The sequence below is a fragment of the Thioclava sp. genome, from assembly GCF_048263065.1.
Lineage (GTDB): Bacteria > Pseudomonadota > Alphaproteobacteria > Rhodobacterales > Rhodobacteraceae > Thioclava.
Map to the genome: position 1 here is coordinate 221844 of NZ_JBLXEM010000005.1, position 56062 is coordinate 277905.

Sequence of the window (56062 nt, forward strand, 5' to 3'; positions counted from 1 at the left end):
CGATTTTTACAGGTTTCCAAGTGTTCGAAATATCCCAGGGGAATTGGCCGCAGGCCAAGGGGGCAGCGCCCCCTCTTGGTTCTTTGTCCGCGCGCCTAAGCCTCGCCCGTCAATCCCGCCGCCGCGATCCCGGCCAAAGCCGCCTCGGCGTCATTCTCCGATGTGTCACCCGTCACGCCCATCGCACCAATCACCGCGCCATCGCCGTCGCGGATCAGCACGCCACCGGGTACCGGGCAGGTCTGCCCGCCATAGATCCCATTCACGGCGGCCATGAAATAGCCCTGCGCCTCGGCGCGTGCCATCTGCGCCTTGCCACCCATGCCCAGCATCACTGCGCCATAGGCTTTGGCGCGCGCGATCTCGAACCGCCCCGGTGCTGCGCCATCAGCACGCGCAAACGCCTGCACATGCCCGCCGCCATCCAAGACCACCGCCGAAAGCGGCTTCCAACCAGCATTTGCGCCAGTGTCCAAGGCCGTATCGACCATCGTTTGCGCTTGTTTGAGGGTGATCATCGCAGCTCTTCCTTCTTTTGTGCGCGGCGCTGATGCAGCACCGGCTCGGTATAGCCCGAGGGCTGCATGGCGCCCAAGAAACACAAATCGCATGCGGCCTGAAACGCGAACCCGTCATAGCCCGGTGCCATCGGCGTGTAATTTGGATCGCCCGCATTCTGGCCATCCACAATCGCGGCCATCTTGCGCAGCGCCTCCATGACCTGCGCCTGATCGACCACGCCATGTTCCAGCCAGTTGGCGATGGCTTGGCTCGAAATCCGGCAGGTTGCACGGTCTTCCATCAAGCCGACATCGTGAATATCAGGCACCTTGGAACAGCCCACGCCCTGATCAACCCAGCGCACGACATAGCCCAGAATGCCTTGGGCATTATTCTCGATTTCGGCGGTGATTTCGGCGTCGGAATAGTTTTTACCTGCCGCCAGCGGGATCGTCAGCAGATCATCTAGCCGCGCGGGGCGGTTCATCGCCATGATCTCGGCCTGACGCTTGGGCACATCCACCTTGTGGTAATGCGTGGCATGCAGCGTGGCCGCGGTGGGGCTGGGCACCCAAGCACAATTTGCCCCCGCTAAGGGATGCGCGATCTTTTGCGCCATCATATCGGCCATCCGGTCGGGCATCGCCCACATGCCCTTGCCGATCTGCGCGCGCCCGGCAAGCCCACAGGCCAGACCGATATCGACATTGCGATCTTCATAGGCCTCAATCCAGGGCTGGTTCTTCATCTCGCCCTTGCGCAGCATCGGACCCGCCTGCATCGAGGTATGAATCTCGTCTCCCGTGCGATCGAGGAAACCGGTATTGATGAAGGCGACGCGATGGCGAGCAGCGCGGATACATTCTTTGAGGTTGACCGAGGTGCGACGCTCTTCGTCCATGATGCCTAGTTTGACCGTGTAGGCGGGCAGGCCTAGCACTTTTTCAACATTGTCGAAAATTTCGCAGGCGAATTCGACCTCTTTTGGCCCGTGCATTTTAGGTTTTACAACATAAACCGAATTTGTCACGGAATTGCGCGGGCCTTCGGTTTTCTTCAGATCATGCATCGCGCAAAGCGTGGTGATCATCGCATCCATCAGCCCTTCGGGGGCCTCGGCACCGTCGCGGGTCAGGATCGCGGGGGTGGTCATCAGATGGCCGACATTGCGCACTAGCATCAGCGCGCGCCCCTTAAGCGTGACCGGCTCTCCGCCTGCGCCTGTAAAGTGCAAATCGCCCGCAAGACGGCGGGTAAAGACCTCATCGCCCTTGCGCACCTGCTCGCGCAGGTCCCCCTTCATCAGCCCCAGCCAATTGGAATAGGCCTGCACCTTATCCTCGGCATCGACGCAAGCCACCGAGTCTTCGCAATCCATGATCGAGCTAATCGCCGCCTCAAGGATCACATCGGCAATATCGGCCGGATCGGACTGGCCGACATCGGTGTCTGGGTCCAGAACGATGCAGATGTGCAAGCCATTATTGGTCAGCAAAACCTGTGACAGCGCGCCTTCGGCATCGGTGTTGAACCCGGCAAACTGGCCCGGATCGGCCAACCCGGTCTCGCCCACCGCGTTTTCGACAAAAAACACGCCGTTCTCGACGCGCAGCGCGGTGACATCGACCCAAGAGCCACCCGCAAGTGGCGCGGCCTCATCAAGAAACGCCTTGGCGCGCTCCACCACGCGCGCGCCGCGTTTTGGGTCATAGCCTTTGCCTTCGGGCAGATCGCCCAACGCGTCCGTGCCGTAAAGCGCATCATACAGACTGCCCCAACGTGCATTGGCGGCGTTAAGCGCATAGCGTGCGTTGGTGATCGGCACGACAAGCTGAGGGCCGCTAACACTGGCAAACTCGGGGTCAGTCGTCGGGGTCTCGATTGAAAAATCGGGGCCTTCGGGCAGCAGATAGCCGATCTCGGTCAGAAAGGTCTTGTAGGTTTCGAAATCAAACCCGGCGGCGCGGTGATGGGCGTGCCAATCATCCAGACTGGATTGAATTTCTTCGCGCTTTGCCAGAAGGGCGCGGTTTTTCGGAGCCAGATCGTGCAATAGCGCGCCAAACCCGTCCCAAAACGCCTTTGGCTCAATGCCAGTGTCCGGCAGCGCCTGATCCTCGATGAAGGACGCCAATTCGACCGCGACTTTCAGCCCGGCACGTTCTACCCGTTGCGCCATGCGCTCCTCCTGATTTGTCTGTGCCATAGATGTGGCGCGATCGGGCGAGAGTCCAGAATTTTTCTAAGCCATGGATATAAATTGGTAAAAACAAAGGACCAATTTTGTAGATTTTTCAATGGGCAGGTGCCCTGCACGCGCTATTTTGCGCCGCTATACGAGATTGGATGGCGATTGCATGCCGGCGCGCAAGGGCTATAACCTTTTCTTGTTCTGAGCGGTGGTTGCGAAATAAGAAATGGCCTTCTACGTGAGGCCGGACGCTTGCAAAGATCGGTCTCAATCCAGAGGAAGTCATGACCCAAAATACCCTCACGAAACGGCTGTCGGATTATCAACCCTATCCGTTTGAACTCGAGATGGTACGGCTTGACTTCCGCCTTGATCCTGATGCTACGCAGGTGCGCGCGCGCATCGCGATCCGCCCGCTGCGTGCGGCCTCAGCGCTGGAACTTGATGGTGAGGGACTGGTGCTGCGCAAGATCGCGGTGGATGGGCGTGTGCTGGCGGCCAACGAGTATACTCAAACCGATACGGGGCTTGTAATCTATGCCGCGGCCTTGCCTGCGCAGGCCTTTACGCTGGAAACCGAGGTCGAGATCGCCCCGGCGGCGAATACGGCGCTTGAGGGGCTGTATATGTCAAACGGCATGTATTGCACGCAATGCGAGGCCGAGGGATTTCGCAAGATCACCTATTACCCTGACCGCCCCGATGTGATGGCGCGCTTTCATGTGACGGTTGCGGGGGATGCGCCGGTACTGCTGTCCAATGGCAATCCGGTCGTGCAGGAAACTGGCCGCGCCGAATGGGTCGACCCCTGGCCCAAACCCGCCTATCTGTTTGCGCTGGTGGCGGGTGATCTGGTGGCGCATTCGGGGTCGTTCACCACGATGTCGGGGCGCGAGGTTGCGCTCAATATCTGGGTGCGCCCGGGCGATGAAAGCCGCTGCGCCTTTGCGCTTGAGGCGTTAAAACGCTCGATGACATGGGACGAGCAGGTTTACGGTCGCGAATACGACTTGGACATTTTCAACATTGTCGCCGTCGATGACTTCAATATGGGCGCGATGGAGAATAAGGGGTTGAACATTTTCAACTCTAAATGGGTTTTGGCCTCACCAGAGACCGCGACGGATGGCGATTACGAGCGTATTGAGGGCATCATTGCGCATGAGTATTTCCACAACTGGACGGGCAATCGCATCACGTGTCGCGACTGGTTCCAGCTTTGCCTAAAAGAGGGGCTGACCGTTTATCGCGACCAAAGCTTTACCACGGATATGCGGCTGGGTCCGGTCAAGCGGATTGAGGACGTGATGGCGCTGCGCGCCCGCCAGTTCCGCGAAGATCGCGGCCCGCTATCGCATCCGCCGCGCCCCGATCATTACCGTGAAATCAACAACTTCTACACCGCGACCGTCTATGAAAAAGGCGCCGAGATCGTGGGGATGTTGCGACAACTTGTCGGGCCTGAGGGCTATCGCGACGCGCTGGATCTGTATTTTGAACGCCATGACGGGCAGGCCTGCACGATTGAGGACTGGCTGAAGGTTTTCGAGGACAGTTCCGGGCGCGATTTGCGCCAGTTCAAGCACTGGTACACGGATGCCGGAACGCCGCGTTTGCAGGTATCCGAAAGCTTTAAGAACGGCACTTACACTTTTGAATTTACACAAAATACTGATCCGACGCCGGGGCAGGGCGACAAGCCAGCGCGTCACATTCCGATTGCGGTGGGGCTGTTGTCGGCCAAGGGCGATGATCTTATCGAAACGACGATTTTGGAGATGACGCAGCCGCAGCAAAGCTTTGTTTTTGAAGGGCTGGCTGAGCGCCCCGTGCCTTCTATCTTGCGGGGGTTCTCAGCGCCTGTCGAGCTGGAATTTGACACAGGCCATGCGCCCGATCCCGCGTATTTGCTGGCCCATGACAGCGACCCGTTCAATCGCTGGGAAGCGGGGCGGCGTTTGGCGCTACAAACCGTCGTGGCGATGGCGCAGGGCGGCGCGGCTGATCCGTCCTATATCGCGGCGATTGGTGCGCTGCTGAAGGATGGCGCGGCTGATCCGGCGTTTTGCGCGCTGTGTCTGGATCTGCCCTCGGAAGATCAGATCGCGCAGGCGCTGCATGAGGCGGGCAAATCGCCTGATCCGACAGCGATTCATGGCGCACGCGAGGCGCTCGCAACGGAGTTGGCGCGCGCGCATGAAGACACGTTGAGCGCGCTCTATGAAACGATGGCCGTGTCCGGCCCCTACCGACCCGATCCAGAACCCGCGGGGCGGCGCAGTTTGCGTCTGGCGGCGCTGTCGTTGTTGCGCCGGATTGATGGCGGCGCGCGCGCGCAGGCGCTGTTTGAAGCGGCCGATAACATGACCGAAAGCCTTGCAGCCTTGGGGCAGGTCGTAGCGGCGGGCGTGGGTGAGGCGGCGCTCGCGACGTTCCGCGAGCGCTGGCAAGGGGATCGCTTGGTGATGGACAAATGGTTCGCGATCCAGTTGACCGCCAGCGCGCCCGATCAGGCGCTGTCGCGCGTTGAAAAACTTGTGCAAGACCCGTTGTTTGATTGGAAAAACCCCAATCGTTTCCGTGCGTTAATGTCAGGTTTTGCGGCTAATCACGCGGGCTTTCATCGCGTAGACGGAGCGGGCTATCGCTTTTATGCCGATTGGTTGCTGCGCCTTGATCCGCTTAACCCGCAGGTGGCGGCGCGCATGTCGACCGCGTTTGAAACCTGGGCGCGCTATGATCTGACGCGGCAATCGCTGATCTGCGCCGAGCTGGCCCGGATCGCGCAGACCGAGGGGCTGAGCCGCGATTTGTCGGAAATGAGCGCGCGGATGCTGGGGTAACCTCGCGCTACCAGTCGCAGCGAAACGCGCCCGAGGTTTCCCCCGGGCGCGTTGTTCCATGCCTGTTGCAACGCCTTAGTTGCTTTGCGTGCTGGCACTTTCCGGGTTCGGATAGCCGGTGCCCAAAACCACACCGTCCATCGTCTCGCCGTAGTAATCCTCGCTGCTTTTGTGCCATTTCTTATCGGCTTCTTGCAGCGAGATGCCGTCACTCTGACGCGGGTCTTTCGGGCGCGGCTTGCTGTCGATAAAGGCGGCCACGTCCCACACGTCTTGCGCGTTCAGCTTGCCGGGTTGCGAGAGCGGCATGTTGTGCTGGATGAACGCGGCGGCGGAGCTGACTTTGTGCATCCCTGCGCCCCAGTTAAAGCTGTGCGGTCCCCAGAGCGGCGGGAAGATTTGCTTGCCGTTCGCATCGGTCTGACCCATCCCGTCATCGCCATGACAGACCGCTAATTTGCGGCGAAGAACTGCGTGCCGCGCTCGCGCGAGGGGTCTTTAGCGGGCTTGTCGATCTTGCCGAAACCTGCGCTCTCAGGCTTGACGTCAGTGGGCAAGCCCTTGGACTTCCAGAAGAAATACGCCTGCAAATCGCGATACACATCCGATCCGCGAGGCGGCGGGCCATCCGAGGGCGAGCCTTGCGCATTCATCGAATAGGTAAAGCAGCCGTGGATGCGATCCTTCATGGTGTTCACCATTTTAGTCTTGGAACGATACTTCGGATTGACCGGATAGGCCGCCCACATTGGTGCGGAATAGGCCTGACGCCCTGAATCAAGGTGGCAGTTCGAGCAGCTCAGATCATTGCCCACATACTCATGCGCGTTGGTGCCGGTTTGATTGAAGATCGCCATGCCGCGACGCACTGCGGCGCCGAATTCATTGTTAGGGATGGTGCGTTCATCGGGCGGGGTGAACAGGCCAGTTTGCTTGCCCTTAATCTGCGCGATGGGGGCAGATTTCTGCTTCTACGCCCCAGTGCAGGCCGGGGATATTGGCGATGATGAACCGCATCGGGAACCACAAAACGCAGGCCAGAAAATACCAGCCTGAGACGTAGATGTTATGCACCTTGCGCGCGCGGGTCGTCGCGATCAGCGGAGCCACGAAGCAGGCCGCGCCAATGGCCAGTGCAATGTCAATCTGCCACGGGATTTCCAGCCATTCCAGCCCGTCCGTCCAGCCATTGGCAATCGCCAGCACGCCCGCTGCCACGCCGATATTCCAGATCGTCGTGCCCAGATTGACCATCCAGCCCAACCGCAGTTGCGTGTGGAAAATCCGCGGGATGATCCAGAAGATCGCGGCCAGCCCGGCCTGGCTTGACCAGCCGTAGATGACCGCGTTCAAATGAACCGTGCGCATCCGCCCGAAGGTCATGTGCGCCGAGTTGCTCATCAGGTCGGGCAGGTGCAATTCCAGCGACGCCGCAAGGCCGTGGATCGAGCCGTCGATCAGCCAGAACACCCCCATCCCGATCAGCCACATCACCGGACCCGAGGAGGATCTGTCGATACCGCTGCGCGCGGTGTCGAAATGGTGGGGCAGGGACGGGCTGTCGATTTCCGCGCCCTCACCGGGGGCAAAGATCGAACGGGCGTCGTCTTGATCGGGTGTGTGGACCAGTTTGTTTGCGATGGCCCAGATCAATGCCGTCAGCGCCAGAAGCGAGACGATAAAGCTGAGCGCAAGCAACAGGCCAAGCGGGGGCGGGTATTTGCATGGGCTGGCTCCGGTGTCAGACATGGCTTGGGCGCGGTCGGTTGAGGCTGATCGTGGCGTCATTGCCCCTGTTCTCCCTTGCCCGGTTTACGGTCTTTCAGTTTCAAGCAACGCAAGCGGTCGTGATCTGTCTCGCCTCATCGTCATATTCAGATGCTTGCATATATTTGGGATCTCCCGGCCCTACAAAGGCATCTGATGGCGATGGCTCGGCGGTCATACGCGGCCCGATAGTTGCAATGATGACGTGCTCACGGCGGCGCGACTACTCCCCCTCACGCGATGATAAGTCTTGTTGATCGGCGTATTTCTTGGGGCTAGTTGGACGGATGCGGGTGCTGTGGGTTTGGCGTTTCTTTCCTCGCAAAATATGTCTTTGCGCGCGGCGGAGGCGGGGTGAAACCGATGACAAAGACACAATATTTCCGTGAGAAGGGGCTCACTTTACGCGTGAGGAAACTTGATCGCCGTGCCATATGACATGTGGGTTTGGCCCCGCGGAGGCATGGGGCGGTGCTTTGCCGTCAACGAGGCGATTATTTAAATGCGCAATCTCGGATCTGATTCTGCGCGCTTAACAAATTGCGGAGCCCGCGCGATCACCCTTACCAAGGAAGGCGCAAAGCGCTATCGCAACGCCTGACCCGCGCTTAAAATGCGCTATCACGACGAGTGCGGGCCGCGTGAGTGAGGACATTTATATGACGCAGGAATTCGGGACCGATCCGGTTGACGCCCCGCACGATGGGGCGCGCACGGACGCAGCGCCCTTTGCCAAGCTGCAACGCTGGGCCGAGCATCCGATCATCAAGCTGGGTCTGCCGCTGCTGGTGCTGGGCGTGGCGATTTTTGTGCTGCATAAACTCGCAGGCGATGTCAGCCCCAAAAAGGTCGTCGCGGATATTTCAGCCGCCAGTCCCAAGGCGTTGCTGCTGGCGCTGGGCGCGACCACGCTCAGCTATCTGGCGATTGCGTTTTACGATGTGATCTCGCTTGGGGCGGTCGCGCCGGGGATTGTGGCCCCGCGTGTGGCCTATCTAATTGGCGGTGCGGGCTATGCGATCTCGAACTTGCTGGGCGTGTCTTACCTGACGGGCGGGGCGGTGCGCCTTCGCACCTATGTCGCCGCTGGCGTGCCGTTTCATCGCGCAGCCCTTGCGCTTGGCACCTCATGGAGCGGATTTTGGACCGGGCTTGTCGCGCTGCTCGGCCTGTTGATGGTGTTTCACCCCAAGGGCCTGTCGGCGGTGTTGCCGATTGCGCCGGGGCTTGAGACGGCCACGGGCGTTGCGCTGATCGCGGGGCTGGGCGCGCTGATGGTGTTCCTGGGGCGGCGCGCGCGTCACCTCAGTTGGCGCGGGATCGAGGCAGATTTGCCGCGCGCCTCGACGGCCAGCTTGTTGATGCTGGCGGGGATGGCTGATCTGCTGTTTGCCTCGCTCACGCTTTGGGTGCTGCTGCCGCCCGATCTGGGGGGCAATTACGCCTATTTCTTTGTGATCTTCATGGCTGCAATCGGGCTTGGCATCGCCAGTCATTCGCCGGGCGGCTTGGGCGTGTTCGAGGCCACGGTGATTGCGGGCCTCGGGGCGGGGGCGCGCCCTGATTTGCTGGCGGCACTGGTGCTCTATCGCGTGATCTACACGCTTTATCCGTTCGTGATTGCGACGCTGGGGTTAGCGGCGGGCTGGCTTTGGGCGCAACGCCACCATCTTGATCATGCCGCCGATCTGGCGCTGGCGATAATGGGTCCGTTGATCCCGCCACTGGCGGCGGGTGTGGCGCTGGTGTCGGGCGTGTTGTTGATGCTGTCGGGCTCGGTTCCGGCTGAAGGGTCGCGTCTTGATCTGCTGCGCGATGTGTTGCCGCTACCGGTGGTCGAGTTTTCCCACCTCACCGCAAGCGTGACCGGCGTGATGCTGATCGTGCTGGCGCGGGGTTTGTATCAACGTCTGACGCGGGCGTGGGTGATGGCGCTGATCCTGCTGGGCGTGGGTATCGTCGCCTCGCTGGTGAAGGGGCTGGAATGGGAGCAGGCGCTGACCATCGCGATCTCGGGTGGGCTGCTGATCTTGTTTCGCCAAGCTTTCTACCGGGTGCAGGATGCCTCGGTGTTTCGCCTTGATCTGCGCTGGTTCGTGTCGGTCACAGCGCTGGTCGCGGCCATCACATGGATCGGGTTCTTTGCCTATAAACACGTTGAATATCGCGACGCGCTGTGGTGGCAGTTCGCGTGGACAAGCAATGCCTCGCGGTTCTTGCGCGCCACGGTGGGGGCGGCTGTTGCGCTAGCGATCATCGCGCTTGGCTCGATCTTGAGCGCGCGCAAACGGCTGCGCCCGCGTCAGGAAATCCCGCAGGCGGTGCGCGATATCTTGGCAAAAACCGATGACGCCGAGGCGCAACTAACGCTGATGGGCGACAAAGAGGTGCTGCTGGACCCTGAAAACCGCGCCTTCATCGCCTATGCCGATACCGGGCGCGCGTTGATTGCGCGCTCTGATCCGGTGGGCGAGGACGAGGCCGCGATCTCGCTGATCTGGGCCTTGCGTGAAAAGGCCGATCGCAGCGGGCGGCTATGTGCGTTTTATGGCGTCTCGCCGCGGTTTTTGCCGACCTTCCTTGATATGGGGCTGTCGATTGTCAAAATCGGGGAAACCGCGCGCATCGACCTTGAGACGTTCACGCTGGATGGTCCGAAAAAGAAGAACTTCCGCTATGCGCTGAGCAAAGGCGCGCGCGACGGGTTCAAATTCGAGATTATCCCCGCCGCGCAGGTGCCCGAGCATCTGTCCGAGTTGCGCGCGATATCCGATGCGTGGTTGGCGCAAAAGCAGGGCGAGGAGAAAAGCTTTGCGCTGGGCGCGTTCACCGATGACTACATCGTCAATTTCGACTGCGCCGTCTTGCGCGCGCCAGACGGGCGGATCGTGGCCTTTGCCAATCTTCTAAACGGAGAGGGCCGCGAGCTGTGCATCGATTTGATGCGCTATGATGAGGGCTGTCCGGGCCATGGAATGAACCACCTGTTCACCGAAATGATCCTTTGGGCGCAGGCAAACGGGTTCAAATGGTTCCGCCTTGGCAATGCGCCGTTTTCGGGGATTGAAAGCCACCGCCTTGCCTCGGTCTGGAACCGGCTGGGCGGGTTTCTCTACGAGCATGGCGATCGCATCTACAGCTTTGAGGGGCTGCGCAGTTTCAAGGAGAAATGGGATCCGGTCTGGTCGCCCCATTATCTGGCCAGCCCCGGCGGTCTGGCCGTTCCGCGCGTGCTGTATGAGGTGAACGTGTTGATCTCGGGCGGTGTGCGCGGCTTGGTGCGTCGCGAGAGCAAGGAGAAGGGCTGATGATCCCGAATTTCAAAGATCACGCCGCTAACGAGCGCACCTTTCTAGCGTGGTTGCGCACGGCCATCGCGATGGTCGGCGTCGCGCTGACAGCGGCGAAATTGACCGGATCGAATGTGCCGCAATGGACCAATTTGGCGATGATCGGGGCGGGCGGCGTTGTTGTGGCGTTGGCGTTTATTCGGATGCATCTTTTGCGCCGCCGCATTGACGCCGAGGAAGAGCCGGACGGGCTAAGTCGTAATTGGCCCGATGTGGTCTTGGTGGCGCTGGCCATCGCGATGATCGTGCTCACGGGAATATTCGTGCTCCATGTTCTGTAAGGCCTTGAACTTACGTGCCCGCGCTGCCTTGATGGTGCCAAATCACGGAGGATAGGCGATGAAACTTTTGCGCTTTGGCCCGAAAGGGGCCGAGAAACCGGGCATGCTGGATGATCAGGGCGTGATCCGCGACCTGTCGGGCAAGGTGGCTGATATTGGCGGCGCGGTGCTGTCGGATGCGGGGCTTGCCGAGATTGCAGCGCTTGATCCGGGCACGTTGCCCGAAGTGGCCCAAGGCACGCGGATGGGCACGCCGATTGCAGGCACCGGCAAGATGATTTGCATCGGCTTGAACTACGCCGATCACGCCGCCGAGTCCGGCTCCAAAGTGCCAGACGAGCCGTTGATCTTCATGAAAGCCACCTCGGCGATCCAAGGCCCCAACGATCCCATCGTGATCCCGCGCGGCGCTGCGACGCTGGACTGGGAAATTGAGCTGGGCATCGTTATCGGCACGGCGGCGAAATATGTCAGCGAGGCGGACGCCCTGAAGCATGTCGCAGGGTTCGTGCTGGCCAATGATGTCTCCGAGCGCAGTTTCCAAAAAGATCGCGCCGGGCAGTGGACCAAGGGCAAAAGCTGCGACAGCTTTGGCCCGCTTGGACCGTGGCTTGTGACGCGCGATCAGGTGGCCGATCCGCAAAACCTGTCGATGAAACTCAGCGTCAATGGCGAGGTAATGCAGGATGGCTCCACCGCGACGATGGTGTTTGGTGTGGCCAAGCTGGTGAGCTATCTGTCGCAGTTCATGACGCTGCATCCGGGCGATGTGATTTCGACGGGAACCCCGCCCGGCGTCGCGATGGGCATGGAAAATCCGCGCTTCCTGCGCCCCGGCGATGTCGTCGAGTTGGAAATCGAAGGGCTGGGTCAGCAACGCGCCGAGGTTGTGGCCGATACCTAAGCAGGCAGAGGGCGGGGCGCGCAACTTGCGGCCCTGCCCACACCAATTCCTATCACTTCCGCGTAACGCTCCCTTGTGGCGCGCAGCCCAACACGATAGCTTCAAGGTAACTTGAAATCGGAGGGCGTGATATGGCGCCCAGGCGTCCCCGGTCGGCGGGCGCGCTCCCGAAAACGGCACGCTCCGGTAAATCCGGAAAGCCGCCATTGGTCGAGCAGTCCGCGGCCCAGACCGCCGAGGCGGGGGAGCTTTATGCTGCCCTCGATCTTGGCACCAACAGTTGCCGGATGCTGATCGCCCGACCCATGGGCGCGCAGTTTCAGGTCGTGGACAGCTTTTCAAAAGCCGTCCAGCTAGGCCAAGGTCTTGAAACCTATGGCCGGTTGTCTCGTAACTCGATGGCGCGCACGGTGCAGGCCTTGCAGATTTGTCGGCGCAAGATTGATGCCCATGGCGTCAAACGCATGCGCCTTGTCGCGACCGAGGCGTGTCGGCGCGCCAAGAATGCGCGCGATTTCATGCGCTATGTGCGCCGCGAAACTGGCCTGCCGCTGGAAATCATCGCCGCCGAGGAAGAGGCCCAACTGGCCGTCATTTCCTGCGCCTCGCTGGTCAGCCCAAAATCCGAACAGGTGCTTGTCGTTGATATCGGAGGTGGCTCGACCGAGCTGGTCTGGATCGACCTTGAAGACGTGCCACCGGGGGACCGGGCGCGCGCAATTATGCGGTTGGGGCACGGGTTTAACCAACCCGACGGCCCGATTCCGGCCGCGCGCGTGGTTGACTGGATCTCGGTGCCGCTAGGGGTGGCGACGTTGAAAGATCAGTTCGCGGACGTTGAAGATGACGCCGCGCGCTTTGCCTTGATGAGCTGGTTTTTTGAGGAAAAGCTGGCCGATTTCACGCCCTATGCGTCGGGCAGCCCGCAAGAGGGGTTTCAGATCATCGGCACAAGCGGCACGGTGACCACGGTTGCGGCCTGTCACCTTGGGCTAAAGCGCTATGATCGCAATCGCGTCGACGGGCTGATGATGAATTCGGCGCAGATTGATGCGGTGATCCGCTCGTTCCTGACGCTTGGTCCGGCGGGGCGGCGTGCGGATCCGCGAATCGGGCGCGATCGCCACACGCTAATCATGTCGGGGGCCGCGATTTTGCAGGCGTTGATGCGGGTCTGGCCGACCGATCAGTTGAGTGTTGCGGATCGCGGTTTGCGCGAAGGTCTGTTATACGCGCAGATGGCCGGGGACGGCGTGTTGGAAGAGATGGAATAATGGCAAAGACACCGAGCGGCAAAAACACCTCCGGGCGCGGAGAGCGCGATCTGCGCGTGCGCGTTAAGACCGCCAAGGGGCGCAAGTTGTCCTCGACACTTTGGCTTGAACGCCAGCTCAATGACCCCTATGTCGTGCGCGCCAAGAAAGAGGGCTATCGCGGTCGCGCGGCCTATAAGATATTGGAACTGGACGAGAAATATCGCTTCCTTGTGCCCGGCGCGCGGGTGGTCGATCTGGGCTGTGCGCCCGGTGGCTGGCTGCAGGTCGCGGTCAAGCGGGTCAATGCGTTGGGCGAGAAATCGGGCAAGCGCGTGGGCACTGTGCTGGGCGTCGATCTGCAAGAGGTTGACCATGTTCCAGGCGCGGAATTCCACCAGCTTGATTTTCTTGACGAGGGTGCGGATGACAAGGTCAAGGAATGGCTTGGTGGTAAAGCCGATGTGGTGATGTCGGATATGGCCGCGTCGAGTTCGGGCCATCAAAACACCGACCATTTGCGCATCATTATCTTGTGCGAGGCCGCCGCTGAATTCGCCTTTGACGTTTTGGAGGTGGGCGGCACTTTTGTTGCAAAAGTGCTAGCCGGGGGCACCGAACAGGTGCTTTTAACCACGCTAAAGAAGAATTTTGACAAGGTCGCAAATGTGAAGCCGCCCGCTTCGCGCGCCAATAGCTCGGAGAAATTTGTGGTCGCACAAGGGTTTCGCGGGCGCCGTCATGAAGGTGCGCAAGCGGAGGACGCAGACGAATAACCCATCAGCGAAGATCCGCGCGCATTCCCTTCTGTCTCGATTGTGAGACAGGTGCGCCCCTCAATCACGCCGAATTCGCATTGTGAAAGGTCCGAATCGGGCTAACCTCATGCCTTATACTTGCGCAAGAGGGGAGGCTTTCGCATGTCGCGACATCATGTATCGCAACGTCAGCACGCCGACATCGTGCGTGAAGTCGTCTCGTCGCCCAAAGCGGCAGGGCGCGCGGGCTTTGCCGCCAGTTGGCGTCGCTCGCTGATCCATCACAAAATCGACCCCGCTGAAATGCCTCATGACGCGCGTCTGACTGAGGCCGAGGTGCGCGCGCGCCGTGAAGCCTCGGGGCTGTTGTTGCAAATCGCGGCCCCCGTGCTTGACCGGCTGGCGCGTGCGGCGTGTGATGCGGGTTGCACGGTTTTGCTGTCGGACGCGGGCGGGCTGATCTTGGATGAGCGTGTTCACGCGGGCGATGTTGGGGCGTTTCATTCCTCTAATCTTTCGCCCGGTTCGGATTGGTCCGAGGGCGCGCAGGGCACAAATGGCATCGGAACCTGTCTGGCCGAGGGGCGCGCGGTCACGGTTTGGCGCGATCAACATTTTCTGGCGGGCAATACCGGGCTGACATGCATGGGCGCGCCGGTCTTTGGGGCGCAGGGCGATCTGGCGGGGGTGATTGATGTCAGCTCCGCGCGCGAGGACATGACCGAGGGCTACGCGAGCCTTGTCGCGCTGACCGCCCAAGACGCCGCGCAACGTATCGAGGGCGACCTGTTTCGCGCCGCGTTCCAAGGTGCGCGCATCCTGTCGGCGGGGCCGGGAGAGAATGCCGCGCAAGGGGTGATGCTGCTGGCACTTGATCGCGACGATCTGGTGGTCGGTGCGACGCGCGCTGCGCGCAAATACATGGGAATTTCTGCCGAGCAGATCGGCACCACGCCGGCCAATGACCTGATCGGGCAAGGCGCGCGCGGTGGTCTGCAAGAGGCCCAGCGTGCCGCGATGGCGCGGGCTTTGGCGCGTAATGGAGGGAATGTGTCGGCAGCGGCGCGCGATCTTGGGATCGGGCGGGCGACCTTTTATCGCAAGGCCAAGGCGTTGCAACTGGGCGTGTAGCGCCGCCCGGATTTGCCCGGACGGCATTTCGGTTCAGCCGAGGCTGACCAGCGCGTGGCGTTTCTTGCCCGCAGACAGTTTCACCGGCGCGCCCAGATCGGCGGCACTGAACATCCGGCCCGCATCCGAGCAAGCCTCGTCATTTACCTTCAGCCCGCCCTCTGCGATCAGTCGCTTGCCATCCTTGCCCGATTTCGCAAGCCCCGAGCGCACCACCAGTTGCGCCAGCGAAATGCCATCGCCCAGCTCATCGGCGCTTAGCGTCAAGGTCGGCAGGTCATCGCCCACGCCGCCCTTTTCAAACACTTCGCGCGCGGTGGCCTCGGCGGCCTCGGCAGCGGCGCGGCCGTGGCACAGGGCAGTGACCTCATTGGCGAGGATAATCTTGGCGTCGTTGATTTCAGACCCTTCCAGCCCGCCCAAGCGATCACATTCTGCAACCGGCAGTTCGGTGTAAAGTTTGAGGAACCGCCCGACATCCGCATCGGTGGTGTTGCGCCAGAATTGCCAGAACTCGTAAGGCGACAGCATGTCTTCATTCAGCCAGATCGCGCCCGACTGACTTTTGCCCATCTTCTTGCCATCCGATGTGGTCAAGAGCGGCGAGGTCAGTCCGAAAATCTCATGGTCAAGCACCCGGCGCGTCAAGTCGATCCCGTTGACGATATTGCCCCATTGATCCGACCCGCCCATCTGCAACAGGCAGCCGTAGCGGCGATTGAGTTCAAGGAAATCATAGGCTTGCAGGATCATGTAGTTGAATTCAAGAAAGCTGAGCGACTGTTCGCGATCCAGCCGCGACTTGACCGATTCAAAGGATAGCATTCGGTTGACCGAGAAATGCCGCCCGATATCGCGCAGGAAATCGAGGTAGTTCAGCCCGTCCAGCCATTCCGCATTGTTCAGCATCAGCGCGGGCGTCTCGCCCTCGTAATCGACGTATTTCGCAAACACCTTCTTGATGCCCGCAATATTGTCGTCAATCTGGGCCGGCGTCAGCAGAGGGCGTTCATCGGCGCGAAAGGACGGATCGCCCACCTTGGTGGTGCCCCCGCCCATCAGGGTGATCGGCTGGTGGCCGGTTTTTTGCAGCCAGCGCAGCATCATGATCTGGATCAGCGAGCCGACATGCAGCGATTTAGCGGTTGCGTCAAAGCCGATATAACCCGGCACGACACCCTTGGCCAAAGCCTCGTCAAGGCCTTGATAATCCGTGCAATCGGCCAAAAAGCCCCGCTCGATCATCACGCGCATGAAGTCTGATTTTGGATGGTAGGTCATCGTGCTTGTTCCTTTCCTAACAGCGTGCGTATATCGGGCAGGGCGGCGAGAGGGAAGCCATGTTGAAACCGGGTCCAGTCTGGGCGGCAGGCACGATGTCGGGAACGTCACTGGACGGGGTGGATGCCGCGCTGGTGTTAAGTAATGGCGAGCGGATATTGGATTTTGGCCGCTCTGACTATCGCCCCTATTCCGACAGCGAACGGCAGGTCTTGCATGCTGCTTTGGGGCGCTGGCCCGAGGAAGAGGGCGTTAGCGAGGCCTGCGAAGTCGTCGAAACCGCGCATGCCGAAATTCTGTCGGGGCTGGGCGAGGCGCATCTTATCGGCTTTCACGGCCAGACCTTGGCGCATGATCCCGATGGTCGCCACGGCCCGCGCCGCACGCATCAAGCGGGCGATGGCTCGGTTCTGGCCGAGGTGCTGGGGCGTCCGGTGGTCTGGGATTTCCGCTCTGCCGATGTTGAGATGGGCGGGCAGGGCGCGCCGCTTGCGCCGTTCTTCCATTTTGCCTGCGCGAAATATGCCGGGCTGACGGGGCCTGCGGTGTTTCTCAATCTCGGCGGGGTGGGCAATATCACTTGGGTCGATCCGCGCCAGCCGGGACCCGAAGTGCCCGGTGCGGTGCTGGCCTTTGACACTGGCCCCGCCAATGCGCCGATCAATGATTTGATGCGGATGCGGCGCAAGCTCGATCAGGATGAAGGCGGCGCGCTGGCGTTAGAGGGCCGCGTCGATGAGGCGGCGCTGCAAGACTTTCTTAACCATCCCTATTTCCTGCGCATGCCACCCAAGTCGCTAGACCGCAACGACTTTCATGACATGCTGTCGCGCGTTTCCGATTTGAACGATGCAGACGCTGCCGCCACCCTGACCGCCTGTGCCGCTGCTGCCGTGGCGCGCGGGGGCGAGCATTACCCGATCCCGCCCCAGGCGATCTATGTCACCGGCGGCGGTCGGCTGAATGCGGCGCTTATGGTGGCGCTGCAATCGCGCATGAACATCCCCGTGCAGCCGATTGAGGATATCGGCTTGGATGGCGACATGCTGGAGGCGCAGGCATTCGCCTATCTGGCGGTGCGTGTGGCGCGCGGGTTGGCGACCTCGGGACCGTCGACCACCGGGGTCGGGGCGCTGATCGGGGGCGGTAAGATTTCCCGGCCCGGCTAGCAGGAAAAAGCAACCCGCCAGAGGCGGGTGCCTCCGGCGGGAGTATTTTTGGGCTAGATGAAATCCTTATTTCAGGATTGAGCGGCCTGCATATTCAGCGGTTTCGCCCAGCATCTCTTCAATACGGATCAACTGGTTATATTTTGCCAACCGGTCCGAGCGCGCGAGCGAGCCGGTCTTGATCTGGCCGCAATTCGTCGCCACGGCCAGATCGGCGATGGTGGAGTCCTCGGTCTCGCCCGAGCGGTGGCTCATCACGTTGGTATAGCCCGCGCGATGGGCCATATCGACGGCTTGCAGCGTCTCGGTCAGGGTGCCGATCTGGTTGACCTTGACCAGCATCGAGTTCGCCACGCCTTGCTTGATGCCATCGGCCAGACGCACAGGGTTGGTCACGAACAGATCGTCGCCCACCAGTTGCACCTTGTCGCCCAGACGCTCGGTCAGCAGCTTCCAGCCCGCCCAGTCATCTTCGGCCATGCCATCTTCGATCGAGATGATCGGATAGGCGCCCAGCAGCTTTTCAAGGTAGTCGACGTTTTCCTCGGATGTCAGGCTCAGACCCTCGCCCGTCATCTCGTATTTGCCGTTCTTGTAATATTCGGTCGAGGCGCAATCCATCGCAAGATAAATATCCTCGCCCGGTTTATAGCCTGCTTTTTCAATGGATTTCAGGATCAGATCCAGCGCCGCCGTGGTCGAGCTGAGTTCCGGCGCAAAGCCGCCCTCATCGCCAAGCCCGGTGTTCAGGCCAGCGGCCGAAAGTTCCTTTTTCAGGGTGTGGAACACTTCCGAGCCCATGCGCACCGCGTCGCGGATATTGCCCGCGCTGACCGGCATGATCATGAATTCCTGAATGTCGATCGGGTTGTCGGCATGCTCGCCACCATTGATGATGTTCATCATCGGAACCGGCAGGATGCGCGCCGAGGTGCCGCCCACATAGCGATAAAGCGGCAGGGCCGAGGTGTCGGCAGCGGCCTTGGCCACGGCCAGCGAGACGCCGAGGATCGCGTTTGCGCCCAGACGGCCCTTATTGTCGGTGCCATCGAGTTCGATCATCGCGCGGTCGATTTCGACCTGCTCGGTGGAATCCTCGCCCACCAGCGCCTCGGCAATCTCGCCATTGACGGCCATCACCGCCTCAAGCACGCCCTTGCCGAAATAGCGGGACTTGTCGCCATCGCGGCGCTCATGCGCCTCATGCGCGCCCGTCGAGGCGCCTGAGGGAACGGCTGCGCGCCCCAGCGTACCGTCTTCGAGGATCACGTCGACCTCAATGGTGGGGTTGCCCCGGCTGTCCAGAATTTCGCGGGCGTGGATGTCGATGATGGTGCTCATGGCGCTCCCCTTATGGGTAAATTAAGGCTGCAAAATCTATAGCCCGCTCAGGGGCGCACGAAAAGGGCACGACGCATGAAATTTGCGTGGCTCTTAGGCGCGGCGCAACCGGGCTTGGCGCCACAGCGTATAAAGTCCCGACCCAACGATCACCGCGCCGCCGATCAGGGTCCAGCGATCTGGCGGCTCGGAAAATACGCTCCAGCCGATCAGGACGGCGAAAATCAAGCGCGAATAGCGAAACGGGGTGATGACGGAAACCTCACCGATCCGCATCGCGAGGATTAGCGCGTAATAGCCAAGCGGCCCGACAACCAGCGCGCCCGCGATCATTGCCCATTCTGCCGTGCTTGGCATCAGCATTGGCGCGGGGCTGAGCGCCTGGATCACCGCGCCTGCGGGCACAACCACGCCAAACCCGTAGGTCGCAAGCTGCATCGAGGTGATTGCCCGGGGCACTTTGCGCGTGGCCAGATCGCGCGCGGCCAGCCCCACGACGGCGACGACAGGCAGCAGCGACAGCATCGAGAACCCTTCGGTGCCGGGGCGGATCACGATCAGCACGCCAAGAAAGCCGACCCAGATCGCCGACCAACGCCGCCAGCCCACTGCCTCGCCAAAGAACAGCGCAGCGCCCAAGGTGACGGCAAGTGGCGTGGCTTGCAAAATCGCCGAGGCCTGCGCGAGGGGGGTGAAAATTACCGCAGCGACAAAACAGACGGTGCCAAGAATTTCACCGCCATTGCGCAGCAGGACGGACCCCGCCAGCAGATCGCGCGAAATCAGTCGATCGCGCCGCCATAGCGCAACTGCGCCAAACAGGAACGCGCCGCCGACGCCGAGTAGCATGAGCACCTCGCCTACCGGCAGACGTTCCCCCATCGCTTTGACGAACATATCCTCCAGCGCAAAGCCCGCCATTGCGGCGACCATCAACAAACTGCCTTGGAAATTTTCGCGGCTCGGATCCATGCGGCTCTCGGAGAACGGGGATGTATTGCAGCCTTATCGGGGCAGGCGGCGCGGGGCAAGAGCGGCTAGATCGGCTGCGCGCGCGCCACGATGCCCCCGATATCTGCCCAAATCGGCAGATGATCCGAGGCCACCCGCGCCAGTGGCGTATCCAACACGCCCGTACGCACCACGCGCAAGCCCGGTGCTGTCACGACCCGGTCCAGTCGGCCGAACGGTGCGCGCGCCGGATAGCTCGCGCCGGGGGCGTGCACGTGAAAACCCGTCAGCGTCTCAAAGCCGCGCTCGTTTCGCCATTCGTTGAAATCGCCAATCGCGAGTGCGGGATGAGGGTGCGCGTCCCGCATCAGTTGCGCAATACGCGTCCACTGCGCGCGCCGGTCCGTGCGCCGCAATCCCAGATGCGCCCCCACCAGCGTAAATGGCCCGCCACTATCGGGCGCGATTTTCACAGCCAGCGCGCCGCGTGGCTCTAGGCCGGGCAGGGTGATGGCCTCGACCCCGAGCACCCGCGTGCCGCGCCGCACCAGCACGACCTGACCATGCCAGCCAAGGCTGTCCGGCCCGGTGCGGGGCATGTCATGGCGCTCGAAATCGGTCTCGGCCTCGATCAGCTTTTGCGCCAGCGCCGCGGGGCGCGTGCCCATACGGCGATCCACCTCCTGCAGTGCAATCACATCGGCTTGCAGGGCATTGATCACGGCGATGATGCGCTCAGGATCGCGCCGCCCATCCGAGCCCACGCATTTGTGCAGATTGTATGAGGCGATTCGAAGTGTCATAATATCAATGCTTTACAGTATGAAGTTCATGTTCCACAGAAGGTTTGTGAGACCCGCTCAGCGGGGCGCGGGGCGGTCTCGTATCCAGAGTAACGCGCGTCCTCGGTGAACGGGTCCGCGAGGGCGGCGTTCAACTCGTAAAACGGTGCGTAATCGCCTGCCAAGGCTGCCTCGATCATCGCCTCCACCTGATGATTGCGCGCGATGCGCAGCGGGTTGGCGCGCGCCATCACGGTGCTCGGGTCCGCCTCGGCTTGCAAGCGCGCGCGCCAGTCCTCGGCCCATTGATCAAAGGCAAGGCTTTCGGTGAACTCCGCGCGTGCGGCATCAGGATCACGCCGCAATGCACTGAAAACACGCGTGAAATCTGCTTGTTCAGTTGCCATGCGTTCCAGCAGGGAATGGATCAGCGGCAGGTCGTCTTCGGTTGGCTCGGCCAGCCCGATTTTCGCCCCGAACCGCCGCAGCCAAGCGGCCTGATAGACCGGGATAAAGCTGTCAACGGCACCGCTGGCGGCCTCAATCGCGGCGTCCTTTTCCCCCATCAGTGGCAGTAGGCTGGTCGCAAGTTGCGCCAGATTCCAGATCGCGATTTGGGGTTGCTGGCCAAAGGCATAGCGGCCGAACTGGTCGATTGAGGAAAATACCTTGCGCGGATGGTATTCATCTAAAAAGGCGCAAGGTCCGTAGTCAATCGTCTCGCCCGAGATCGCCATATTGTCGGTGTTCATCACGCCATGCACGAACCCAAATGACATCCACGCCGCGATCAACTCACCTTGTGCTATCGCGACTGCGCGCAGCAAGCCAAGCGGTCCGTCTGCGCTTGGATAATGTCGTGATATCGCATAGTTACACAGCGTTTCTAAAGCATCCGTGTTGCCGCGAGCGGCGAAATACTGAAACGTGCCGACGCGCATATGGCTCGCCGCCACACGCGTTAGAATTGCGCCGGGACGCTGCCAGCCATCGCGCGACACGGTGGCGCCCGTGGTGACGGCAGCCAGCGCGCGCGTGGTTGGCACGCCAAGTGCGGCCATCGCCTCGGATAGCGCATATTCGCGCAGGACCGGCCCGATCCACGCACGCCCATCCGAGCGCCCACGCGAAAACGCCGTGCGCCCCGATCCCTTGAGCGCCAGATCAAAGCGCGCGCCGTCGGGGGCAAGAACCTCGCCCAACAACACCGCACGCCCGTCGCCCAGACGGGGCACGAAGCCGCCAAACTGATGGCCCGCATAAGCCTGCGCAATCGGTTCGCCACCCTCGGGCATCGCATTGCCCGCCAGCATTGCGACACCCGCAGGGCTGGCAAGCCAATCGCTATTCAGCCCCAGACGCGCCGCCAGATCGCGGTTCAGCGCGACCAAGGCGGCGTCAGGCACCGGGTCTACTGGCTGGAGCTCAAAGAACCCGGCTGGTAACCGGGCATAGCTATTGTCGAAAGTCGGGGTCATGCGCGCTCCTTTCCCCAGATATAGGTTGCAAGCAGCGCGATCCCAATCCCTTCTTTGGTGCGACTGAGCTATCGACGCGTTGCGGAGGCGTGCTAGGATCGGCGCATGTCCGGTCATCCGCTCAAATCTGTTTGCCATATCGCGCCGCCTGTTCTTGTGGCGCTGATCCTGACAGCCTGCACCGAGGCGAACCATGTCGGCAATCCGCTAACATTGCCGATCCGCGCTATTGCGACAGGCGCCGAGAACGCCGCTTATAGCCACAAGCGCGGCATCGTTAAAACGTGGATCATCAAGAATGAGGCGGGGATGCGGGCTGAAGATTTTGACGGCCCCGTGACGCAATCTTTGCTGGCAACGCTGCCCGCCAAGGCGCGCAATCAAGCGCGCCAAGACCTGAAAGAGGCCGCCCCGCATGCCGATTTCGCCGAGCGGGCCACTGTGATCATCATGGTGCATCGCACCTAAGCGAGCACGCCGCGCCCTCACAGCCGCGCGATGCGGTCTATCAGCAGCGCGTAAAACCCCGCCGCGTCGATGTCGCCGATGAACAGCGCATTGGGCGCACGATCAGTGACACGCCACCAATCGGCCACCGTCATGCCCATCGTCAGCTCAGACTGCGTTTCGATCTCGACATTGATATGACGGCCGGTGAACAGATCGGGGGCCAAAAGATAAGCGATCACGCAAGGGTCGTGCAGCGGCGCGCCTTCAGAGCCGTATTTCGCCATATCGAACCGCTCGAAGAAATCGGTCCAGCTTGCCACAGCATGACCCACCTGCGTTCCCATCGCGCGAAACGCCTCGACACGGGCGCGCGAGGTCAGCGCCTTATGCGTGACATCCAGCGGCATTGCCACTATCGGAGCTTCTGATTTAAACACAATATCAGCAGCTTGCGGGTCGACATGAATGTTGAATTCTGCTGCGGGCGTGGTGTTTCCGACCTCGAAATAGGCCCCGCCCATTAGCACGATTTCCGCCACGCGATCCTTGATATCAGGCGCACGTTCAAAGGCCGTGGCGATATTAGTGAGCGGCCCAAGCGGGCACAATGTCACCGTGCCAGCGGGGGCCTCGCGCAGCGTCTCGATCAGGAAATCGACGGCGTGCTGATCTTGCAAAGCCATCTTGGGATCAGGCAGTTCGATCCCGTCCAGCCCGCTTTTACCATGCACGTTCTCGGCGGTGACCAGCGCGCGCGCCATTGGGCGATCACAGCCGGCAAAGACGCGCATATCGGCGCGCCCGGCCAACTCGCAGACCTTGCGCGCATTAAGCGCTGTCAGCGCCAGCGGCACATTGCCCGCCACGCAGGTTATGCCCATCACCTCCAGCTCGGGACTTGCCAGCGCCAGCAGGATGGCGACCGCGTCGTCCTGGCCCGGATCGGTGTCGATAATGATCTTGCGCGTCATGTTTGACCTCTCGTTATCGCGCCAAGATGAGACAGGGCGCGGGCATTGTCCATGCGCCGTGAAAGCAACCTCAATCGGGCGTGTTTTTGCCATATTACGCCACTAATTCTGAAGCCAACCAGAATAACCGGAGGCAGAGCATGACCCATCGCCATCACCTTTTCATCGCATCTCCCGCCTCGGGCGTGCTCGGGGCGCATGTCGCACGCACGCTTGCCAGCGGGCAGGACGCGCTGGCCAAGGCAGGCTATGGCGTGGCCGTTCTGGGGCCCCATCGCGGCGGTCAGATTCATCTCGACGCCGCTTTGATCGGTCAAGCGGAATGCGGGTTATTTCACTTCTTTGGCGATGCGCGTGCGCGGGCCACGCGGTTTGCGCAGCGCTTGAAGGCGCCGATTGGCCGTATCGTGATCCAGACGCTGCCTTACGATCAGTATTACCCGATGATGTGGCGCCATCTGGCCGTGACGCGCGCGCTCCACCCCTTTGCAGGGGCGACCGCGCGGTTGGTGGATCGGCCGCGCGGTTGGGCGCAGGTGATCGAGGATCTGCATGCCGCGCTACAGCCGCAAGAGATCGTTGTGCTGCCCGCGCCCGTTCTTGTCGATGAGGCGCTGGCCGCCCTCGTTCCCGGCGCGCGCCTTGATGCGCGCACGCCCGCTCTGCCAGATCACTCCGATAGCGAAATTGCGATGCTTCAACGCCTGCACCGTGCCAATGTCACGCTGGCACCGCATCAGATGCACCGCCTCAGCAAGTTTCATGCACACCAACCCCAAGGCGCGCCGCTGGCCGGGTTTGACGTGCTGGACGCGATGAAACTGCGCCAACGCTACACGCGCGATTTGGACCAGATCGCCGCGATGGCGCACACGCGCATCGGCGCCGATCTGGATTTTGCAATCGCTGCGCAATAACGCGCGTTAGCCGTCGATATCGACCTGATCAATCAGCTTGAGGGCGGCAGGGCGCAGCTGCGCGATCTCGTCAAGCGGCAGGGTGTCAGGGGTCAGATCTCCCCAGCTTGCCACCAGATCCGAGCGTTTCACACCGGGCTTGACCGGAAATTCGTGATTGGTCTCGGCATAGATTTCCTGCGCCGCATCCGAGACCAGAAACTCCATCAATTTCAACGCCTCGGCCTTGTTCGGCGCGGCTTGGGTCATTGCCACACCCGAGATGTTGACATGCGTGCCGCCGCCCTCAAATACCGGGAAGTCAAGGCGCACCGCATTGGCCCATTCGTGCTGTTCGGGATCGGCCAGCATCTGGCCCATGTAATAGGTGTTGCCCAGCGAGATGTCACATTCGCCCGCCCAGATTGACTTGACCTGACTGCGGTCATTGCCCTCAGGTCGCTTGGCAAGATTGGCCTTGAGACCCTCTAGCCACGTCTTGGTTTCGGCCTTGCCGTGATGGGCTAGATAGGCCGCGGTGAGCGCCACGTTATAATCGCTGGTGAACGAGCGGGTGCAGATCCGGCCCTTCCATTTCGGATCGGCGAGATCTTCGTAGGTGGTGACTTCGCCCGGTGCGACGCGATCTTTCGAGGCATAGACGATGCGCGCCCGCGTGCTAAGCGCGAACCATTGGTTGCCCGGATCGCGCAGATTGGCCGGGATCGCAGCGATTAGGGCGGGGTCATCAACGGGCTGAGTCACTCCTGCAGCCACGACCTCTTCGATGCGCGCGATATCGACCGTCAGCACCAGATCGGCGGGGCTGCGTTTGCCCTCGGCGCGTAGGCGTTCCAGCATGCCTTTGTCGACGAAGGCGGTGTTCACTTTGATGCCGGTTTGCGCGGTGAAGGCGTCAAAAAGCGGGGCGATCAGCTCGGGTTGGCGATGCGAATAGACGTTCACATCGGCCAGCGCGGGGCTGGCAATCAGGGTGGCCAAAGGTAGGGTCAAAGTTTGGGCCAAAGTCAGGGGTAGGGGCGTTTTCATGTCTCTCTCCTGTCACGCGGTTCGCGGCCAGAGGTAAAAGGCGATCACGAGCCCGTCAATAGTTGAGTGAAATAATCAGAAATTAATTTTGGATCGAAAAAAAAACGCCCGGCGCATTTGCGAACCGGGCGTTTTGCAATGCAGTTCCTAAGACGCGGTGGAATGGTCGCGCCCTTGCTGGCGATCAGCCCTTTTCAACCGCCTCGAAGTTTTCAAGCGCTTCGAGCCACAAGCTTTCGGCGCGGGTCATCGCGGTGCGCAGCTCGGCATGTTTCTTCGACCAACGCTCTGCCTCGGCAGCGCGCGCGGCGGAGTAGAGCTTGGGATCGGCCATGATCGCATCCAGCTTTTCCATCATCTCCGCCAGCTTGGCCACGCGCACCTCGCTTTCGCGCAGCGCCTTTTTCAGGTTCTGGCGCGCGTCGCGTGCAGGTTTAGGCGCGCTTGGCGTGGCAGGTGCAGCGGGCGCGGTTTTTTTCGCCTGCTTGGCCGGTTTGGCCGGTTTTTGCTTGCCCGCCGGGGCGGCTGGGGCCAGCAATTCGGCGCGATAGCTGTCAAGATCACCGCTATAGGGTGCGACGCCGCCATCTTTGACCAGCCAAAGGCGGTCGGCCACCAAGCTAAGCAAGTGCATGTCATGGCTGACCAAAATCACCGCGCCGGAATATTCGGTCAGCGCCGAAACCAGCGCCTCGCGGCTTTCGATATCAAGGTGGTTGGTCGGCTCGTCCAAAATCAGCAGATGGGGCGCATCAAGCGTTGCCAGCAGCAGCGAGAGGCGCGCCTTTTGTCCGCCCGACAGCTTGCCCACAGCCGTTTCCGCCTGATCGGCGCGCAGGCCAAACCCGGCCAGCCGCGCGCGCAGCTTTGCCTGCGCCTCATCGGGGCGTTGGCTGCGCAGGTGCTGCAAAGGCGTTTCATCCAGATGCAACTCGTCCACCTGATGCTGGGCGAAATAGCCGATGCGCAGCTTGGAGGAACGGGTGATCTTGCCCTCCATCGCGGCCAGCTTATCGGCCAGGAACTTCGACAGCGTTGATTTGCCCTCGCCGTTGCGCCCGAGCAGCGCGATGCGGTCGTCCTGATCGATGCGCAGATCCAGTCGTTTCAGGATCGCGGGGCCGCCATAACCGACAGCTGCGCCCTCCATCGTGATGATCGGCGGGCTGAGCTGTTCGGGTTCGGGGAAGGTGAAGACCTGTTGCGCCGCCTCCTCGGGGGCGGTGATCGGCACCATCTTTTCGAGCATCTTCACGCGGGCTTGGGCCTGCTTGGCCTTGCTGGCCTTGGCGCGAAAGCGATCCACGAAGCTTTGCAGATGGGCGCGCCGCGTGTCTTGTTTCTTGGCCTGCGCGGCTTGAGCCTCGCGGCGCAGCGCACGGGTGCGCGCAAACGTGTCATAGCCGCCCTGATACAGCGTCAACTGGCGCTCTTCGAGATGCAGGATCGCGCCGACAGCGCGGTTGAGCAAATCGCGGTCGTGCGAAATCACGATCACGGTGTGGGGATAGCGGGCCAGATATTGCTCCAGCCACAGTGCGCCCTCAAGATCAAGATAGTTCGTCGGTTCGTCCAGCAGCAACAAATCGGGCTGGGCAAACAGCACCCCCGCCAGCGCCACGCGCATCCGCCAGCCGCCCGAGAAATCGGAACAGGGGCGGGCTTGGTCCTCGTTGTCAAAACCCAGACCGCGCAAGATCGAGCTGGCGCGCGCCTCGCCCGACCACGCGTCGATATCCACCAGTCGGGTCTGAATGTCGGCGATGCGATGGGCGTCGGTGGCGATTTCGGATTCCGCGAGCAGGCTTGCGCGTTCCTCATCGGCCGCCAGAACCGTATCGAGCAGCGAGGTCGAAGACGACGGCACTTCCTGCGCCACACCGCCGACTTTGGCGCGTGAAGGCAGGGTGATTTCCCCGCCATCCAGCGTCAACTCGCCCCGGATCAGGCGAAACAGCGTGGTTTTGCCCGCGCCATTTGGGCCGACAAGGCCGACCTTATGGCCCTCGGGTATGGTGGCAGAGGCGCCGGCAAACAGCGGGCGGCCTTCGATCGAATAGGATATATCTGTGATGCGCAACATGCGCCCTCCCTTGCAGCAGGCGGGCGGGCGCGTCAATCGGCGCTGCGCGAATGGGGATGAAATTGTTGCGCATAAAAGGCGCGGGCACCTTCATAAAGTTGCAACGAAGCTGTGCCATATCGGGGCGCGACTGGCGCGTGAGGGCTTTTCAAGCCTCGCCCTGCATGCTAGCAGGCGCGTGATATTCAGGACCGGATCGACCGGCCACGAAGCATGAAAGAAAGGGTCTCACATGGCCATCGAACGCACGTTCAGCATCATCAAGCCCGACGCAACCAAGCGCAACCTCACCGGCAAGATCAACGCCAAATTTGAGGAAGCGGGTCTGCGCATCGTCGCACAAAAACGCATCCAGATGACGATGGAGCAGGCCGGTCAATTCTACGCAGTCCACAAAGAGCGCCCGTTTTATGGCGAACTGTGCGAGTTCATGGTCTCCGAGCCGGTCGTCGTGCAGGTGCTTGAGGGCGAAGGCGCGATCTTGAAAAACCGCGAAGTGATGGGCGCGACCAACCCCGCCGATGCCGAAGACGGCACGATCCGCAAGGAATTCGCCCTGTCGGTTGGTGAGAACTCGGTGCACGGCTCAGACGCGCCCGAAACCGCTGCAGAAGAAATCGCTTTCTTCTTCTCGGGTCTCGAAATCGTCGGCTAATCAGCGTTTTTCACGCAAACCGATCTCATCAAGGGCCGCATCCAGTTGGGTGCGGCCTTTGTCTGTTGGGGGAAGGGCGGCTTTCACCTCGGCACAAAGCGCATCGAATGATTTGCGCAAGTTTGCTTTTTCGCTGCCGCGACAATCATTCCACGGGCGGCCTTGCAGCGACATATGCAGCGCATAATAGCCAATGAAATGCGCGAAGTTGCCCGCCGTTAACCATGCGCGATAGGCCTCATGGGCGCCAAGCGCACGCAACTGCCGCGCGCTGGTGATGCCAGCACGGGCAAAGCCCTGCGCACTGGCCGGGCCAAGACCGGAAATCGAGGTGATCTCGTCACTCATCTGACACCTACACGAAATCGCGATTGGGGGTCAGATTGGCGCGGGGCGCAAGATTGCGCAAGTCGATCTGGAAATCGGCGCAATATTGCGAAAAATAGCGCCTGTCAGGGCAGGCGACTCGCGCCCCCGTGAGGGCGCGTCGCCAAGGCGATGCTAGATCGACGCCCAGTCTTTGAAGACGGTGCCGCCCTGCTGCTGCGCGCCGCCGCTTTGGCCCTGTTGCTGGCTGGGACGGGGCGATCCGCCCTGTTGTTGTTGGCCAGATTGGCCGCCCGATTGCTGTTGCATGACACTTGCCTCATCATGAGTCGCGTTTGCGGGGTGAGTCCCGCTTATAGTGCGACAATTAGGCTGAGGCTTGGGCCGTTTAAAGGGGGGGTCAAGAAAAACTGAATTTTGAGCGCATTCGCGTGATCGCGCGTTAAGAAACTGTGACGCGAGCGACACGAAACGCGCTGAAGGCCGATGATTCGGGCTTTTTTGTGGCACGGTGTTTGGGGTGCGCTGATCTTTGCTAGGACGCTGTATTTACTTTGCCGCCTGCGGCACAGATGCGCCCGCGCTTGCCCCCGTCCATATGCAAAATCGCCTCAAGGGCCGCGTTATCCTCGACCAGATTGGCGAGCGTCTTGCGGTCAAGCGAGGTATAGAACGCCTCAAGCGCATCCATCAACGCCTCGCGCAACAAGCAGGCCTGCGATAGCGGGCAAGTATTTGTGTCCGCGTCAAAACATTCGGCGAAGGGCAAAATCCCCTCAAAGCTGCGCAGCACATCCCCAACCCCGATTTTCGCCGGCGCGCGCGCAAGTTCCAAACCGCCAGAACGCCCACGATGGGTCTTGATGAACCCGGTCTGGGCCAACGTGTTTACCACCTGCGCAAGATGGTTCTCCGAGGCATTGCAGGCTACGGCGATCTCGTGTTTGCGCACGATCTGGCCAGGATTTACCGCACAAAACATCAGCACACGCATCGCGAGGTTGCTTCGAGTGGTCAGCCGCATCTATGCCTCCGAGGCTTGGGTGATTTCATTCTTACGAGGTATTTCGCGCGAACTGTTTGATTTGAGTCATGTCGCGCGCACGAAAAAATGCATCACAGATGCGTCATTATGTCAGCGCCCGTCACGGGGAGTGATGCGATACATGCAGTGTCTCGAATATGTTTTCGGGCCGCCCTGCATGGCTCGCGCAAATCGTACTTCGTGGTGTCGCAGGGCCGGGGGCTATTGGTGCAACCTGCCCTACCTTAGATATGAACCCCTTAGGCAAAGGTCGCCCCTGGCGCCCAGCATGGAGACGGTAAAATGAGCACGACAGAAATGGCGCCAAGCGACGCCCATAACAGGCTCGAGCATTTCCCGATCACGTTTTTCGCGACCACGATGGGCTTGGGAGGCTTCACGCTGGCCCTGCGCGCGGCCGCCAAGCCGATGGGGCTGGGGCCGCTGCCCTATCAGGTGATGTTTGCGTTCACGGCAATCGTCTTTGTGCTGATCCTTGGGTTTTATCTCGCCAAGGCAGCGAAATACCCCCAGGCGCTGAAAGAAGAGTGGCATCACCCGGTCCGGCTGGCGTTTTTCCCGACCATTGCCGTGTCGCTGCTATTGCTGGCGATCATCGCGATGACCGTCTCGATGCCCTTGGCGCTGAGCCTGTGGGTCGTGGGCACGGCACTGCAAGGGGTGTTGACGCTGGCGGTTGTCACGAACTGGATCGGCACGCGCTCGTTCATGCATGGGCAGTTGAACCCCGCGTGGTTCATCCCGGCGGTGGGCAATGTGATTGTTCCGGTCGCCGGTGCGCAGCTCGGTTTTGTTGAAATTAGCTGGCTGTTCTTTTCTGCCGGTTTGATCTTCTGGCTGATCTTGCTGACGCTGGTGTTTAACCGACTGGTGTTTCACGACCCGATGCCGGGCAAGTTGCAACCGACCTTGGTGATCATGATTGCGCCCCCTGCGATTGCCTTTATTTCATGGCTGCGCCTGACGGGGACTCCGGTCACGCCGGGGGCCGTGGCAGGCCACGGGGTCGATCCGTTCGCCCATATCCTGCTGTCGCTGGCCTATGTGTTTGCAGCGCTCGTGGCGGTGCAAGTGCCCCGCATCCTGCGCCTGCCTTTCGCGATGAGCTATTGGGCGCTCAGCTTTCCGCTGGCTGCGCTGACTATCGCCACCTTCCTGCATGGCGAATACGCCCATTCCGTCGCGCATGAGCGGCTGGGGATGGCGTTTTTGGTGGCCCTGACGATCCTGATCATCGGGCTGGTCTGGCGCACCGTTGTCGGTATTGTGCGCGGCGAGATTTGCCAACCTGAGTAAACCGTTCCGACATATTCAAGCGTTGAAGGGTGGGCATTTCCCCGCCCTTTTTCGTGGCGCAGTCGTGCAGGAGTGTGACCGTCCAGCCCCATAAAAACAGCGAGCGAGATTGCCCCCCGCGCGCCAAGGTGTTTCGATCTTTTCGGCCCGTCATATTGCTCGGTGAGCATCGTGTAGGGCTTGGGCGTGCTTTTCGTGCGCGCGAGCAGGATCGGGAAAACGATCTTGGGCAGCACGTCTGCGCCAGGTTTTTTGATCGGACCGAAGGGGTCGTAAACTTCGCCCTCACGTTGAAGCCTTAGCGACAGGCCGCACAACTCTCAGCCATGAACTGCGCAAGGCCGCGCTTATCCTGATCCGGTCAAGGTAGCGCCACGGCCCATTAAGACCTCGTCAAGATAAGGCTACATCGAGTTCAGCGTCATCTGCAAAAGCGGCGCTTGCAAGTGCTGTGCTTTCGGCAAGCGCGGTAACGAATAACTTTTTTGTGGCTGAAGTCCGCCGTAGCTCGAAGAAGTGTCATCAGCCCAAGGCAATGAAACGGTGAACGGCTAGATTCGGATCAACTTTGCCCGCAACGTGAGTGCGCGCAGGTGTGGCGGGGTGTCGCTGGGCGATGCGGCGCACGCTTGACCTATCTCGCGCGCCGCGCCACATCTGTAGCTAGAAAAAGGGGGGCGTCATGGCGCTTGAAGATGCGAAGACACAGATCGATCAGGCTTTTACGCGCGCTGAACTGCGCGGCCTGAGTTTCGAGAACGCCTTTGGCGGGGCGACCAGTTTCCTGCGCCGGCGTTACAGCAAAGACCTGAGCGGCGCGCAGATTGCGGTGACGGGCATCCCCTTTGATCAGGCGGTGACGAACCGTCCCGGGACGCGGTTTGGCCCGCGCGCGATCCGTGAGGCGTCAACCCTGCAAGCGTTCGATGCGCCCTATGGCTGGGGCTATGATCCGCTGAGCGAACTGGCAATCGTCGATTACGGCGACATGGCGTTTGACTATGCCAATGTGGCGGAGGTGCCCGCCCGGATCGAGGCACATCTGGCGCAGATCATCAATGCCGGAGTGGTGCCGATCACGCTGGGGGGTGATCACTTCATCACGCTGCCGATCCTGCGCGCGGTGGCGGCCAAACACGGCCCCGTGGCGCTGATCCAGTTCGACGCCCATTCCGACACTTGGGCAGATGACGACATGAGCCGGATCGACCACGGCACCTTCCTGTATAAGGCGCTGAAACTGGGGCTGGTGGCGCCCGAGACCACCGTCTCGGTCGGCATCCGCACCGACAACCCCGATACGCTGGGCGTTACGATTTTGGATGCGCCCTCGGTCCATCAAGACGGGATCGACGCGACGCTGGCGCGCATCCGTGACGTGGTGGGAAACCGACCCACATATATCACCTTTGATATCGATGGTCTTGATCCGGCCTTCGCGCCCGGCACCGGCACCCCGGTTTGGGGTGGCTTGGCAAGCTGGCAGGCAGCGGCTTTGCTGCGCGGGCTTAAGGGTATCAACATGGTCGGCGGCGATGTGGTTGAAGTGTCCCCCCCCTATGACCCGACCGGCGCGACCGCGATTGCGGGGGCGCATGTCGCAACTGAGCTGCTGGCGCTGGCAGGCTGGGGGCTGCGCAAGGAGGGCGTATGAAGGTGTTGATCTGGAGCGTAGCCATTGTCGTCGTACTGATCGCGGCGGGCGATGCCTATGTGCGTCTGGCCTCGATTGATCCGGCGCGTTACGCGGTGGGCGGGCTGGCAAAACCACCCGGAGACTACCCCGAAACGGGCAGCTTTCAGGCCGCGCGCACGCCGAGCGATCCGGTCGCCGCGATGAGTGCGCTGGACCGCATCATTCGCGCCAGCGCGCGCACCCGGCAGGTGGCGGGCAGCCTTGAGGCAGGACACGCCAGCTATGTCACCCGCTCGGCATTCTGGGGCTTTCCCGATGTCACCAATGTCTGGATCTCAGGCGACACAGTGCAAATTCGCGGCCATCTGGTGTTTGGCTCCTTTGATCTTGGGGTGAACGCCAAACGCATCAAGGGCTGGCTGGACGAGGCGGGTCTTTAGCGCCCACACAGGCATTCCTGCCACAACCAAATTCTCTTGCAGTGCCATGTCTTGTGCGCGGGCCGGGGGCTTCTTATTTGCGCTCCATGCCAGCAAGGGACAGCGGGAGCCAGCATGACCAGCGCGATGCGATATTTTACTTGGGCCTTCTTGGTCACCATCGCAGGACTCCTCGGGGCATTCGCGCTGGGGTATCAGCATTCGGGCACATGGGGCGGGGCGATCTCGTTTCTGCTGATCGCGGCGGTGCTGGCAGTGCTGGAAATTTCGCTCAGTTTCGACAATGCGATCGTGAATGCCAACAAGCTCAAGACTATGAGCCCGATCTGGCAAAAGCGGTTCCTGACGTGGGGTATCGTGATTGCGGTGTTCGGGATGCGCATCTTGTTTCCGCTGCTGATTGTGGTGATCGCCGCCGGAATCGGGCCGTGGCAGGCGATCCAACTGGCCGCGCAACAGCCCGCCGAATACGCCCGCATCATCGACGGAGCGCATCTGTCGATTGCCGGTTTTGGCGGCGCATTCCTGATGATGGTCGCGCTGAATTACTTTATCGACGAGGGCAAGGATGTCGATTGGATCGCAACGCTTGAATGCCGGATGCGGGCCTGTGCCTCGGTGCGCGGGCTTGAAATCGGCTTTGTGCTGTTGGTGATCCTTGGCTTCACCTGGATCCTGCCCGAGGGGAGTGAGGGTGACTTTCTGTTCGCCTCGGTTGCGGGGCTGGCGACGTTTCTGGCCGTTGAGGTGCTGGGGCAGGTGCTAGACCGCGCCAGTTTATCCGCCGCCACTGCGCGCGCCGGTCTGGGCGGATTTCTGTATCTCGAAGTGCTCGATGCCTCGTTTAGCTTTGATGGCGTGATCGGGGCCTTTGCGCTGACGCAAAACCTGTTCCTGATCGCCATCGGGCTGGGCGTGGGGGCGATGTATGTGCGCTCGATGACGCTGATGCTGGTGGAACGCAACACGCTGTCAGAATTCCGCTATCTCGAACATGGTGCGTTCTGGTCGATCCTGATCCTGTCGATGGTGATGTTTGCCCAGACCCTCGTGCATGTCCCCGAGGCGATCACCGGGCTGGTTGGTGCGGGGCTGATCGGGTTCGCGCTGTTTTCCTCGATCCGGTTCAACAGGCGCGCACGGATCGCTCACGAGCGTTGAAATTTCCTTGACAGGGCGGCTATGAGCGGGCATCCGGGGGCCACTTCGGTTCCGCACCTGCGGATCAAAAGGGAACCCGGTGCAGCGCGCGTTGTGCTTATTCCGGGGCTGCCCCCGCAACTGTGAGCGGTGAGTGACGGCTGACTTAGCCACTGGGTCGATGATCCGGGAAGGCCAGCTTGAACGACGACCCGCAAGCCAGGAGACCTGCCGAGGCGCTCATCCTTTCTGCCTGCGCGGGGTGTGCGGGAGAGGCGGTATTCCGCTCGTGGTGACAGTTTCACCGTCGGCGGAAATGGCATTTTTCCAAAGACTTAAAATACGAAGTTCACGCAAGCTACGTGCTGCGTTCCGAGGGATTTGGATATGAAAACCACCCAACTTACGACGGCCCTGCTGCTATCCACCGCACTCGCCACCCCCGCGTTGGCGCAAGACAGCCAACCCTATGCGCTGGATGAGATTGTGTTTTCGGGCGCGCTTGGCTCTAAGCCGCTGAATGCCTTGACCTATGGGCGCAGCTATACAGTCGTCACCGCTGATGAGATCGACCGGCTCGGCTATGCAACCGTGACGCAAGCGCTTTCGAGCGTGCCCGGTGTGGCGGTCACCCAAACCGATGCGTCGCTGGGCAGTGTGTTCATCCGTGGCGGTGATTCAAATATGACCGTGGTGTTGATTGATGGCGTCAAAGCCTCGGCGGGCTACAATGGCGCGTTTTATTTCAACGGGCTAGACGTGGCTGATATCGAACGCATCGAGGTGTTGCGCGGTCCGCAATCAGTGATTGGCGGGGCCAATGCGGCGGCGGGTGTGATCTCGATTACCACCAAAAAGGCAAGCGAACCGGGGCTGCATCAGCAGACGGGCATTGGTTACGGGTCGTATGGCACGACACATGTCAACTATAATGCGCAATATAGGGGCGCGCGTGGGCAGATCGCCTTTAGCATCGCGCAAGATCACAAAGGCGGCTACGATATCTCGGGCGATGGTGGCCAGCGCGATTCCTCGACTCTTTCGACGGGGACGATCACGGGGCAATATGACATCACCGACTGGTTGACCGCCGGGGTGATGTTGCGCCAATCGTATCAAAATTACGACTATGACTCGGCGACTGGATCGGGGTCTGCGGCGGCCTACGTAGTCGATGCTGACAATGTCGGAAAGCGCCGGGATACGTTCGGCCAGCTCTGGTTCAAGGCCGACAGCCTTGGTGGCAGGCTTCAGCACAAGCTTAGCTATGCGGGCACCGATATCGGGTTCAAAAACTATTCCTCGGGTGTGCTTGGCTCGTCTAATTCAAGCCAGCATCGCGAGTTGAACTACACCGCGACCTACGCGCTTGACGCCACAACGGTTGAGGCCGCGCGCCAGACACTGGCCTTTGCCGCACAAGAAGAGACCGATCACTTTTCCTCTGACTACGGCTTTGGCCCCTCTGCCTATCAGCGCACCACACGCTCGGCTGCGCTGCAATATTCGGGTGATTTCGATAATGGGCTTGGGCTAGAGGCCGGGGTGCGACGCATCTTCAACGACGTATTCGAAGATGGCACGACTTGGAATATCGCAGCCTCCTATCAGGTGCCTGCCAGCGCGGTTCGCCTGCACGGCTCGATTGGCAAAGCCATCGTGAACCCCGATATGTATGAACAATTCGGCTTTGTGCCGGGGGTATATTCGGGCAATCCCAATCTGCGCCCTGAGACCGTTCGCGGCATTGATGTTGGCGCACAATACAGCTTCGGCGAGCGCGGAAATATCGACGTTACCTTGTTCCAGCAGCACGTGAGCGACAAGATTAGCGGCTACGGCACGACATCAACCAACCTGCCCGGCACCTCGAAATCCTACGGGGTCGAGATCTCGGGTCAGTATCAGGTGACGTCAAACTTGCTGATGAGCCTTGATTACACCTACACCCACGCCCGCGATGCCAGCGGGGACTATCTGACGCGCCGCCCGGCGCACGAGGCCAACCTTGCGGCGACCTATTCGTTTGCACAGGGGCGCGGCGCAGCCACCCTCGCCATCAAGCATGTCTCGGGCAATTACGATGGTCAGTTTTTCCTCCCATTCCCGTCGCCGATTGCGGAACTGCCCAATTACACGCTGGTGAACCTCTCGGGGAGCTATGCGTTGGATAACGGCGTTTCGCTGGTCGGACGGATCGATAACGTGACCGATGAAAACTATAGCGAGGCGTGGGGCTATGCGAGCGCCGGGCGCACCGCCTATGTCGGTCTGCGTGCGGCGTTCTGATCGCCTTGGCGCGGCGTTTGTCGCGTTGATGTCCGCGGGCTTTTTGCTTGTGGGCGCGGCGCGGGGGGAGACTTCCGCGCCTGTTGCGCCTGCCCGTGTCGTCTCGATGAACCTATGCACTGATCAACTGGCTTTGGCGCTGGCTGATCCGGCCCAGATCGTCAGCCTTAGCCATTTCGCGACCGACCCAAGCATGTCGGTGCGTTGGAAACAGGCTGAGCATTACCGCGCAAACTATGGACGTGCCGAGGAAATTTCGATCCTGCATCCCGATCTGGTGCTGGCCGATACATGGTCTAATCCCGATACGATTGCGATGCTGAAAACACTGGGTCTGCGGGTTGAGCAACTGCCGCCGGGCACCTCGCTGCCCGAAATCCGCGCGCGCATCACCACGATGGGCGCGCTTCTGGGCCACCCAGATCGCGCCGCGAAACTGCTTGCGGGGTTTGATGCGCGGCTCGCGGCGATCCGCACCCCCGCGCCGGGGCTGCGCGCGGCGGTGATCGGGCCGTCGGGCTATGTTTACGGGCCGCGCACGCTGGAGGGGCAGATCCTTGCGATGGCGGGGTTTGACAACGTCGTCAGCGGGCCGGGGCTGGATTGGGGCGGGCGTTTGCCGCTAGAAGATCTGGTGATGGACCGCCCCGATCTGGTGATCATGGGCGGCAGTCAGGGCAAGATGGGCACGAGCCGTGCGCAAGAGGTGCTTGATCATCCTGTTCTGCGCGATTTGCCGACCGTGCGGGGCCTGCGCGATGCCCGCTGGACCTGTGGCGGACCTGCGATGTTGGGCGCGGTGGCGGATCTGGCCGCTTTGGGTCGCGAAATCGAACAAAACAAGGCAATAAAATGAGTTACCGCGCGATCCTCATCTGTTTGACGGTGCTGGTCTTGGCGCTGTTTACCGCCTCGCTGCTGATCGGGCCGTCGGGGATCGGCCCGTTTGAGGGGCTGCGCGCGCTGATCTCGGGGCACGGCGCGCCGGGGCTGGTGATGCGCGAGTTGCGCCTGCCGCGTGCGCTGCTGGGCGTCGGCGTGGGCGCGGCTTTGGGGCTGTCGGGGGCCGCGATGCAGGGGTTTTTGCGCAATCCGCTGGCAGAACCGGGGCTGATTGGCACCTCGGCGGGGGCTGCGCTTGGGGCGGTGATTGCGATCCAGACTGGGCTTTATGCCGCCTTCGCGTTGGCCTTGCCGTTGGCGGCGCTGGCGGGTGCGGGTGTGGCGGTGGCGCTGATTTTGACGCTGGCGGGGCACGAGGCGCGCGCGCTGGTGCTGATCCTTGCGGGGATCGCGGTGGCGGCGCTGGCGGGGGCGGCGACGGCGCTGGTTTTGAACCTTGCGCCATCGCCCTATGCGGCGGCTGAGATCGTGTTTTGGATGATGGGCTCGCTTGCGGATCGCTCGATGAGCCATGTCGCGCTGGCCGCGCCGTTTCTTGCGCTTGGCGCGGTGATTTTGCTGCGCTCGGGGGCGGGGCTGGATGCGCTGAGTCTGGGCGAGGATGCCGCCGCTTCGATGGGGGTGTCGCTGAAACGGCTGCGCCTGCAGATCGTGTTTGGCAGTGCGCTGATGGTGGGGGCGGCCACGGCAGTTGCGGGCGCGGTCGGCTTTGTCGGGCTTGTGGTGCCCCATCTGCTGCGCCGCGCGGTGGGGTCACGCCCCTCGCGGCTGCTGCCGACCTCGGCGCTTGGAGGGGCGGCGATGTTGCTGGCCGCCGATATCGCGACGCGGGTGATTGCGCCTGAGCGCGACCTGAAATTGGGGGTGCTGACAGCCATCGTGGGCGCGCCGTTCTTCCTTGCGATGATCCGCAAGATGGGGCGGGAAACATGATGCTGGACCTGCAAAACCTAAGCGTCCTGCGCGGACAGTGCCCGGTGGTGGATGGTGTGACGGCCTCCATCAGTCCCGGCGAGTTTATCGGCCTGATCGGGCCGAACGGGGCAGGCAAGACGACGTTAATGCGCGCCGCTTTAGGGCTGATCGCGCATCGCGGAGATAGCTCTCTGGCGCAGCTTGATCCGATGGCGCGGGCGCGGGCGGCTGCGTGGTTGCCGCAAGCGCGCGAGATCGCTTGGGGGCTGTCGGTGGCCGAATTGGTGGCGCTTGGGCGGCTGCCCCATGGGCGCGATCAGCTTGGCGCGGGGGCGCGTGCGGTTGACGAGGCCCTGATGCGGATGGGGCTGGAAAACTACCGCGACAGGGCCGCCACGCAGCTATCAGGCGGCGAGCAGGCACGTGTGCTGATCGCGCGGGCGCTGGCGCAGCAAAGCCCGCTGATTTTGGCGGACGAACCCATAGCAGGGCTTGATCCGGCGGCGCAGATCGACACGATGGAGGTCTTTGCTGATCATGCGCGCACAGGGGGGGCGGTGCTGTGTTCGCTGCATGATCTGGGGCTTGCGGCGCGTCATTGCACGCGCGTTTGGGTGATGGATCGCGGGCGTCTAGTGGCCGATGGCACGCCTGCGGATGTGCTGAGCGAGGCGCTACTGGCCGAGGTCTTTCACATCCGCGCGCATTTCCAAACCACCGCGCAAGGCCCTGTCTTTCAACCGCTTTCTACGCTGGAGCGCTAATGGCCTTCCCCCCTGAACGCATCGTTTGTTTGACCGAAGAAACCGTTGAGACGCTTTATCTGCTGGGCGCGCAGGACCGGATCGTGGGCGTGTCGGGCTATGCGGTGCGCCCAAAACGGGTGCGGCGTGAAAAGCCGCGGGTCTCTGCCTTTATTAGCGCTGATTTGCCCAAAATTCTGGCGCTCAAGCCCGATCTGGTGCTGACGTTTTCCGACCTGCAAGCCGATATCGTGGCCGGGCTTGTGCGCGAGGGCATCGCCGTTCATGCGTTCAATCAACGCAATATCGCGGGGATTTTGGACATGATCTGCACGCTGGGCGCGCTTGTGGGCTGCACCGAGCGGGCGGAACTTCTGGCGGCAAACTATGAGACGCGCCTTGCCGAAATCGCGGCCAAACCGCGCCCCACACGCCCGCGCGTCTGGTTTGAGGAATGGGACGAGCCGCTGATCTCGGCGGTGGGCTGGGTGTCGGAGCTGATCGAGATTGCGGGCGGGCAAGATGTGTTCGCCAGTCTCGCGCGTGAGGGCAAAGCCAAGCATCGCATCGTCACTCACGCACAGGTGATTGCCGCCGCGCCCGAGGTGATAATCGGGTCGTGGTGTGGCAAGAAATTCCGCCCTGAGAAAGTTTCTTGCCGCGCTGGCTGGCAGGACGTGCCCGCCGTTGCGCAAAACCGCCTGCATGAGGTTAAATCGACCTTGATCCTGCAACCCGGACCGGCGGCTCTGAGCGATGGGCTGGATGCGCTGGAGCATGCGATCTGGGGCGCGCACGGTTAGCCCCTCGACTCCGGGCGGGGCAACGCTAGAGTGGCTGGAACGGTTCTTTGAAACAACCCCGGGGAGGGGGCATGTACACGCGATTTATTCGATTTTCGCCGCTCGCCATCTGTGTTTTCCTGACCTTGGTCGCACTTATCGGATTGTTTTTCAGCGATTGGTTTTTGCTTATCGCGGTGATCTTTGGACTGCTGTCACTGCTTGGCGTTTATGACCTGATGCAGACGCGCCATGCGATCACGCGCAACTATCCGATCCTCGCGCATCTGCGGTTCATGTTCGAGGAAATCCGCCCCGAGATTCGGCAATATCTGATCGAGAGCGACGATGACGAAGTGCCGTTTTCCCGCGCCACCCGCACCATCGTTTATCAGCGCGCCAAGGATATCGAAGATGCCAAGCCGTTCGGCACGCGGATGCGGGTGTCGGAATCGGGCTATCAGTGGATCACCCATTCGGTCAAACCGCGCCATATCGAAAACAGCGATTTCCGCGTTGAAATCGGCGGGCCCGATTGCGCGCAGCCCTATAGCGCCTCGATCTACAACATCTCGGCGATGAGCTTTGGCGCGCTGTCGGCCAATGCGATCATGGCGCTTAATCGCGGCGCCAAGGCGGGCGGCTTTGCCCATGACACGGGTGAGGGCGGGATCTCGCGCTATCACCGCGAGGGCGGGGGCGATCTGATCTGGGAAATCGGCTCGGGCTATTTCGGCTGTCGCAATCATGATGGCAGTTTCAACCCCGAGAAATTCGCGCAACGTGTCGGCGACGATCAGGTCAAGATGATCGAGATCAAACTGTCCCAAGGGGCAAAACCCGGCCATGGCGGTATGCTACCCGCTGCCAAGATCACGCCCGAAATCGCCGAGGCGCGCGACATTCCGATGGGGGTGGATTGTATCTCTCCCGCGTCGCATTCGGCTTTTGATACGCCCATCGAGATGATGTATTTCATCGCCAAACTGCGCGAATTGTCGGGCGGCAAGCCGGTCGGCTTCAAGCTGTGCGTCGGGCATCGGCGTGAATTTATGTGCATCGTCAAGGCGATGCTGGAAACCGGTATCACGCCCGATTTCATCGTCGTCGATGGCAAAGAGGGCGGCACGGGTGCCGCGCCCTTGGAATTTGCCAACCACATGGGCTTTCCGCTGGTCGAGGGGCTGGTGTTTGTGCACAACGCGCTGCGTGGCGCGGATCTGCGCGACAAGATCAAGATCGGCGCAAGCGGCAAGCTGGTCACCGCCTTTCACATCGCCAAGACGCTGGCAATTGGGGCGGATTGGGTAAACTCGGCGCGCGGCTTTATGTTTTCGGTGGGCTGTATTCAGGCGCAATCGTGCCACACCAACCGCTGCCCGACCGGCGTGACTACGCAAGACCCGGTCCGCCAGCGCGCGCTGGTGGTGCCCGACAAGGCCACGCGGGTCGCTAATTTCCACCGCAACACGATGAAGGCGCTAGCGGAAATGACTGGCGCTGCGGGCCTGACCCATCCTGGGCAATTCCTGCCCCATCATCTGCTGGTGCGTGTCACTGACCGCGATTTCAAGGTTGGAGACGAGGTGTTTCCTTATATGCCCGAAGGGTTCTTGCTGCGCGAGGACGATGACCGCTTTGGCTATCTCAACCGCTGGCAACGCGCCCGCGCCGAGGCGTTCGAGCCGATCGACAGCGGGGTGTAACTGGGGGACACTTACCGGGGCGCGTTTGCACCCCGGTAAGTGGAAAGGTCGGGTTTCAGGGAATTTCAGAAAACTGTATCCCGCCACGAACGGTGGCTATCTCGAAAGAGTCAAAACGAAAAAACGCTTAGGACTTGAACGGTTTTTGCAGCACCAAACGAGGCGCGTGGGTTACGGTCCACACGCGAGACTTTTAATAATTTTCTATTGCCTGCCGATAACGCCGAAACTTCTGGATGTGCCTGCCATAAATGAAATCTATTTCTTGGAGTCTGACCACTGATTTATGTAATCTGATTGGTATACCTTATCACTTGAATGGCGTTCCTCAAGTGGTTTTCGTACGGCGTAATTAAGAATTATTCCACCATTTGGCAATTGTCCGGATAAGCGTGGACGTTTACCTGTCTCATTGGGGTTGGTCGTCATTACGACTTTATTGGCATACATGGGAAGCAATGGTTGAAGGGAGCAGTGTAGAATGCTGTAACCCAATGATTTTTCCCAAAAGCCGTACACTATCTCAGGGTTGAGTTGATAAAACGAGTGATTGACCCAGTTATTGCATGGCGAATGTCCGATTAGCACGCCGCCGGGCTTGAGCATTTTGTGGATATTGCGATAAGCTGTTGGCAAATCAAATATATGTTCGCATGTGCCGCCATCGTAAATCACATCGAACTTTTGTTCTAATGTTTCGGGCACGGGAGCGCTAAGGTCTTGGACAATTGATGCCCCCTCAAATTCGGAAAAATCCATTGAATCGACAGAGGAAAACCCCAGTTTCTCGAAAAACCTTTCGGAATACTCATCATCTGGATTCGCAAAATCTTCGTCCGGCATATTAGCGAAATACTTGGCAAGCACTTCATCATACAGCACAGCAGAGCGCTTTCTGCGTCTTCCGATCCAGCGCTGGCGACCAAGCATAAGAAATTTTCCACTCAAGCCGTTGTCTTTGACGGTTTCTATCAGGCGGACAGCAAGAGTATCAGGAATTGCCATTCAAACTTTCTTTCGACTAAGGCTTTTGTGAAAGCATATACCGAAAGCGCATTCCATGAAAGTGAGTAAGAACCAGACCTTCAGGCACGATAGTTTATTGAACGCGCCGACATCTCAAATGCTGCGCGGCGGTGGCGGAGGTACTCGGTGTCTTTGTAAAACTATGGCAGGAAATGCCGCACAAGTCGCCTCTCAGGCGATAATCCTAGGATCATCCCCCATATCCAGACCGGGAAAGACCGTGGTTTCCAGCAGACCTTTCTCAAAGCCGAACATGCCGCGCATCGCCCAAGCGGCGTAGGCGCGCACGTCGGCGGTGGGCATCAGGTCGCGCTGCTCGAACAAGGCGTGATCGGCCAGCCCCGGCCAGTGGCCATAGACGCGCCCGCCGCGAAGGGCGCCGCCCGCCATGATTAGCGCGCCCCCGGTGCCGTGATCGGTGCCAGCGGTGCCGTTTTCGCGTGCGGTGCGGCCAAACTCGGTCATCGCCAGCACAGTCGTTTTCCCCCAGTCGCGGCCCAAGCCGGATTTCAGCGCAAGGATCGCGCCGGACAGATCGCCCAAGCGATTCGCAAGCACGTTGCGTTGGTTGCGATGGGTGTCCCAGCCGCCAATCGAAAACGTCGCGATGCGGGTGTCCTCGCGCAATCGGCCAGCGGCAAAGGCTGCCAGTTGCGCCGCCTGTCCCTTGATCTTGGGGGGCGGGGCCATGCCGTTGCGCGCGGCGGTTTTTTCGGCCTCAAGGCGCGCGGAGATCTCAATCGCCTCTTGCGCTGCGGCGTGAAATAGCGGGTCGTCTTCGTAGATGCGTTCCAGCAGGCGCTGGCTTTGATCGCTAAGGCGCAACTGCGTCTTGGGGGCCCAGCTCATCGCGGGCGCGCGCCCCGCGATTACCTTCATTTCATCGCGCCCGACCGCATAGGCGGTATCGGATTTCAGATCGGGCACGGCTTGCAGCATCCGGTTGAGCCAGCCATCGCGTACTTGCGGCTGTGGCACGTCTAGCCCGGTGCCTGCCTCGAGAATGTCCTGCCCGTCAAAATGGCTGCGCTTGTCGCGATAAGGCGTGGCGACGGCGTGGGCAAAGCCCAGCTCGCCCGCGGTCCACAGCGGCATCAGATCCGACAGGGCCGGGTGGAGCGCGTAGAAATCATCTAGCGCCGGGCCGGTTTGCCCGTTTGTCAGGCTGTCTTTGCGATAGGTTGCGTAATCACGGTCACCAATCGGGCGTACCACGTCGATCCCGTCCATCGCGCCGCGCAGGATGATCACGACTAGGCGCTCATCTCCGGGGGCGGAGGCAAAGGTCACGGGGCTGAGCAGCGGCCAAGCGGCAGCCGAACAGCCGATCAGCGAGGCAGAGCGCAAAAACAGGCGTCGAGAGAGCGGGCGGGCAGGTTTTTGTGTCATCGCGAGACCCCTAGCGGCGGTTGAAATCGGCAGAGGCAAGGATCAAGCCGATCCCCTCGCGTTTGCTTTCGGCGCGTGCGGCGGCTTGGATGAGGGTGGGGCTGGCGGCATCGCTCAAGGCGCTGTGCACGAACGCGCGCGGATCGGGCAGGTGGCGGTCATAGATTGCCGCCATCCGCATCGCCCAATTGATCCGCGTGGCCAGTGCTTGCGGAGTTATCCAGGCGTTGGCGTCCTCGGCCCAACCATCGGGGCCGAGCGGCTTTTGATAGGGCTGGCCCATCGCGCGCAGCGGGGCGATGATCCATGAGCGGGTCTTTTTCTTATCCAGATCAGCAATCATGGCGGCGGGTGGGGCGATGGCGCGCAGCGACGCGGCCATAAAATCCCAAGGCTGGCGCGCCTTGCCCCCAAGCGGCCCCCAAGCGGCGGGGTGTTCCAGCATTGCGGCGTAAGTGGCGCGCAGGTCGCTGTCATGGGCGAGATAGGCGCTCGCGGTATGGTTGACCAAATCGGGATCGGGCTGATCGGCCACGAAATGCACCGCCAGTTTATGCGCCAGATGATGCGCAGTCGCGGGGTTCAGCGCGATATCGTCAAGGGCTGCGTAGATGTCGGACAGCTTGGCCGGGGTCTCGCCGCCATAGCGCCGCCCCAGCACCAATTCGGCCCCCGGCTGCGCCCAGTTGGGATAAAAGACAAAGCCCTGATTGGCGTTAAACCCAAGCCCGGTCAGTAGCGTGGCGAATTGGCGTACGTCCTCTTGGGTGTAGGGTGCCGCGACGCCCAAAGTGTGCAACTCTAACACTTCGCGGCCCAGGTTTTCATTCAGCCCGCCGTTCTTGCGCTTTTTGGCAAACGCGCTTTGCGGTCCGATTGAACGGGTCTGATCGAGATACATCAACATTGCCGGATGGGTCACGGCGGCGCGCAGCATTTGCGCGAAGCTGCCTGCCAGATGGGGGCGAATCGCCTCTTTGGCAAAGGCGTCGGGGGCGGTCGCGGTCACGCCGGTCTTGCTGGTCACGGTGAAGTGATCGCACCAGAAATACTGTAACCTTTCGCGAAATCCCTGCGGCGAAAGACTGGCGCGGGCAAGCTGGGCGTGCAGCCCGACAAGCACCTGATCATTGACGCGCTTACGAGTCGTTTTGATGCGCTTTTGGGCCGTCTCATCGCCGTTGCGCTTAGCTTTGCGAGCGGCTCGCATGTCGTTCATTTGCTGGCGCATGAAATCGGTGCCGCGTAGGGGCCAGCGCGTCGCGGCGGTATCGGGCGCGTCAAGCTGGTCAAGCAGAGCCTGCGCATCCGAGGGGGCTGGCTGATTGGGGCTCAGCCCGTAGCCATAGCGGATCGCCGCGATTGTAGAGACGTCTCTCGTCCCGGACATATCTGGCACCCTTTCCAATAGCTGGCGCGGGCGCATCGGCCCGAGCTCGCGGCTCAAAATAGGCGCACTACACGCGCTTGCCTAGCGCTGGAATCTGGCCTTCGCGCAAACGTGCCGATGCAGGGCGACGCCGCATTGCAGCGTGAAAAGCCGTTGAATGCCTCACGCGTTCTTGTATCATCATGTTTGAATATGTTCTTTTTGGGGAAAGGGAGACTACCATGAGAGAGGCTCCAAAACCGTTTTGGTCACCGCTCAGCGCTGGAATTGTGCTGGGTTTGGCCTTGCTTTTAACGTTTGTGATCACCGGCCACGGGCTGGGCGCATCCGGGTTTGTCACGCGATTCGCCGCGCAAGCCAATGAATGGGTCGCACCCACTGCAACCACCGAGAACGCCTATTTCGGGCCGTTCATGAAGGCGGGCAATCCGCTGATGTCCTGGATCACCTGGGAAGTCGTGGGCGTGTTGATCGGCGCATTCTTGGGCGCCAAAGGGGCCGGGCGGATTGCCGTCAAGGTCGAGCGCGGACCGTCGACCTCAAGTGGCAACCGGCTGGTTTATGCGCTTATCGGTGGCGCGCTGGTGGGCTTTGGCGCGCGTCTGGCGCGCGGCTGCACCTCGGGTGTGGGCCTGTCGGGCGGGGCCACGCTTGCGGTTTCAGGCTTTGTGTTTCTGATCGGGTTCTTCGCGGCAGGCTTTGCCGTGTCCTTTTTGATGCGGAGGGTATGGCAATGAGCATTCCGTTTTATGATGGCGGTGTGGCCTCGGGTCTGCTGTCGGGTGTGTTGTTTGGCTACGCGCTTGAGGCTGCCGGTTTCGGCAGCGCGCGCAAGCTGACGGCGCAGTTTTCGCTGCGCGATTTCTCGGTGTTCAAGGTGATGTTTACGGCCGTTCTGGTCGCGGCAATCGGGCTGTATGTCTTACGCACGATGGGGCTGATGGCGGGTAATGCCGTGTTCATCCCGACGCTGTTCTTCTGGGCGGTCCTCGCGGGTGGCTTGCTGATCGGGGCCGGGTTTGCGCTGGGGGGCTATTGCCCGGGCACCTCGGTTGTCGGTGTGGCCTCGGGGCGGATCGACGCGGTGGTGTTTGGCATCGGTATGGTGCTTGGCACTTCGGCTTTCGCGTGGGTCTATGAGCCGCTGATGGGCTTTTACATGGCCGGACAAGGCCCGGCGGCGCAAACCCTGCCGCAGCTTTTCGGCCTGCCCGAATGGGTCGTCCTGCTGGTGCTGGTGATCCTTGCCGCAGTCGGTTTCCGCCTTGGCACGATGATGGAGCGTGCGCGCGGTGGTCCGCTGACCGCAGCCGAAGTCTGCGCGCCCGATGATGAGGCCGATGACATGGCGATAACCGGTGCATCGCGTCAAGCGTGATCGCCAGATGATTTCTAGTTCAGAGTGACTTTAGGGAGGAGTGTTCGATGAGAACCCACAAAACCAAGACCCGTAAAAGCCTGCTACGCGCAGCGATGGTACCGGTAACGGCGCTGGCGATGGGAGCCGCCGTGCCGATGACGGCCTCGGCGCAAGCCACCAACCCCTGCGCACCTGCCGCAGCGGTGAACCCCTGCGCGCCCGCAGCTATGCCAAGCAATCCTTGCGCTCCGGCGGCGGCCAACCCCTGCGCGCCCGGTGCGGCGGCAGCAAATCCATGTGCTCCGGGGGCGGCGGCGGCCAATCCTTGCGCACCTGGGGCCGCGCCGGCAGCCAAGGCCGCAGATGCTGCGCCGATGGCCAAGGGCCCTTTTGACACCACCGTTAAGGCGACCCAAGCGCCCTATGGCAACGAGATGCCCAATATCGTGGACAATTACCTGCGCGCCTCGCCCTATATCGGCACGGGTGGGTTTATCGACCCGACGGGAATCCCGATGCTGAAAATGCTGGGTTTCGAGACGGTCGTGAGCCTGCTCAAACCTGATGAGGGCGCGCCCAACGAGGGTGAACTCGTCAAAAAATCGGGGATGAACTACATCAATATCTCTGTGCCGACGATGGCCCCGACCGCAGATCAGGTCGCGGAATTTGCCAAGATTGCCGACGATCCGGCGAATTACCCGATCTTGCTGCATTGCGAAAGCGCCAACCGCGTGGGCGCGATGTGGGCGCTGTATCGCGCCTCCAAGGGGGTGCCCGCCGAGATCGCAGTGGAAGAGGGGCGTCAGGTCGGTCTCAAGACCTCGCGCGAGCCGCAAGTGCGCAAAGATCTGGGCTTGCCGCCGCTCTGATGGGTTGATCTTATAATAAAGACGGGACCGGTCGGTTGGCCGGTCCCGTTCCTATGTAGCGGTTTGTAATCAGGTGAGGGGTTGGCATGGGCCATAGCGCAAACGGCAGCACTGAAATCGCACCGCAAGCCTTGGGCAAACTTCCACGCGCGCGGCTCGAAGAAATGCATGACGCGGCCGAAACGGTGATCGAATGCGAAACTGTTTTGCGCAAATCCGGCATGAGCGTGGTTTCTGAAGTGCTGCGCGATCAAGGCGTTTTCACCACTTGGCAGCGCTACCCCAAAGGCGATATTTTCGACCCCGAAACCCATTGCCAGTATTTCTATCACGCCCATACAGCGGATGAGATGCTAGCGGGCGAGAATGGTCATTTTCATTTGTTCGTGCGCCCGGATGCGCTGGTTCCGGGCCTTACGCCTTGGGACTTACCGGGCGCGCAAATCCCTGATGATCCCGCCGCGCGGTTTGCCCATATCGGCGCGATCAGTGTGGATGCTAAGGGTAATCCGCTGCGCATTTTCACCACCAATCGCTGGGTCACGGATGAGACCTTTTATCACGCGAGCGATGTGATCGGACTGCTTGACCATTTCACAATTGAGCTGGCGCATCCCAATTGGGCGGTGAACCTGTGGCTCAGTGCGATGGTGGCGCTGTATCGTCCGCAATTTGAGGCGCTGTTGCGCGCGCGCGATGCCCGGATTGAGGCGTGGCTCAGCGCGCATCCCGACAGTGCGGTGCTGGAAGATCGCGGTTTGCAAAACACCTCGGCGATGGCGATCGACCCGCATTGGCAGATCACCGCGATCGAGGCGGAGCTTGACCTTTAGCCTTCCTGCATAAGACGCCAGCGGGTCTCGGCCATGTTCTGGCTGATCATGCCGGGGATCAGCAGCGCGTCGATCAGCCACCACAGACCGACCAGCGCCAGCGGGATATAGCCAATCAGGATCGGTGCCAGCAGCGTGCCAAGCCCCGTCATCAACAGCATGATCACGCCTGACCCTACGCGGCCCAGATACATCCGGTGCACGCCCAACATCGGCAAGAAAAACCATATCGCATAGGCGGCCAGCGCAGATTTCTTCTCATTGGCGACGCGCTGTTCGACATACAGGGCGCGGGTGTCGTCTCGTGTCATGTTAAGCCTCGTTACATTTCCTGATCCCGATATGGGGGCGCTTGTGCGGGTTGCAAGCCCGCCCACGCGAAAACACGAGTTGTCTGGGCGCGTATTGCGCGCCAATCTGGGCAGATGGAACCGATCTTGCAGACCTCGCTTAGCTTTGCCCCTTGGGTCGATCCGCGCACGCGCAAGCTACCCGGCGTGGTGCCGCTTGCGCCCGAAGATTGGCTTGAGGTGGATAGCGCGTATGGCGCGCAGATGGCGCTACGCGAGCGGCTGCTGAGTGAGACGCAAGATCAGGTGCATGCGCTTGCGCCCTGCGCGCATGCTGCGGCGGTAGAGTTGTATGAGATGATTCTCGCGTTGCTGCCGGGGCTTGGATTTGATCTACAAAATGACGTGGCGATCTGCCCCGACGGGCGCGAAGTAGCGCTGGATCGTAACGCGCCCCTGATGACGTTGGGGCGGCTGGTGCAAGAGGATCTGTGCCTACTGCAATCTGACCCTGACGACACAGGGCAGGGCGAGCATGTGCTGAGCGGCGGCGTGCTGTGTTTCCCCTCGGGCTGGCGGCTGCGCGAGAAATTCATGCGCGCGATGATGCGCATCCACGACCCGATCGAGGTTTACACCGACGATCTGGGGCGGCGCGTGCAACGCCTGATGGACGGGGTGCAGCCGGGGCGCGGGCTGATGCGCGGCACGGCGTCTCATTCCGACGCATTTTTGGCCGATCCGCGCTCGGAATACGACTATACGCATGGCACTATCGCCTCGCCATTCATCCGGGTCGAGCGTCAGGGGCTTGTGCGCCTGCCAAATACCCGCGCAGTGGTGTTTTCCATCCATACTCAGATCGTGCGCCCCGAGTCGCTGAGTTCTGAACAGGCGGCTGCGCTGGAGGAATTTCCGATCCGGCTGGCGGATTGAACAGGGAGTATTGGCACGATCCGCTACGCGATCTCCCACATCTTTTTTCGCAGATTTGTTTTTTATCCCCTGTCTTGGGCCACATGGGCGACGGAAACCCTTCTGCAGCGCGTAGGAGCCAATGGAACGCGCGCATCTCGCACATGCAGAAAGACAATAGGCACCAAGCCATGAGAAACATAAAAATCGCCCTCTGGACCCTTCCCGCCGTGCTGAGCGCACTCTGGCTGGCTGCGAACCTGCCCTTGCCTGGAACGCTGAGCTTCATCGCCATCCGCAACCTGCTGGTGCAATATAGCGGCGTTCTCAGCATTGGCGCGATGAGTGTCGCGATGATCTTGGCGACGCGCGCGAGTTGGCTGGAGGGCTGGCTGAACGGGCTTGATAAATCCTATCGGTTGCACAAATGGCTGGGAATTTCGGCGCTGGTGACCTCGATCCTGCATTGGGGGTTCACACAGGGGCCGAAATGGATGGTCGGCCTTGGGCTGATCGAGGCCCCCCAACGCGGGCCGCGCCCCGCAGGCGCCACGGATATTGGCGCGATCCAAAGCTTTTTCAACAGTATGCGCGGCACCGCCGAGGTCGTGGGCGAATGGGCCTTTTACGCCGCCGTGCTGTTCATCGCGCTCGCCTTGATCAAGCGCTTTCCCTACAAATATTTCGTCTCGACCCATACGCTGATCGCCATCGCCTATCTGGCGCTGGTCGGACATGCGGTGGTGTTGCTGAACTTCTCGGCCTGGACGCAGCCTTTGGGCATTGTGATGGGCGTGCTGATGGCGGGCGGGGTGATCTCGGCGATCTTGGCGCTCATGCGTCGGATCGGGCGGAGCAAACAGGTTACGGGTGTGATCGCACACACCCGCACCTTGCCGGAAGTGCGCACCACCGAGATCAATGTGACGTTGGAAGAGGGCTGGAAAGGCCACAAGCCGGGGCAGTTCGCCTTTGTCACCTTTGATCCGAAAGAGGGCAAACACCCGTTTACCATTGCCTCGGCCTGGGACCCAGCGACGCGCGAGGTTATGTTCATCACTAAGGGCTTGGGGGATTACACGGAACTCCTGCCCGAGACGCTGAAACCGGGCGGCAAGGCGATTGTCGAAGGTCCCTACGGGCGATTCACCTTTGATGATTCCCGTAAGCGGCAGGTCTGGATTGGCGGCGGTATCGGCATCACGCCCTTTATTGCGCGCATGAAGCATCTGGCGCGGACCGGTGGGGCGTGCTCGGTCGATCTGATCCATTCGACGAAAGAGATGTCCACCGAAGCGCTGGATCTGCTCAAGGCGGATGCCAAGGCCGCAGGAGTTGCTCTTCACGTTCTGGTCGATGATCGCGATGGCTTTCTGACGGGCGCGCGCCTGCGCGCGTTGGTGCCGGATTGGAAAGCGGCCTCGGTCTGGTTCTGCGGCCCCGCCGGGTTTGGACAGGCGCTGCGCCAGGATCTGATCGCCAACGGCCTGCCCGCACGCGATTACCATCAGGAGCTGTTCAACATGCGCTGAATGCATCGCCTTGCCCCGCTGCCGTCAGGACAAGGGGGCAGGGCGAAATGCGCGATAGTTAAGCGAATACGGCCTGTGCGGCTTACAAATCGGGGTGCGCGACCCCATATCGTCTTCAGAGGCGCGATGTTTCGCGCTAAAGAAAGGCATCCCCCGATGACCATGTTTTCCATGAAGCCGAAGTTCGATCTTGCCGCATTTCTCGCAGAGCCCGCCCCCGTTGGTCAGGCGAGGTCGCGTGGCGCAAGGCGTCAAGGCTTTCAGTCCCAGCCCGCGCCGACATCGCAAGTAGCCGCCAAGGCCGCGAAAGAGAGCGAACCGGACGCGGAAAAGACCTAACCCGCAGTGGTTTCGGGTTTCCCGCCCAAGTGATCATGCAAAAGGCCCCGCAATCGCGGGGCCTTTTCATCACAAGTCAGCGGATCAAACGGCAGGAACGCCAGCACCCATCTGGCTTGTCAACTGAGCGCGCATGTCTTGACGCGATTGGCTTGCCATTGAAGGGATCAGGAAGGCATCGACGAGCACCCAGATACCGAGCGGGATCAGCAACGCAAACCCGATATAGACGACAAGCGTCAGCCATCCGAGAATGAAGAGCGCAAGCTGAACAAATCCAGTTCCGGTTTTGCCCATGTAAAAGCGATGCACGCCCAAGCCACCCAGAAAAAACCAGAGAAGATAGGCGACAACGGTGGATTTCCCGTCATTGGTGATACGTTGTTCAATCAGCATCTGCTGTTCGGTCGATAAAGTCATTTTTGCCTCATGAAAATAATGTCTCGATGACGCTGGATCGCACGGTTTCGTGATCGGATCGTGGAAACATTAGGGCAAGAAAAAGAAAAAGCCCGTGGTTTCCCACGGGCCGTTCCAACTTTTTCACGCCTGAATTCAGGATTTGGCGAGGTTGCGCAGCACGTAATGCAGCACGCCGCCATTGCGCAGGTATTCGATCTCGACTGCGGTATCGATCCGGCTTTTCAGCTTGATCTCCTTGGTCGAGCCATCCGCATATTTGATGGTGCAGGGCACGATCGACTGCGGCTTGATATCGCCTTCCAGCCCGGTGATCGAAACCTCTTCCTCGCCCGTCAGATTCAGATCCTTGCGGGTCATGCCATCGGTAAACTCGAACGGGATCACGCCCATGCCAACAAGGTTCGAGCGGTGGATACGCTCGAAGCTTTCCGCGATCACGGCCTTGACGCCCAGCAGGTTGGTGCCCTTGGCCGCCCAGTCACGCGACGAGCCCGCGCCATATTGCTCACCACCAAAGATCACCAGCGGTTTGCCCAGTTTCTCATAGGCCATCGCGGCGTCATAGATCGAGGTTTGCTTGCCATCGGGGCCTTTGGTGTAGCCGCCCTCGACGCCATCAAGCATCTCGTTCTTGATGCGGATGTTGGCAAACGTGCCGCGCATCATGACTTCGTGGTTCCCGCGACGCGAGCCGTAGGAGTTGAAGTCTTTCGGCGCGACCTGACGCTCGACCAGATATTTGCCCGCAGGCGTATCGGGTTTGAACGAACCCGCTGGCGAGATGTGGTCGGTGGTGACGAAATCGCCCAGCACGGCCAGAATGCCTGCGCCTTTGACATCCGAGATCGTGCCAGCCTCAGCAGACATGCCTTGGAAATAGGGCGGGTTCTGGATGTAGGTCGAGGTCGGCGGCCAGTCATAGGTTTCCCCGCCCGACACGTCCACGGCCTGCCACTTTTCGTCGCCCTTAAAGACATCGGCGTATTTCTCGATGAACTTGTCGCGGGTGACGACCTTTTGCACCAGATCGGCGATTTCCTTGTCGGTGGGCCAGATATCCTTGAGGTAGACATCCTTGCCATCGGGGGTTTGCGCCAAAGGCTCGGTGGTCAGGTCGATATTCATGTCACCTGCCAGCGCATAGGCCACCACGAGGGGCGGCGATGCAAGGTAGTTGGCACGCACATCGGGGCTGATGCGCCCTTCAAAGTTGCGGTTCCCCGACAGCACCGAGGTAGCGATCAGGTCATTGTCGTTGATCGCTTTGGAAATCTCGGGTTGCAGCGGGCCAGAGTTACCGATGCAGGTGGTGCAGCCATAGCCCACAAGGTCAAAGCCGATTGCATCCAGATCGTCTTGCAGGTTCGCGGCCTCAAGATATTCCGACACAACCTGTGATCCTGGCGCGAGCGAGGTTTTCACCCAAGGCTTGCGGTTCAGACCCAATGCGTGGGCTTTGCGCGCCACCAAACCGGCGGCAATCATCACATAGGGGTTGGAGGTGTTGGTGCACGACGTGATCGAGGCGATCACGACAGAACCATCGCGCAGTTCGTAATCCTCGCCTTCGACCTTGGCGGTCTTGGCTTTGATCGTTTTGGTCGGGATCGGGCCCTCGGCTGCCATGTCATGTGCAGCGTCGGAGTCGTCCTTGCCGCGGAATTCGCTGATCACCTCTTCGAACGCAGCCGCCGCAGTGGTCAGCGGCAGGTAATCTTGAGGGCGTTTGGGGCCCGAGATTGCTGGCACGATCGTGCCCATGTCGAGTTCCAGCGTGGATGAGTAGATCGGTGCGTAATCGGCCCCGCGCCACATGCCGTTTTCTTTGGCATAAGCTTCGACCAGCGCGATACGGTCCTTGTCGCGACCGGTCTGCTCGAGATAGCGCAGGGTTTCATCATCAACCGGGAAGAAGCCACAGGTCGCGCCATATTCGGGCGCCATGTTGGCGATCGTTGCGCGCTGAGCCAGCGGCAGGTGATCCAGCCCTTCGCCGTAGAATTCAACGAATTTGCCAACCACGCCATGGGCGCGCAGCATTTCCACGACTTTGAGCACGAGGTCGGTGCCGGTGGTGCCTTCGACCATCGCGCCCGTCAGCTTAAAGCCCACAACTTCGGGAATCAGCATCGAGATCGGCTGGCCCAGCATCCCTGCTTCGGCCTCAATCCCGCCAACACCCCAGCCCAGAACGGCCGCGCCGTTGACCATCGTGGTGTGGGAATCGGTGCCCACCAGCGTATCGGGATAGGCGACTTCAGCGCCGGTCTGATCCTTGTCGCTCCAGACGGTTTGCGCCAGATATTCCAGGTTCACCTGGTGGCAGATGCCGGTGCCCGGCGGCACCACGCGGAAGTTTTCAAACGCAGTTTGCCCCCATTTGAGGAATTGGTAGCGCTCGATATTGCGCTCGTATTCGCGATCCACGTTCATCTGAAACGCGCGCGGGGTGCCGAATTCGTCGATCATCACCGAGTGGTCAATGACCAGATCCACTGGGACCAGCGGGTTGATCTTTTGCGCATCGCCGCCAAGGCCTTTGATGCCGTCGCGCATGGCTGCAAGGTCTACAACGGCGGGAACGCCGGTGAAATCCTGCATCAAAACGCGGGCCGGGCGGTAGGCGATCTCGCGCGGGTTTTTGCCGCCCTTTTGCGCCCATTCGCCGAACGCTTTGATGTCATCGACCGAGACGGTGAACCCGTCATCTTCAAAGCGGAGTAGGTTTTCCAGCACCACTTTCAGCGAAGCGGGCAGCTTGGAAAAGTCGCCCAAGCCTGCCTCGGTGGCGGCTGGGATCGAATAATAGGTGAATTTCTTTGCGCCGACGTTTAGCTCGCGGCGTGTCTTGGCAGAGTCTTTACCGGTGACGATGGGCATGAGATGGCCTCCCTTCATGGGGTCTAAGGGTGTCGCTGCAACTGTGTTTGCCCCAAGCGGCGCGCGCGTTCAAGAGGCGCGTGCTATTTTTTGTATACCATTGCACACAAAGGCGGGTGGATCAGGCGGAAAACCGCATAAAACAGGGGCTGTGCATGATTCTGCCCATGAGAGTAACAGTTGTGCAAAGAAATCTCGCAAAACCTTGATTGGCTCTGGTGCGGGCGTCAGCGCTAGATATAACAACGGGAGTTTCGAGAAGGGGTTCAATGGTACGCGCAGGGATCAGTGCTTCGGTAACGGTCTGTCTTGCTTTGGCAGTCGGTGGTTTTTCGTTGCCCGGTGATGGTTTCGCGCAATCGACCCCCGCAGGCCCGTCCGCGCAAGCGCCCGATACACAAGCCGCCAATCCCGATTCTCCGCCTGGTATGAAGCGCAATGCCTCGGATGCGATGGTGCGTTCGATGGTGGCCAATAGCGCGATCGCCCATAGACCCGTCGTGGTCGAGCTGTTCACCTCGCAGGGCTGTTCGTCTTGCCCGCCCGCAGATGCGCTGTTTCAGGCATATGCGGATCGCGACGATGTAATCGCGCTCGCACTGCATGTCGATTACTGGGATTACCTTGGTTGGAAAGACCCCTTTGGCAAAGCCGAATTTACCGCGCGCCAGAAAGCCTATGCCCGCGCCGCCCGAGAGCGCACCGTTTACACGCCCCAGATGATCGTGGGCGGTACGACGGCGCTGGTTGGCGTGCAAAAAGACGAGCTGAACGCCGCAATCGCCCAGCAAAGCAGCGAAGCCGAATCGGTTAATCTGAAAATTAGCGGCTCGGACGGGAAGTATGAGGTGGTGCTGTCGGCCGATCCGCAGCTCAGTGCGCCTGCCGTGGTGCAGATCGTGCGCTACATGCCCGAGGCGCGCATCGCTATCTTGCGCGGCGAGAACGCGGGGCAGACAATTGATTACCGCAATATCGTGACCGAATGGCATGCGATTGCAGAATGGGACGGCAAGTCGAAAACCCAGATCAAGGTTGATCTGGATGGCGATGATCCGGGCGTTGTGATCGTGCAGGCCGCGCAACCGGTGCAGGGCGTGCCGCTGCCGGGCAAGATTTTGGCCGCTGGTCGGCTTGATTAAGCGCGCCTACCGCTGCTTCCAGCGGCGGTGAATCCAGAACCATTGATCCATATTCTCGCGCACCCGCGCCTCTAGAGCATCATTGAGTGCCTGCGTCATGGTTTCGGCGTCGCTAAGGGGAATTGGGGCCTCGACCACGATACGGAAGCTGAGCCCATCTTTCTGGCGGATCGCATAGACCGGGATCAGATCGGCGTGCATTTTCAACGCCATTTCCGCTGCCGAAAGCGGCGTGCGCGCAGGCTGGCCGAAAAACGTCAGATCGGCACCGCGCTTGAAATACTGATCAAAGCCGAACGCGACCATCCCGCCATCGCGCAGGAATTTCATCATCTCGGCAAGACCGCGGCGCGAGCGTGAAAA

Annotated in this window: 51 protein-coding genes, 1 pseudogene and 1 riboswitch (1 of these 53 running past the window's edge); of the genes and pseudogenes, 29 read left to right on the forward strand and 23 right to left on the reverse strand. The window is 60.9% G+C overall.

Annotation, left to right across the window (positions count from 1 at the left end; all coding sequences use genetic code 11):
- Nucleotides 1-95: 95 nt before the first annotated feature.
- A complete protein-coding gene (locus ACN0SD_RS09675) occupies nt 96-518 on the reverse strand; it encodes a GlcG/HbpS family heme-binding protein (protein ID WP_417808036.1) in 423 nt (140 codons plus the stop codon).
- Nucleotides 515-2680: a malate synthase G gene (locus tag ACN0SD_RS09680; protein ID WP_417808037.1), complete on the reverse strand. Its 2166-nt coding sequence runs from the start codon at nt 2678-2680 to the stop codon at nt 515-517. The genes ACN0SD_RS09675 and ACN0SD_RS09680 overlap by 4 nt, the downstream gene beginning before the upstream one ends.
- A gap of 296 nt (nt 2681-2976) precedes the next feature.
- On the opposite strand from ACN0SD_RS09680, the gene pepN reads away from it, so the two are divergent.
- Nucleotides 2977-5535, forward strand: a complete 2559-nt coding sequence (gene pepN, locus ACN0SD_RS09685; protein ID WP_417808038.1) for an aminopeptidase N — start codon at nt 2977-2979, stop codon at nt 5533-5535.
- Between the two features lie 75 nt (nt 5536-5610).
- On the opposite strand, the pseudogene ACN0SD_RS09690 reads toward pepN, so the two are convergent.
- From ACN0SD_RS09690 to ACN0SD_RS09700, 3 genes and pseudogenes are all read right to left on the reverse strand, one after another.
- Nucleotides 5611-5976, reverse strand: a pseudogene (locus ACN0SD_RS09690) (c-type cytochrome); the annotation flags it as partial.
- An 11-nt stretch (nt 5977-5987) separates the two neighbouring features.
- The gene (locus ACN0SD_RS09695; protein WP_417808039.1) at nt 5988-6392 is read right to left on the reverse strand and encodes a c-type cytochrome; all 405 of its coding nucleotides are present in this window, start codon (nt 6390-6392) and stop codon (nt 5988-5990) included.
- An 82-nt stretch (nt 6393-6474) separates the two neighbouring features.
- A complete protein-coding gene (locus ACN0SD_RS09700) occupies nt 6475-7323 on the reverse strand; it encodes a cbb3-type cytochrome c oxidase subunit I (protein WP_417808040.1) in 849 nt (282 codons plus the stop codon).
- Nucleotides 7324-7943: 620 nt separating this feature from the next.
- Between ACN0SD_RS09700 and mprF the strand changes: the two genes are divergently transcribed.
- The 6 genes from mprF to ACN0SD_RS09730 all read left to right on the forward strand — a co-directional run bounded on the left by mprF (nt 7944) and on the right by ACN0SD_RS09730 (nt 14979).
- Complete coding sequence (mprF, locus tag ACN0SD_RS09705) at nt 7944-10610, forward strand: bifunctional lysylphosphatidylglycerol flippase/synthetase MprF (RefSeq protein WP_417808041.1); 2667 nt, start codon at nt 7944-7946, stop codon at nt 10608-10610.
- Nucleotides 10610-10933 carry a YidH family protein gene (locus tag ACN0SD_RS09710; protein WP_417808042.1) on the forward strand — a complete coding sequence of 108 codons (324 nt, stop codon included), beginning with the start codon at nt 10610-10612 and terminating at the stop codon, nt 10931-10933. The genes mprF and ACN0SD_RS09710 overlap by 1 nt, the downstream gene beginning before the upstream one ends.
- A gap of 58 nt (nt 10934-10991) precedes the next feature.
- Complete coding sequence (locus ACN0SD_RS09715) at nt 10992-11837, forward strand: fumarylacetoacetate hydrolase family protein (RefSeq protein WP_417808043.1); 846 nt, start codon at nt 10992-10994, stop codon at nt 11835-11837.
- Nucleotides 11838-11968: 131 nt separating this feature from the next.
- Nucleotides 11969-13111 carry a Ppx/GppA phosphatase family protein gene (locus ACN0SD_RS09720; RefSeq protein ID WP_417808044.1) on the forward strand — a complete coding sequence of 381 codons (1143 nt, stop codon included), beginning with the start codon at nt 11969-11971 and terminating at the stop codon, nt 13109-13111.
- On the forward strand, nt 13111-13866 hold the full coding sequence (locus tag ACN0SD_RS09725) for an RlmE family RNA methyltransferase (RefSeq protein ID WP_417808045.1): 756 nt from the start codon (nt 13111-13113) through the stop codon (nt 13864-13866). The genes ACN0SD_RS09720 and ACN0SD_RS09725 overlap by 1 nt, the downstream gene beginning before the upstream one ends.
- A 144-nt stretch (nt 13867-14010) precedes the next feature.
- A complete protein-coding gene (locus ACN0SD_RS09730; RefSeq protein WP_417808046.1) occupies nt 14011-14979 on the forward strand; it encodes a GAF domain-containing protein in 969 nt (322 codons plus the stop codon).
- A 33-nt stretch (nt 14980-15012) separates the two neighbouring features.
- On the opposite strand, the gene tyrS is transcribed toward ACN0SD_RS09730, so the two are convergent.
- Nucleotides 15013-16260 carry a tyrosine--tRNA ligase gene (gene tyrS / locus ACN0SD_RS09735; protein WP_417808047.1) on the reverse strand — a complete coding sequence of 416 codons (1248 nt, stop codon included), beginning with the start codon at nt 16258-16260 and terminating at the stop codon, nt 15013-15015.
- A 59-nt stretch (nt 16261-16319) separates the two neighbouring features.
- Here tyrS and ACN0SD_RS09740 point away from each other — a divergent pair, with 59 nt between their 5' ends.
- Entirely contained in the window at nt 16320-17429 is a 1110-nt protein-coding gene (locus ACN0SD_RS09740) for an anhydro-N-acetylmuramic acid kinase (protein ID WP_417808048.1), read from the forward strand.
- Between the two features lie 66 nt (nt 17430-17495).
- On the opposite strand, the gene eno is transcribed toward ACN0SD_RS09740, so the two are convergent.
- The 4 genes from eno to ACN0SD_RS09760 all read right to left on the reverse strand — a co-directional run bounded on the left by eno (nt 17496) and on the right by ACN0SD_RS09760 (nt 21981).
- On the reverse strand, nt 17496-18770 hold the full coding sequence (gene eno, locus ACN0SD_RS09745) for a phosphopyruvate hydratase (protein ID WP_417808049.1): 1275 nt from the start codon (nt 18768-18770) through the stop codon (nt 17496-17498).
- Between the two features lie 93 nt (nt 18771-18863).
- Nucleotides 18864-19742, reverse strand: coding sequence for a DMT family transporter (locus ACN0SD_RS09750; RefSeq protein WP_417808050.1), 879 nt, complete (start codon nt 19740-19742; stop codon nt 18864-18866).
- 65 nt (nt 19743-19807) lie between these two features.
- Nucleotides 19808-20524, reverse strand: coding sequence for an endonuclease/exonuclease/phosphatase family protein (locus tag ACN0SD_RS09755; protein WP_417808051.1), 717 nt, complete (start codon nt 20522-20524; stop codon nt 19808-19810).
- 26 nt (nt 20525-20550) lie between these two features.
- Nucleotides 20551-21981 (reverse strand): protein adenylyltransferase SelO, encoded by a 1431-nt coding sequence (locus tag ACN0SD_RS09760; RefSeq protein WP_417808052.1) that lies wholly within the window; start codon nt 21979-21981, stop codon nt 20551-20553.
- A 105-nt stretch (nt 21982-22086) separates the two neighbouring features.
- Here ACN0SD_RS09760 and ACN0SD_RS09765 point away from each other — a divergent pair, with 105 nt between their 5' ends.
- Nucleotides 22087-22449 (forward strand): hypothetical protein, encoded by a 363-nt coding sequence (locus tag ACN0SD_RS09765; RefSeq protein ID WP_417808053.1) that lies wholly within the window; start codon nt 22087-22089, stop codon nt 22447-22449.
- A gap of 17 nt (nt 22450-22466) precedes the next feature.
- Here ACN0SD_RS09765 and ACN0SD_RS09770 read toward each other — a convergent pair whose 3' ends face one another.
- Nucleotides 22467-23402, reverse strand: a complete 936-nt coding sequence (locus ACN0SD_RS09770; RefSeq protein WP_417808054.1) for a nucleoside hydrolase — start codon at nt 23400-23402, stop codon at nt 22467-22469.
- Nucleotides 23403-23542: 140 nt separating this feature from the next.
- Here ACN0SD_RS09770 and ACN0SD_RS09775 point away from each other — a divergent pair, with 140 nt between their 5' ends.
- The gene (locus ACN0SD_RS09775) at nt 23543-24319 is read left to right on the forward strand and encodes a hypothetical protein (RefSeq protein ID WP_417808055.1); all 777 of its coding nucleotides are present in this window, start codon (nt 23543-23545) and stop codon (nt 24317-24319) included.
- 6 nt (nt 24320-24325) lie between these two features.
- Here ACN0SD_RS09775 and ACN0SD_RS09780 read toward each other — a convergent pair whose 3' ends face one another.
- Together ACN0SD_RS09780 and ACN0SD_RS09785 are read right to left on the reverse strand one after the other, a co-directional pair.
- Nucleotides 24326-25348, reverse strand: a complete 1023-nt coding sequence (locus tag ACN0SD_RS09780; RefSeq protein WP_417808056.1) for a Fe(3+) ABC transporter substrate-binding protein — start codon at nt 25346-25348, stop codon at nt 24326-24328.
- Nucleotides 25349-25532: 184 nt separating this feature from the next.
- Nucleotides 25533-27431 (reverse strand): ABC-F family ATP-binding cassette domain-containing protein, encoded by a 1899-nt coding sequence (locus tag ACN0SD_RS09785; protein WP_417808057.1) that lies wholly within the window; start codon nt 27429-27431, stop codon nt 25533-25535.
- A 232-nt stretch (nt 27432-27663) separates the two neighbouring features.
- On the opposite strand from ACN0SD_RS09785, the gene ndk reads away from it, so the two are divergent.
- The gene (ndk, locus tag ACN0SD_RS09790) at nt 27664-28086 is read left to right on the forward strand and encodes a nucleoside-diphosphate kinase (RefSeq protein WP_417808058.1); all 423 of its coding nucleotides are present in this window, start codon (nt 27664-27666) and stop codon (nt 28084-28086) included.
- Here the strand turns inward: ndk and ACN0SD_RS09795 are convergent, their stop codons facing one another.
- The 3 genes from ACN0SD_RS09795 to ACN0SD_RS09805 form a co-directional block, all read right to left on the reverse strand.
- Nucleotides 28087-28434 (reverse strand): TfoX/Sxy family DNA transformation protein, encoded by a 348-nt coding sequence (locus ACN0SD_RS09795; RefSeq protein WP_417808059.1) that lies wholly within the window; start codon nt 28432-28434, stop codon nt 28087-28089.
- A gap of 153 nt (nt 28435-28587) precedes the next feature.
- Complete coding sequence (locus ACN0SD_RS09800) at nt 28588-28722, reverse strand: hypothetical protein (protein ID WP_417808060.1); 135 nt, start codon at nt 28720-28722, stop codon at nt 28588-28590.
- Between the two features lie 226 nt (nt 28723-28948).
- Nucleotides 28949-29437 carry an RrF2 family transcriptional regulator gene (locus ACN0SD_RS09805; RefSeq protein ID WP_417808061.1) on the reverse strand — a complete coding sequence of 163 codons (489 nt, stop codon included), beginning with the start codon at nt 29435-29437 and terminating at the stop codon, nt 28949-28951.
- A gap of 303 nt (nt 29438-29740) precedes the next feature.
- On the opposite strand from ACN0SD_RS09805, the gene ACN0SD_RS09810 reads away from it, so the two are divergent.
- From ACN0SD_RS09810 to ACN0SD_RS09855, 10 genes are all read left to right on the forward strand, one after another.
- Complete coding sequence (locus tag ACN0SD_RS09810; RefSeq protein WP_417808062.1) at nt 29741-30754, forward strand: SLAC1 anion channel family protein; 1014 nt, start codon at nt 29741-29743, stop codon at nt 30752-30754.
- Nucleotides 30755-31436: 682 nt separating this feature from the next.
- Nucleotides 31437-32408 carry an agmatinase gene (gene speB, locus ACN0SD_RS09815; protein ID WP_417808063.1) on the forward strand — a complete coding sequence of 324 codons (972 nt, stop codon included), beginning with the start codon at nt 31437-31439 and terminating at the stop codon, nt 32406-32408.
- On the forward strand, nt 32405-32830 hold the full coding sequence (locus tag ACN0SD_RS09820; protein WP_417808064.1) for a DUF1499 domain-containing protein: 426 nt from the start codon (nt 32405-32407) through the stop codon (nt 32828-32830). Before speB ends, ACN0SD_RS09820 begins: the two co-directional genes overlap by 4 nt.
- A gap of 114 nt (nt 32831-32944) precedes the next feature.
- Nucleotides 32945-33991 (forward strand): DUF475 domain-containing protein, encoded by a 1047-nt coding sequence (locus tag ACN0SD_RS09825; RefSeq protein WP_417808065.1) that lies wholly within the window; start codon nt 32945-32947, stop codon nt 33989-33991.
- A 29-nt stretch (nt 33992-34020) separates the two neighbouring features.
- A riboswitch (cobalamin riboswitch) is annotated at nt 34021-34221 on the forward strand.
- Nucleotides 34222-34357: 136 nt separating this feature from the next.
- The gene (locus tag ACN0SD_RS09830) at nt 34358-36259 is read left to right on the forward strand and encodes a TonB-dependent receptor plug domain-containing protein (RefSeq protein WP_417808066.1); all 1902 of its coding nucleotides are present in this window, start codon (nt 34358-34360) and stop codon (nt 36257-36259) included.
- Complete coding sequence (locus ACN0SD_RS09835; RefSeq protein WP_417808067.1) at nt 36234-37115, forward strand: ABC transporter substrate-binding protein; 882 nt, start codon at nt 36234-36236, stop codon at nt 37113-37115. Before ACN0SD_RS09830 ends, ACN0SD_RS09835 begins: the two co-directional genes overlap by 26 nt.
- On the forward strand, nt 37112-38095 hold the full coding sequence (locus tag ACN0SD_RS09840; protein WP_417808068.1) for a FecCD family ABC transporter permease: 984 nt from the start codon (nt 37112-37114) through the stop codon (nt 38093-38095). Before ACN0SD_RS09835 ends, ACN0SD_RS09840 begins: the two co-directional genes overlap by 4 nt.
- A complete protein-coding gene (locus ACN0SD_RS09845; RefSeq protein WP_417808111.1) occupies nt 38095-38841 on the forward strand; it encodes an ABC transporter ATP-binding protein in 747 nt (248 codons plus the stop codon). The genes ACN0SD_RS09840 and ACN0SD_RS09845 overlap by 1 nt, the downstream gene beginning before the upstream one ends.
- Entirely contained in the window at nt 38841-39623 is a 783-nt protein-coding gene (locus ACN0SD_RS09850; protein ID WP_417808069.1) for a cobalamin-binding protein, read from the forward strand. Before ACN0SD_RS09845 ends, ACN0SD_RS09850 begins: the two co-directional genes overlap by 1 nt.
- A 71-nt stretch (nt 39624-39694) precedes the next feature.
- Nucleotides 39695-41308 carry an FMN-binding glutamate synthase family protein gene (locus ACN0SD_RS09855; protein WP_417808070.1) on the forward strand — a complete coding sequence of 538 codons (1614 nt, stop codon included), beginning with the start codon at nt 39695-39697 and terminating at the stop codon, nt 41306-41308.
- A gap of 258 nt (nt 41309-41566) precedes the next feature.
- Here the strand turns inward: ACN0SD_RS09855 and ACN0SD_RS09860 are convergent, their stop codons facing one another.
- From ACN0SD_RS09860 to ACN0SD_RS09870, 3 genes are all read right to left on the reverse strand, one after another.
- Nucleotides 41567-42313, reverse strand: coding sequence for a class I SAM-dependent methyltransferase (locus ACN0SD_RS09860; RefSeq protein ID WP_417808071.1), 747 nt, complete (start codon nt 42311-42313; stop codon nt 41567-41569).
- 192 nt (nt 42314-42505) lie between these two features.
- Nucleotides 42506-43723: a DUF1501 domain-containing protein gene (locus ACN0SD_RS09865; RefSeq protein WP_417808072.1), complete on the reverse strand. Its 1218-nt coding sequence runs from the start codon at nt 43721-43723 to the stop codon at nt 42506-42508.
- A 10-nt stretch (nt 43724-43733) separates the two neighbouring features.
- Nucleotides 43734-45113 carry a DUF1800 domain-containing protein gene (locus ACN0SD_RS09870; RefSeq protein ID WP_417808073.1) on the reverse strand — a complete coding sequence of 460 codons (1380 nt, stop codon included), beginning with the start codon at nt 45111-45113 and terminating at the stop codon, nt 43734-43736.
- 221 nt (nt 45114-45334) lie between these two features.
- Between ACN0SD_RS09870 and ACN0SD_RS09875 the strand changes: the two genes are divergently transcribed.
- The 4 genes from ACN0SD_RS09875 (at nt 45335) to ACN0SD_RS09890 (ending at nt 48178) form a co-directional block, all read left to right on the forward strand.
- Entirely contained in the window at nt 45335-45850 is a 516-nt protein-coding gene (locus tag ACN0SD_RS09875; protein ID WP_417808074.1) for a YeeE/YedE thiosulfate transporter family protein, read from the forward strand.
- Entirely contained in the window at nt 45847-46491 is a 645-nt protein-coding gene (locus ACN0SD_RS09880; RefSeq protein WP_417808075.1) for a DUF6691 family protein, read from the forward strand. Before ACN0SD_RS09875 ends, ACN0SD_RS09880 begins: the two co-directional genes overlap by 4 nt.
- A 47-nt stretch (nt 46492-46538) precedes the next feature.
- Nucleotides 46539-47345, forward strand: coding sequence for a fused DSP-PTPase phosphatase/NAD kinase-like protein (locus ACN0SD_RS09885; RefSeq protein ID WP_417808076.1), 807 nt, complete (start codon nt 46539-46541; stop codon nt 47343-47345).
- Nucleotides 47346-47431: 86 nt separating this feature from the next.
- A complete protein-coding gene (locus ACN0SD_RS09890; protein WP_417808077.1) occupies nt 47432-48178 on the forward strand; it encodes a DUF6969 family protein in 747 nt (248 codons plus the stop codon).
- Here the strand turns inward: ACN0SD_RS09890 and ACN0SD_RS09895 are convergent.
- Nucleotides 48175-48489, reverse strand: a complete 315-nt coding sequence (locus ACN0SD_RS09895) for a TM2 domain-containing protein (RefSeq protein ID WP_417808078.1) — start codon at nt 48487-48489, stop codon at nt 48175-48177. The two genes, ACN0SD_RS09890 and ACN0SD_RS09895, sit on opposite strands and share 4 nt — an antisense overlap.
- 114 nt (nt 48490-48603) lie before the next feature.
- Here ACN0SD_RS09895 and ACN0SD_RS09900 point away from each other — a divergent pair, with 114 nt between their 5' ends.
- From ACN0SD_RS09900 to ACN0SD_RS09910, 3 genes are all read left to right on the forward strand, one after another.
- Nucleotides 48604-49404, forward strand: a complete 801-nt coding sequence (locus ACN0SD_RS09900) for a heme-dependent oxidative N-demethylase family protein (RefSeq protein WP_417808079.1) — start codon at nt 48604-48606, stop codon at nt 49402-49404.
- 170 nt (nt 49405-49574) lie between these two features.
- Nucleotides 49575-50915, forward strand: coding sequence for a ferric reductase-like transmembrane domain-containing protein (locus ACN0SD_RS09905; RefSeq protein WP_417808080.1), 1341 nt, complete (start codon nt 49575-49577; stop codon nt 50913-50915).
- Between the two features lie 156 nt (nt 50916-51071).
- On the forward strand, nt 51072-51254 hold the full coding sequence (locus ACN0SD_RS09910) for a hypothetical protein (RefSeq protein WP_417808081.1): 183 nt from the start codon (nt 51072-51074) through the stop codon (nt 51252-51254).
- An 84-nt stretch (nt 51255-51338) separates the two neighbouring features.
- Here ACN0SD_RS09910 and ACN0SD_RS09915 read toward each other — a convergent pair whose 3' ends face one another.
- Both ACN0SD_RS09915 and acnA read right to left on the reverse strand, forming a co-directional pair.
- Nucleotides 51339-51674, reverse strand: a complete 336-nt coding sequence (locus tag ACN0SD_RS09915) for a TM2 domain-containing protein (RefSeq protein ID WP_417808082.1) — start codon at nt 51672-51674, stop codon at nt 51339-51341.
- 135 nt (nt 51675-51809) lie between these two features.
- The gene (acnA, locus tag ACN0SD_RS09920) at nt 51810-54557 is read right to left on the reverse strand and encodes an aconitate hydratase AcnA (protein WP_417808083.1); all 2748 of its coding nucleotides are present in this window, start codon (nt 54555-54557) and stop codon (nt 51810-51812) included.
- Nucleotides 54558-54826: 269 nt separating this feature from the next.
- Here acnA and ACN0SD_RS09925 point away from each other — a divergent pair, with 269 nt between their 5' ends.
- On the forward strand, nt 54827-55699 hold the full coding sequence (locus ACN0SD_RS09925) for a DUF1223 domain-containing protein (RefSeq protein ID WP_417808084.1): 873 nt from the start codon (nt 54827-54829) through the stop codon (nt 55697-55699).
- Between the two features lie 6 nt (nt 55700-55705).
- Here the strand turns inward: ACN0SD_RS09925 and ACN0SD_RS09930 are convergent, their stop codons facing one another.
- Nucleotides 55706-56062 carry the final stretch of a lysophospholipid acyltransferase family protein gene (locus tag ACN0SD_RS09930; RefSeq protein ID WP_417808085.1) on the reverse strand. Its footprint extends 513 nt past the window's final position, so the window shows 357 of its 870 coding nt (coding positions 514-870); its start codon lies beyond the right edge, outside the window; the stop codon is at nt 55706-55708.

Coding starts and splice junctions, on each gene's coding strand:
- ACN0SD_RS09820 (WP_417808064.1), top strand. CDS start 32,405: ATGAAGGTGTTGATCTGGAGCGTAGCCATTGTCGTCGTACTGATCGCG.
- ACN0SD_RS09900 (WP_417808079.1), top strand. CDS start 48,604: ATGGAACCGATCTTGCAGACCTCGCTTAGCTTTGCCCCTTGGGTCGAT.
- ACN0SD_RS09695 (WP_417808039.1), bottom strand. CDS start 6,392: ATGGCGATCTTCAATCAAACCGGCACCAACGCGCATGAGTATGTGGGC.
- ACN0SD_RS09710 (WP_417808042.1), top strand. CDS start 10,610: ATGATCCCGAATTTCAAAGATCACGCCGCTAACGAGCGCACCTTTCTA.
- speB (WP_417808063.1), top strand. CDS start 31,437: ATGGCGCTTGAAGATGCGAAGACACAGATCGATCAGGCTTTTACGCGC.
- ACN0SD_RS09875 (WP_417808074.1), top strand. CDS start 45,335: ATGAGAGAGGCTCCAAAACCGTTTTGGTCACCGCTCAGCGCTGGAATT.
- ACN0SD_RS09750 (WP_417808050.1), bottom strand. CDS start 19,742: ATGGATCCGAGCCGCGAAAATTTCCAAGGCAGTTTGTTGATGGTCGCC.
- ACN0SD_RS09785 (WP_417808057.1), bottom strand. CDS start 27,431: ATGTTGCGCATCACAGATATATCCTATTCGATCGAAGGCCGCCCGCTG.
- ACN0SD_RS09725 (WP_417808045.1), top strand. CDS start 13,111: ATGGCAAAGACACCGAGCGGCAAAAACACCTCCGGGCGCGGAGAGCGC.
- ACN0SD_RS09845 (WP_417808111.1), top strand. CDS start 38,095: ATGCTGGACCTGCAAAACCTAAGCGTCCTGCGCGGACAGTGCCCGGTG.
- ACN0SD_RS09830 (WP_417808066.1), top strand. CDS start 34,358: ATGAAAACCACCCAACTTACGACGGCCCTGCTGCTATCCACCGCACTC.
- ACN0SD_RS09850 (WP_417808069.1), top strand. CDS start 38,841: ATGGCCTTCCCCCCTGAACGCATCGTTTGTTTGACCGAAGAAACCGTT.
- ACN0SD_RS09915 (WP_417808082.1), bottom strand. CDS start 51,674: ATGACTTTATCGACCGAACAGCAGATGCTGATTGAACAACGTATCACC.
- ACN0SD_RS09800 (WP_417808060.1), bottom strand. CDS start 28,722: ATGCAACAGCAATCGGGCGGCCAATCTGGCCAACAACAACAGGGCGGA.
- ACN0SD_RS09925 (WP_417808084.1), top strand. CDS start 54,827: ATGGTACGCGCAGGGATCAGTGCTTCGGTAACGGTCTGTCTTGCTTTG.
- ACN0SD_RS09715 (WP_417808043.1), top strand. CDS start 10,992: ATGAAACTTTTGCGCTTTGGCCCGAAAGGGGCCGAGAAACCGGGCATG.
- ACN0SD_RS09860 (WP_417808071.1), bottom strand. CDS start 42,313: ATGGCAATTCCTGATACTCTTGCTGTCCGCCTGATAGAAACCGTCAAA.
- acnA (WP_417808083.1), bottom strand. CDS start 54,557: ATGCCCATCGTCACCGGTAAAGACTCTGCCAAGACACGCCGCGAGCTA.
- ACN0SD_RS09730 (WP_417808046.1), top strand. CDS start 14,011: ATGTCGCGACATCATGTATCGCAACGTCAGCACGCCGACATCGTGCGT.
- ACN0SD_RS09675 (WP_417808036.1), bottom strand. CDS start 518: ATGATCACCCTCAAACAAGCGCAAACGATGGTCGATACGGCCTTGGAC.
- ACN0SD_RS09910 (WP_417808081.1), top strand. CDS start 51,072: ATGACCATGTTTTCCATGAAGCCGAAGTTCGATCTTGCCGCATTTCTC.
- ACN0SD_RS09840 (WP_417808068.1), top strand. CDS start 37,112: ATGAGTTACCGCGCGATCCTCATCTGTTTGACGGTGCTGGTCTTGGCG.
- ACN0SD_RS09905 (WP_417808080.1), top strand. CDS start 49,575: ATGAGAAACATAAAAATCGCCCTCTGGACCCTTCCCGCCGTGCTGAGC.
- ACN0SD_RS09740 (WP_417808048.1), top strand. CDS start 16,320: ATGTTGAAACCGGGTCCAGTCTGGGCGGCAGGCACGATGTCGGGAACG.
- ACN0SD_RS09890 (WP_417808077.1), top strand. CDS start 47,432: ATGGGCCATAGCGCAAACGGCAGCACTGAAATCGCACCGCAAGCCTTG.
- ACN0SD_RS09805 (WP_417808061.1), bottom strand. CDS start 29,437: ATGCGGCTGACCACTCGAAGCAACCTCGCGATGCGTGTGCTGATGTTT.
- eno (WP_417808049.1), bottom strand. CDS start 18,770: ATGAGCACCATCATCGACATCCACGCCCGCGAAATTCTGGACAGCCGG.
- ACN0SD_RS09775 (WP_417808055.1), top strand. CDS start 23,543: ATGACCCATCGCCATCACCTTTTCATCGCATCTCCCGCCTCGGGCGTG.
- ndk (WP_417808058.1), top strand. CDS start 27,664: ATGGCCATCGAACGCACGTTCAGCATCATCAAGCCCGACGCAACCAAG.
- ACN0SD_RS09880 (WP_417808075.1), top strand. CDS start 45,847: ATGAGCATTCCGTTTTATGATGGCGGTGTGGCCTCGGGTCTGCTGTCG.
- ACN0SD_RS09760 (WP_417808052.1), bottom strand. CDS start 21,981: ATGACCCCGACTTTCGACAATAGCTATGCCCGGTTACCAGCCGGGTTC.
- ACN0SD_RS09865 (WP_417808072.1), bottom strand. CDS start 43,723: ATGACACAAAAACCTGCCCGCCCGCTCTCTCGACGCCTGTTTTTGCGC.
- ACN0SD_RS09825 (WP_417808065.1), top strand. CDS start 32,945: ATGACCAGCGCGATGCGATATTTTACTTGGGCCTTCTTGGTCACCATC.
- ACN0SD_RS09700 (WP_417808040.1), bottom strand. CDS start 7,323: ATGACGCCACGATCAGCCTCAACCGACCGCGCCCAAGCCATGTCTGAC.
- ACN0SD_RS09795 (WP_417808059.1), bottom strand. CDS start 28,434: ATGAGTGACGAGATCACCTCGATTTCCGGTCTTGGCCCGGCCAGTGCG.
- ACN0SD_RS09810 (WP_417808062.1), top strand. CDS start 29,741: ATGAGCACGACAGAAATGGCGCCAAGCGACGCCCATAACAGGCTCGAG.
- ACN0SD_RS09780 (WP_417808056.1), bottom strand. CDS start 25,348: ATGAAAACGCCCCTACCCCTGACTTTGGCCCAAACTTTGACCCTACCT.
- ACN0SD_RS09765 (WP_417808053.1), top strand. CDS start 22,087: ATGTCCGGTCATCCGCTCAAATCTGTTTGCCATATCGCGCCGCCTGTT.
- tyrS (WP_417808047.1), bottom strand. CDS start 16,260: ATGACCTACCATCCAAAATCAGACTTCATGCGCGTGATGATCGAGCGG.
- ACN0SD_RS09755 (WP_417808051.1), bottom strand. CDS start 20,524: ATGACACTTCGAATCGCCTCATACAATCTGCACAAATGCGTGGGCTCG.
- ACN0SD_RS09855 (WP_417808070.1), top strand. CDS start 39,695: ATGTACACGCGATTTATTCGATTTTCGCCGCTCGCCATCTGTGTTTTC.
- ACN0SD_RS09895 (WP_417808078.1), bottom strand. CDS start 48,489: ATGACACGAGACGACACCCGCGCCCTGTATGTCGAACAGCGCGTCGCC.
- ACN0SD_RS09770 (WP_417808054.1), bottom strand. CDS start 23,402: ATGACGCGCAAGATCATTATCGACACCGATCCGGGCCAGGACGACGCG.
- ACN0SD_RS09720 (WP_417808044.1), top strand. CDS start 11,969: ATGGCGCCCAGGCGTCCCCGGTCGGCGGGCGCGCTCCCGAAAACGGCA.
- ACN0SD_RS09680 (WP_417808037.1), bottom strand. CDS start 2,680: ATGGCGCAACGGGTAGAACGTGCCGGGCTGAAAGTCGCGGTCGAATTG.
- ACN0SD_RS09885 (WP_417808076.1), top strand. CDS start 46,539: ATGAGAACCCACAAAACCAAGACCCGTAAAAGCCTGCTACGCGCAGCG.
- ACN0SD_RS09870 (WP_417808073.1), bottom strand. CDS start 45,113: ATGTCCGGGACGAGAGACGTCTCTACAATCGCGGCGATCCGCTATGGC.
- pepN (WP_417808038.1), top strand. CDS start 2,977: ATGACCCAAAATACCCTCACGAAACGGCTGTCGGATTATCAACCCTAT.
- ACN0SD_RS09835 (WP_417808067.1), top strand. CDS start 36,234: ATGTCGGTCTGCGTGCGGCGTTCTGATCGCCTTGGCGCGGCGTTTGTC.